The following is a 57104-nucleotide window of genomic DNA, read 5'->3' as shown; positions in this document are numbered from 1 at the left end:
GCGATTGGACGCGCGAGCAGTGGGTGGCCCACGCTGATCGCCTTCTCGCCGGCGCCCGCGCCTGGGCTTCCGACGATTTCGCCCGCATCACACCTCCAGGCGACGAGGGCGGCTACGGACACGCGATCGACGGACTCGAGGGATTCGCCCGCACGTTCCTGCTCGCGGGCTTCCGCATCGCCGGCGCACGCGGCGAGGGCGTCGACGCCCTCATCGCCGACTACTCCCGCGGCATCGCCGCCGGTGTCGACCCCGCGAACCCGAACCGCTGGGTGCGGATGGGCGAGCACGCGCAGGCGAAGGTGGAGGCGGCATCCATCGCCCTCATCCTCGACATGACCCGCCCGTGGATCTGGGATCGCCTCGACGCCCGCACGCAGGAGCGGGTCATCGACTACTTCGCGCCGGTCGTGGGGGACGAGACCTACCCGCAGACCAACTGGGTCTGGTTCCGGATCGTCGTCGAGACCTTCCTGCGCTCGGTCGGCGGCCCGTGGTCCGAGCGCGACATCCGCGCCGACCTCGCCCGCCACGACTCGTTCGTGAAGGGCGACGGCTGGCTCTCCGACGGCGACGAGCGCTCCTACGACCACTACGTGGGCTGGGCGCTGCACCTCTACCCCATCCTGTGGTCGCGCATGCAGGGCGCCGCCGACCTCGCCGCAGGGCGCACGCCCGCCGACATCGCGCGGCTGGACCGCTACCTGCAGGATGCCGTCGCCCTCGTCGGCGGCGACGGGTCGCCCCTCATCCAGGGGCGGAGCCTCATCTACCGCTTCGCCGCCGCGGCGCCGTTCTGGGTCGGCGCCTTCGCCGAGGTGCCCTCGATCTCCCCCGGGCGGCTGCGGGTCGCGGCATCCTCGATCGTGTCGCACTTCGCGGAGCACGGGGCGCCCGACGCGGACGACCTGCTCTCGATGGGGTGGCACGGGCCGTGGCGCCGCCTCGCGCAGGGCTACTCCGGCCCTGCGTCGCCGTACTGGGCGACCAAGGGCATGCTCGGCATCGCGCTGCCCGCCGACCACCCGGTGTGGACCGCGCCCGCCGAAGAGCTGCCCGTCCAGCAGGCCGACGAGCTGCGGATCGTCGCGCCCGCCGGCTGGGTCGTATCGGGGACCGTCGCGGACGGGATCGTGCGCGTCATCAACCACGGAACCGATCACGCCTTCCCGGACGCGCTCGTCGGGGATTCTCCCCTGTATGCGCGGATGGGCTACTCGACAGCGACCGCACCGCTGCACAACGGGGATGCCTGGGCGGAGCCGCTCGAGCAGTCCGTCGCCCTCGTCGACGCGGCCGGCCGTGCCACCCACCGCGCCGCGATGGAGCTGCGGGGCGTGCGTGTCGACGACGGCGTGGGCGTGGCGGGCTCGACGACGCGCGCGCACTGGATCACGCCGGACCTCACGCAGACGCTGCACGGCTCGGGAATCCGCGGTGCGGTCACTATCGCGGGCCGCATCACCACGTGGTCGCTCGTGCGCGGCGCTTGGGAAGTGCGGATCGCCATCGTCGATTCCCTCGAGGGCGAGGCGGCCGATGCCGCGCTGCGCGTCCGCATCGGCGGCTGGGCGCTCAGCGGATCGGAGAGCGATGTCGACGGGGAGACGACGGCCGGCGCGGCCTCGGCCCGCGCCGGCGGTGTGGCGGCATCCGTCCACGCTCTCACCCCGGGCGGACGCCCGTCCCTCGCGCGGCGTCTGTCGGCCAGCCCGCTCGGCGACGTGTCGCTCGTGCCGATCGTCGAGTACGACGTGGTCGTCGGCAGGCCGATCGTCACGGCGGTCGAGCTCACGGGCACCACGACGACGGCGCCGCCCGCCGTCACCCTCGACGGCGGCGCCGCCGTCGTCGTCTGGCCGGACGGTGCCTGCACCACGACCGGTCTCGCAGATGTCCGATCCGTCACCGCGGCGGACCGGTAACCCGCCCACTGTTGGGGCACTCGCAAAGGAGCAGCAAGACACATGAACCGAAAGATCGCAGCAGCCGGTGGCCTCGCCATCGTCGCGACCCTCGCCCTCACCGCATGCAGCGGTGGCTCTTCCGACCCCGCCGAGTCGGGCGCCTCGGCCGCCCCGGTCACTCTGACCCTGTCGGGCTGGAGTCTGGCGACGACCCCCGAGTTCCAGGCCCTCGCCGACGGGTTCGAGAAGGCCACCGGCAACAAGGTCGATCTCGTCGAGTACGACCCGGCCGAGTACAACACCCTCCTGACGGCCGACCTGGGGGCGGGCTCGGGCCCCGACATCATCACGCAGAAGGAGGTCAAGTACGTCTCGACGCTCGTCGCCGGCGGCCAGCTCCTCGACGTGTCCGACATCGAGATCCCCGACTCCGTCAGCGGTGCCGCGTCCTACGAGGTCGACGGAACGCAGTACGCCACCCCCTACCGCCAGGACTCCTGGGTCCTCTTCTACAACAAGGACATCTTCGACGCCGCCGGCGTCGCGTACCCGGACGGCTCGTGGACGTGGGATGACTACGACGCCGCCGCGAAGGCGCTGACGACCGCCGACCACTACGGCACGTACGAGCACCGCTGGCAGTCCACCACCCAGGGCTTCGCGAATGCGCAGTTCGACGGTGACATCTTCTCCGGCGACTACGAGTACATGGCGGACCTCTACGACCGCCGCCTGGCGCGCGAGGCCGCCGGTTACCAGATCGACTTCGCGACCTCCAGCGCGAACAGCCCGACCTACCAGGGCGAGTTCGGCAAGCAGCATGCGGCGATGCTCCCGATGGGCACGTGGTACGTCGCGACGCTGATCTCGCAGCAGAAGTCCGGTGAGGCCGACACCTTCAACTGGGGCTTCGCACCGATCCCGCAGAAGGACTCCTCGACCGTCGACGAGCCCGTCACCTTCGGCGACCCGACCGGCTTCGGCATCAACGCCGCCATCGACAGCAGCAAGACCGCTGCCGCGAAGCAGTTCCTCGAGTACGCGATGAGCGATGACGCGGCCGCCATCCTGGCCGGTATCGGCATCACACCGGCCAACACGTCCGAGACGGTGGCCGACGCCTTCTTCGGCGTCGAGGGCGCCCCGACCGACGACCTGTCGAAGTTCGCGTGGTCGACGCACGACACCAAGCCCGAGAACCCCACCTCGGACAAGACCGCCGCGGTCCAGACGATCCTCGGCACGATGCACACCGAGATCCTCATGAAGACCAAGTCGGTCCAGCAGGCGATCGCGGACGCGGACGCGGCGTTCAAGGCTCTCTGAGCCGCCGAACCCGCACCACCCCTCCGGTGCCGGGCGCGCATCTCGCGCCCGGCACCGGAACCCACTGAGAGACAGTCCGGAGAACGCCATGACGAGCGCCACCGCCGACAGGATCGGCATCCCAGACACGAGCGGGACCGACCCGACCCGCCGTCCCCGTCGCTCCAAGCTCGCGCTGCGCAACACGCTGCTGGGCTGGAGCTTCATCCTGCCGAACTTCCTCGGCTTCGCGATCATCACGCTGATCCCCGTGGCGACGCTCTTCTACGTCGCGCTCACCGACTTCAACATCTTCGGCAAGGGTCAGTTCATCGGGCTCGAGAACTTCCCGAAGCTGTTCGCCGACCCCCTCTTCCAGCGCTCGGTCGTCAACACGTTCTACTACGCGATCCTGCACGTGCCGCTCACGATCGCGGTCTCGCTCGGCCTCGCGCTGCTGCTGAACACGAAGCTGCGCGGCATCGCCTTCTTCCGCACGGCCGCGTTCTTCCCCTACATCACCTCGATCGTCGCGATCGCGCTCGTGTGGAACCTCCTGTTCAGCCCGGACTACGGTCCGATCAACGAGTTCCTGCGCTTCATCGGCATCCAGAACCCTCCCGGCTGGCTCACGTCGCAGGAGTGGGCGATGCCCTCGATCGTCATCATCAGCACGTGGCGCGACATGGGCTACTACATGATCCTGTTCCTCGCGGGCCTGCAGACCGTGCCCCGCGAGCTCTACGAAGCGGCGCGTGTGGACGGCACCAACGCGTGGCAGCGGTTCTGGAACGTCACGCTCCCCGGCATCCGCCCCACGATGTTCCTCGTCACGGTCCTGCTGACGATCGCGTCGTTCAAGATCTTCGACCTCATCATCGTCCTCTCGCCCGGCGGCACCGCGGCGCCCAACCAGGCGACGGTGGTCCTCAGCCAGTTCATCTACCAGAAGGGCTTCATCGAGTCGAAGTTCGGGTACGCCTCGGCGGGAGCCGTCGTCCTGTTCGCCATCTGCCTCGGCGCGACCGTCATCCAGTTCTTCGTCAACAAGAAGCGGAGTGCGTGATGTCCACATCCGATCTCATCGTCGGCGCCACGGTCACCGAGGTCACGCCCGAGAAGCCCGGCTTCGATCCGCTGCAGTCCTCCAAGCCCGCGCGCGGCAACGTGCTGCGCATCATCGGCAGCATCCTGCTCGTCCTCTTCGCCCTGGCGCTGCTCGTCCCGTTCGCCTGGATGGTGCTGAGCTCGTTCAAGGACTCCAACGAGGTGTTCTCGGTCCCGGTGAAATGGCTGCCCGAGACATGGCACTGGGAGCACTACATCGAGCTGTGGACCAAGACCGACATGGTCACCTGGCTGCGCAACACGATCGTCCTGTCGGTCGTCGTGACGTTCCTGCAGGTGCTCACCGGCTCGTTCGCCGCGTACGGCTTCGCCAAGGTGCGCTTCCCCGGTCGCGACATCCTGTTCCTCGTCTACCTCGGCACGATCGCGGTGCCGTGGCAGTCGTACATGATCCCGCAGTACATCATGATGGCGCAGGCGAAGCTCACGAACACCCTCGTCGCGATCATCGTGCTGCAGGCATTCGGCGCGTTCGGCGTCTTCCTCATGAAGCAGTACTTCGAGTCGATCCCCGAAGAGCTCAGCGAAGCGGCCCGCATCGACGGGCTCAACGAGTACTCGATCTGGGCGCGCATCATGCTGCCGCTGTCGGGCCCCGCGCTCGCATCGCTCGGGCTGCTGACCTTCGTCAACACGTGGAACGACTACCTCGGACCCCTCCTGTATCTGCGCAGCCGCGAGAACTGGACGGTGCAGCTCGGGCTCAAGAACTTCGTCGCGAACAACGTGGATGCCGACTACGCGATGCTCTTCACGGGGCTCACCGTGTCGGTCATCCCGATCGCGATCATCTTCCTGATCGGGCAGCGGTACTTCGTCGAGGGCATCGCGACCTCGGGCCTGAAGGGCTGACCCGTGCGCTTCGACAAGATCCAGGGCGCCCTCGACACCCTCGGCACGGCCGTCGCCGTCAATGTCCTCCTCGCCGTGACGGCGGCGCCGCTCATCGCGGTCGTCGTGTTCACCGACGCCTTCGCGCTGTGGCCGCTGGTCGCCGTGACCGCGGTGCTCGCCGCGCCCGGCCTGACCGCCGCGTTCACCGTGTTCGCGGCGCCGCACGACGGGGTCTTCCGCACCTTCTGGCGCGGGTATCGGGCGACCTGGCGTCGCGCGAGCGCTGTCGCGGGCGTCGCCGCGCTGGTCGGCGTCGTCCTCGTCGTCGACGTCCGCTTCTTCGCCGACACGCCGTTCGCGCAGGCCGCCATGGTGGTGCTCGTCGTCACCGGGCTGCTCGTGGCCGGCACCGCCCTGCTCGCGCTCGCCGCGATCGCGGAGGCTCCGGGCACGTCGGCGCGGGACGCCGTGCGCCGCGGCGCCTGGTTCGGCGTGCGGCGGTGGTACCTCACGGCACTCAGCCTCGTCGTGCTCGTGGTCTACGCCGCCGCGTTCGTCGCCCTGCCGCTGCTCGCCCTGTCCGCGTTGGCCTCCCCCGCGCTGTACCTGGCGTGGACCAACAGCCGCTTCACCCTGCACCCGGCCGACCACCTCGCCCACGTGCGCGCCTGACTCCAGAAAGACCTCCCATGACTTCCACCCCCCACACATCCGCCGGCGCGCCCGCCCCGGGAGCGTCGACGCTGGGCGCCGACACCCGTACCGCCGCCCTCGACGCGGCGCTCGCGACCGTGCGCCGCAACATCACACTGCACGGCGACCTGTACCCCGACGACACGACGCACGCGAACCGGTATGAGCTCCGCCCGGCGGCCCCGGGCTTCGCCGCGGGCGCCAACCGCGGCTGGACGACGAGCTTCTGGTCGGGTCAGCAGTGGCTCGCGTGGGAGCTCACCGGAGACCAGGACTTCCGCGCCGCGGCCCTCCGCCACGCCGACGACTTCGCCGAACGGGTGCGCGGCGAGCACGACCTCGACACCCACGACCTCGGCTTCCTGTACAGCCTCGGCTCCCTCACGGCGGCGCGGCTGGCGTCCACCGCTGCCGCGCGCGCCGACGCCCGTGCGGCAGCCCTCGACGCCGCCGATCACCTCATGCGCCGCTTCCTCGAACCCGCCGGTGTCATCCAGGCGTGGGGCGACCTGTCCGATCCGCGACAGGCGGGCCGCACGATCATCGACAGCCTCATGAACATGCCCCTCCTGTCGTGGGCGCACGCCGAGACGGGCGAGGAACGGTACGCCGACGCCGTGCGTCGCCACACGACACAGCTGCGCGAGCACATCCTGCGCGCCGACGACTCGACCTTCCACACGTTCTACTGGGACACGGTCACGGGCGAGCCGCTGCGCGGGGCGACCGAGCAGGGCGCGTTCGACGACTCCTGCTGGGCGCGCGGGCAGGCGTGGGGCATCTACGGCTTCGCGATCAACCACCGGGCGACGGGCGACCCGTCCCTGCTGGATGCCGCATGGCGCTGTGCCGAGTACTTCCTGGCGCACCTCCCCGCCGACGGCGTGCCGTACTGGGACCTCGTCTACACGGACGAGAACCCCGCACCGCGCGACAGCTCCGCGGGGGCGATCGCGGCCTGCGGGTTCCTCGAGCTCGCGCGCGTCGATCCCGATCCCGCCCGGGCCGCGCGAGCGCAGGCGTTCGCCGAGCAGCTCGTCGGCGATCTCATCGCCGGCTACACCCCCGCGCGCCCCGAGGACGCCGACGCGCTCCTCCTGCACAGCGTCTACGACCTGCCGAAGAACAACGGCGTCGACGAGGGCACGCTCTGGGGCGATTACTTCTACCTCGAGGCGCTCACCCGGCTCGCAGACCCCGAGTGGGTGACGTACTGGTGAGGCTCGTCACGGTGCGATCGGCCGGCGGTCCGCGGGCCGGCGTCGTCGTCGACGTCGCGGGCGTCGACCGCGTCGCCCTCCTCGCCGATCCGGTGACCGCGGTGCTCGGCGGAGGGGCGGCGCGTGAGCGCGCGGAGGATGCCGCGGCATCCGTCACCGCGGCATCCCCGGCCCTCGCGGCCCTCGATCTCGCCCCGCCCGTCACCCCCGGGAAGATCCTCTGCCTCGGCTACAACTACCGAGGACACGTGCCCGACGGTGTCGATCCGACCGCCGACGACCCCGCGTTCCCCGATGTGTTCGTGAAGACGCCCAACACGCTCGCCGGGCCCGATGACGCGGTCGTGCTGCCGACGGGCGCGGTGGATGCCGACTACGAGGGCGAACTCGCGATCGTCATCGGGCGGCGTGCGCACGAGGTGTCGCTGGCGGACGCGCTGGGCCACGTCGGCGGGTACACGATCCTCGACGACGTCTCCGATCGCGCGTGGCAGCGGAGGCAGAGCCAGTGGGCGCTGGGCAAGTGCTCCGACGGGTTCGCGCCGCTGGGCCCGTGGATCACCACGCGCGATGCGGCGCCCGACCCGCAGGACGTGCTCGTCGAAGTCGTACGGGACGGCGTCGTGACGGTGTCGCAGTCCACCGCGACGACGATCTTCTCGGTCGCCTTCGTCGTGCATCACCTGAGCCAGGTGATGACGCTCGAACCCGGCGACGTGATCTCGACCGGCACGCCGCAGAAGCTCCCCGCCGCCCAGGCGGCGCACCGCCCGCTCGCGGGGGGCGACACCGTCACCGTCCGCATCACGGGGCTGGGGGAGCTCACCACCCGCTTCATCGAACCGCTTCATCGACCCGGGGTAGCCTCGGGGACCACCACGGGAGAGAACGCATGATCCTCGACACCTTCCGCCTCGACGGCCGCACCGCCCTCGTCACCGGCTCCAGCCGCGGGCTCGGGCAGGGCGCTGCGGTCGCGCTCGCCGAGGCCGGGGCCGACGTGGCGCTCCTCGATCGCGGCGACGCGCGCGAGACGGCGGCGCGCATCGAAGCGCTCGGGCGGCGGGTGCACCGCGTGCAGCTCGACTTCGCCGAGGCATCCGCCGCCGAGTACGCGGCCGCCGTCGGCGAGATCGAGGACGCGCTCGCCCCGGTCGACATCCTGGTGAACAACGCCGGCACGATCCGTCGTGCCCCCGCCGCCGAGCACCCGGCGAGCGATTGGGACGACGTGCTCGCCGTCAACCTCGACTCCGTCTTCCACCTGTCCCAGGCGGTCGGGCGCGGCATGATCGCGCGCGGGCACGGCCGCATCGTGAACGTCGCGTCGATGCTGTCCTTCCAGGGCGGCATCCTCGTCCCCGGCTACACCGCGAGCAAGCACGCCGTCGCGGGGCTCACCAAGGCGCTCGCGAACGAGTGGGCGGCGTCGGGCGTGACGGTCAACGCGATCGCCCCGGGCTACATGGCGACCGATAACACGGCACCGCTGCGCGCCGACGAGGACCGGTCGGCGTCGATCCTCGCGCGCATCCCCGCCGGGCGCTGGGGCACGCCGGGCGACCTGCAGGGCGCCTTCGTCTTCCTGGCATCCGACGCCGCCGCGTACGTCACCGGCGCGATCATCCCCGTCGACGGCGGCTGGCTCGTCCGCTGACGCGCCCCCACCTACGACCCCGCATACCCCTCGAGAAGGAGAACCCATGACCGAGCAGCACATCCCGCAGCGCTACGCCACGAACCCCGCCCAGATCCCGGGGATGACGACGGCGCAGCTACGCGAAACGTACCTCGTCGACGACGTGTTCGTGCCGGGCGAGATCCGCCTGACCTACACACACCACGACCGGATCGTCCTCGGCGGCGCCGTGCCCGCGGGCGACGAACTCGTCCTCACGGGGTACCCGGAGATCCGCAGCGACCACTTCCTCGAGCACCGCGAGCTCGGCATCGTCAACGTCGGCGACACGGGCGCGGTCATCGCCGACGGCGAGACCTACGAGCTCGTGAACGGCGCGTGCCTCTACCTCGGCCGCGGCGTGCGCGACGTCCGGTTCCTGGATGCCGACGGGTCGGACGGCGCGTTCTTCTACCTCTTCTCGGCGCCGGCGCACACCACGTACCCGACTCAGCTCGTCCGCCCGGGCGAGGGCACCGTCCGCGAGCTCGGCGACCAGCTGACGAGCAACCGCCGCACCCTCAACCAGTACATCCACGAGAACGGCATCCGCAGCTGCCAGATCGTGATGGGCGTCACGCAGCTCCACCCCGGTTCGATGTGGAACACCATGCCGGCGCACACGCACGACCGTCGCACCGAGTGCTACCTGTATTTCGATGTGCCCGAGGACGCGCGCGTCATCCACCTCCTCGGCGAGCGGGAGGAGACCCGCCACCTCGTCGTCGCCGACCGTCAGGCCGTCATCTCGCCGTCGTGGTCGCTGCACTCCGGCGTCGGCACCGCGGCATACTCGTTCGTGTGGGCGATGGCGGGGGAGAACCAGGCATTCGACGACATGGACGCCGCCCCCGTCACCGACCTGAAGTGACGAGCGGCGTGCTGCCCGGCGCACTTCTCTCCGGAGTCCTGCTGGCCGCCGGCGAGACGATGGCGGTCGTCACGCCCCTCGACGCCGAGCCGGTGGAGGGTGCCGAGACGTTCCGCATCGACGCGGGCGGCGCCGAGTCCAATGTCGCCGCGCACGTCGCGGCGATGGGTCAGCGGGCCCGCTGGCTGTCGCGCGTCGGCGACGATCCGCTCGGGCGCCGCGTGTGCGCGCGCATCGCCGCACGCGGCGTCGACGTGACACCGGTGATCGTGGATGCCGCACACCGCACCGGCCTGTATGTCAAAGACCCCGGACGGGGCGTGCACTACTACCGCGACGGCTCGGCGGCTGCGCACCTCTCACCCGCGGATGCCGAGGCCGTCAGCCTCGACGACGTCTCCGTCGTGCACGTCTCGGGGATCACCGCGGCCCTCGGCCGTTCGCCGCACGGCGGCACGGCGCCCTCCTTCCTCGACGCGCTCATCGCGCGGGCGCGCTCGGTCGGCATACCCGTGAGCTTCGACGTCAACCATCGTGCCGCGCTGTGGCCGGCGGCGGAGGCCGCACCCGTGCTGCTCGATCTCGCGCGCCGCGCCGACATCGTCTTCGTCGGCCGTGACGAGGCCGAGACGCTGTGGGGCGCTGGGGCGGCGGCCGACATCCGCGCACTGCTGCCGCACGTGGCCGAGGTCGTCGTCAAGGACGGCGACGTCGGTGCGACCGTGTTCGCCGGCGCCGACGAGCAGTTCGTGCGCGCCCACCGCATCGACGTCGTCGAGGCGGTGGGGGCGGGCGACGCGTTCGCCGGCGGGTACCTCGTCGGGCGTCTGTCCGGGGCGCCCCTCGCCGAGCGCCTGCAGGCCGGCCATGACCGCGCTGCTCTCACCCTGGCCACGACGGCGGACTTCCCCGACGCGGCATCCACACCCTTCCTTCCGGGCACCGCCCTCACCGAAAGCGACCGCGCATGACCCTCGACACCGCCCCCTTCTTCGCCGAGACCTTCGCGGGCGCCCCGCTGATGGCGATCCTGCGCAGCGCCGGCGCGGAGCGCGCCGTGCGCGTCGCGACGACGGCGTGGGACCTCGGCCTCGACTCCGTCGAGGTGACGATCCAGTCGGATGCCGACGTCGAAGCACTCCGTGAGGTCGCCCGGCTCGGTCGTGAGCGCGGCGCGGTCGTCGGAGCGGGAACGATCATCCGCGCCGAGCAGGTCGCCGTCGCGCAGGATGCCGGCGCAGGCTATCTCGTCTCGCCGGGGCTCGACCCCGAGGTCGTCCGCGCGGCGCAGGCTGCCGGCATCCCGATCCTCCCGGGGGTGTCGACGCCGTCGGAGGTCCAGCGCGCGGTCGCGCTCGGGCTGACGTGGCTGAAGGCCTTCCCCGCGCAGTGGCTCGGCACGGACTGGTTCCGGCACATCCGCGGACCGTTCCCCGAGGTGCGCTTCATCGCGACCGGCGGGATGGACGCCGCCAATGCGGGTGCATTCCTCGACGCGGGTGTGAAGGTCGTCGCGGTCGGTTCGGCGCTCGAGGACGAGACGCAGCTCGCGCAGCTCGCCGAGCTGCTGCGCGCTCGACGCTGATCGCGGCCGGTCAGACCGCGCGGATCGGGCCGGCGCCCGGCCCGTGCAGCTGGCCGTGCAGCCTCTCCATGCGCGCGTCGAGCAGAGCGGCCGAGTCCGCGGCATCCTTCAGCTCGGTGAGGAGCCCGTCGGGGACGACGCCGGCGTACTTGTAGTAGATCTTGTGCTCGAGGCTCGCCCAGAAGTCCATCGCGATCGTGCGGAACTGCACTTCGACGGCGACGGCGACGCGGCCCGTGGAGAGGAAGACCGGCACCTCGACGATGACGTGCAGGCTCTTGTACCCGTTGTCCTTCGGCTCGGCGATGTAGTCCTTGACCGCGCGGATGGTGATGTCGTCCTGGGCGGTCAGGAGGTCGAAGAGGCGGTAGGCGTCCTTCGTGAAACTCGTCGTGACGCGGATGCCGGCGATGTCGGTGATCGCCGCCCGGATCGCGTCGAAGCTCGGCTCGACGCCCTTGCGGATGACCTTCTCGACGAGGCTGTCGGCCGTCTTCACGCGGCTCGAGACGTGCTCGATGGGGTTGTAATCGTGCATCTGCAGGAACTCGTCACGCAGGATGCCGAGCTTCGTCTCGACTTCGCGCAGCCCGAACTGGTACTCCAGCAGGAACCGCTGGAACTCGTCGCGCATCGCGCGCAACTGGTCGGGGGAGAAGCTCGCGACACCCTCGTCGGTCGTCACCAGGAGTTCTCGTGCATCGGTGCTCACCCGCCCGACGGTACCGGCGCAGGCTACGCGATTGCTGTGCGTCGCGGCATCCGTCGGCGTCCGTGCTGGCGCGGCTGACGTGCCGGCGGGGACCTGCGCAGTCGATGACGGGGGACAATGGAGGGGTGAGTCCGTCGCCCTTCCTCGTGCGCCTGCGCGCGGAGGCGGCCCACCTCGTGACGAGTCTCACGACCTTCGGACCGTCGACGGGGCGGCGGTGGCCCCTCGCCATCCAATCGGGGCTCGCGATGGCCGTGCCGATCGTCGGGCTCGCCCTCACGGGGCATGCCGACATCGCCCTGCTCGCCGCGAGCGGCGCGTTCACGGTCATCTACGGCGGCTGGCTGCGCCCGCGCCAGCGCGCCCGGTTCGCACCGATCATGGCGCTCGCCCTGTTCGCGTGCGCCGCCGCGGGCGTCCTCGCGGCGGGCGGCGGCACGATCGTCGTCCTCGTGGGCGGTCTCGCGCTCACGATCGTCGCGGCGAGCCTCGCCGGATGGTTCTCGCTGGGTCCGCCCGGACCCGTCTTCTTCGTCCTCGTGTACGGCCTGTCGGCGCAGGTCACCGCCGTCCGCGGCGGCGTCCGCGTCGTCGATCCATGGGTGTATCTGGCCGTCGTCGCGGCATCCTCTGCGTTCGCGTGCGTCCTCGTCCTGCTGCCGCTGCTCCTCCCGCGTTACCGGCATGAGCAGGTGCGCCCCGTTCGTGCGCTCTTCCCGCGCCGATGGGACGGTGTCGCGCAGACCCTCGCCGTCCGCGCCGCGATCGTCGCGGTAGTCGGGGTGGGCGCGGCGGCGTTCATCGACCCGGAGCGCTCGTACTGGATCATCTGCGCGGGGCTCGCCGTCGTCGGGATGCCGGTGGGTCGCCGCGCGGCGGCGGCTCGCGGCATCCATCGCACCGTCGGCACGATCGTCGGCGGGGCTGTGTACCTCGGGCTCGCGCTGCTGCCCCTGCCCATCTGGGCGCTCGGGCTGCTGCTGGGCGCCCTGCAGGTCGCGGTCGAACTCACCGTCGTGCGGCACTATGCGCTCGCGCTCGTCTTCATCACGCCGCTCGTGCTGCTCATCATCGGAGCCGCGACGGGCGAGGGCGCCAACACCGCGCTCGCCCTGGAACGCGTCGTCGACACGCTCGTCGGCGCGGTCGTGGGAACGATCGCCGCGCTCGCCGTGCGTCTGCGCGACGAGCGTGGGTGACTGACCGGCGCCGAGTCTGCTCGTTGTTGCCGAGATCGCCGGTTGTCATCCGTCGGTATCCGGCGCACTCGGAGATAGCGGGCGCACTCGGCGCCGTGATCGGGTGGTCTCGCCGTGCGTCCGGTTTCCTTGTATGCATATACTCGGAAATCAGATACTCGGTATGCCCGCCGGGTCGGACGGGAGACGCGGATGTCCATACGACAGAGCCTTCTGGCCATCCTCGATCAGGGCCCCTGCTACGGATACCAGTTGCGCACCGAGTTCGACCGCCGCACGGGCTCGACGTGGCCCCTCAACGTGGGGCAGATCTACAACACGCTCGAGCGGCTCGAGCGCGACGGTCTCGTCGCGAAGGGCGACGTCGACGAGCAGGGGCACGTGTACTGGCGCATCACGGATGCCGGGTCGGCGGAGGTCCGCGCGTGGTGGAGCGCACCGGTCGAACGGGCGGGCACGCGTGATGAGCTCGCCGTGAAGCTTGCGCTCGCCGCGACGCTCCCCGGCATCGACGTCGCGACGATGATCAGCACGCAGCGGGCGGCGTCGCAGCGTCGGTTCGATGAGCTGAGCGCGAAGTATGTCGCCGTCGATGTCACCGACCCGACCTCTCGCGTGGAGGCGCTGCCCCTGTCGGCGGCGCTGTTCACCGCCGAATCCGAAGTGCGTTGGCTCGGCCACGTCGCCGAGCGCCTCGCCGCCCAGCCGCGCCAGGCCCTCGCCCTCGAGCTCGACACCGAGAAGCCCCGGCGCGGGCGCCCGCGGAAGAAGAGCGCCTGAGCGGGTCGTTCAGCTGTCGTTCGCGCGGGGAATGCGGGTCCGGTTCCCGGCACAGCTGACAACTCGACGGGAGGCGCGCGCTAGTTTCGAGAGATGACAGGTCACCTGATCACTCCGCACGAACTCGACGCGCTTCTCCACGGCGACGGCGCCGCCCGCCCGCCCGTCATCCTCGACGTGCGCTGGCGGCTCGGCGGCCCGGACGGCCACCCGCTCTACCTCGACGGGCACATCCCCGGCGCGGTATACGTCGACCTCGAGCGCGATCTCGCGGCGCACGGCGCCCCGGCCGAGGGCAGGCATCCGCTGCCGAGCGCCGCGGCATTCGAGGCATCTGCCCGGCGCTGGGGTCTCGACGACGGCGATGTCGTCGTCGTGTATGACGACGACAAGGGCTGGGGCGCGGCGCGTGCGTGGTGGATGCTGACGGATGCCGGGGCCACCGCCCGCGTGCTCGACGGCGGCCTGGCCGCGTGGCGTTCCGCGGGGCTGCCGCTCGAGGTCGGCGACGTGGAGCCCGTGCCGGGCGGCGTGACGCTGCACCCGGGCGCGCTGACGCGGCTCACGACCGAGGAGGCCGCCGCCCTCGCCGCCCGCCCCGACGCCACCCTGCTCGACGCGCGGGCGGGGGAGCGCTATCGCGGAGAGGTCGAGCCGCTCGACCCGCGCGCGGGGCACATCCCCGGCGCGCTCAGTGCACCCACGACGGAGAATCTCGCCCCCGACGGCACCCTGCGCTCGGCCGACGATCTGCGGGCGCGCTTCGCGGGGCTCGGCCTCGGGGACGGGCCCGTCGGCGTGTACTGCGGCTCGGGAGTGAGCGCCGCCCAGCAGGTGCTCGCGCTCGCCGTCGCCGGCTACGACGCGGCTCTCTATCCGGGATCGTGGAGCGCCTGGTCGAATCAGCCCGACCGCGCCGTCGCGACCGGCCCCACGCCCTGATCCTCATCCGCCCCAGAGCTCAGCCCCTGGTTGCGCGATTTCGTCGGCGCAGGGTGCCGCTCCGCGCTCGGATAATGACGATCCGCGACGACGAAAGTGCGGCCGGACATCCACGAGAATGGAGGGATGACCTCCACCCCCCGTTCCGGCACTCCGTTCATCCTGCGCGCGGGCGCGTACGAAGCCGAGATCGCGAGCATAGGCGCGTCGTTGCGCGCTCTGCGCCACGAGGGACGCGACCTCGTCGTGCCGTTCGACGCCGACGAGGTCCGGCCCGGCTACCGTGGTGCGCTCCTCGCGCCGTGGCCGAACCGCGTCGTCGACGGTCGCTACGCGTTCGCGGGTGAGGAGTTCGAGCTCGCCCTGACCGAGCCGAAGCGCGGCCACGCTCTGCACGGCCTCGCCGCCTGGCTCGACTTCGTGGCGACGGCGCAGACGGATGCCTCCGTCACCCTCGCGGCCGTCATCGAGCCCCAGACGGCCTACCCGTGGCGCGTGCGAGTGGAGACGACCTACGCCCTCGACGAGAACGGGCTCGTCCAGACCGTCCGCGCCGTGAACGAGAGCGAGGATGCCGCTCCCTTCGGCACGGGCCCCCATCCCTACCTCGTCGCGGGGCCCGGCCCGCTCGACACCTGGACGCTCACGCTGCCCGCCGCCGAGGTCCTCGAGGTCACATCGGACCGGCTCTCGCCGGTCGCGCTGCGCGACGTGGCCGTGTTCGACCCGGAGCGCTTCGACTGGCGTGCCGCGCGCCCGGCGCGCGTGCTCGGCGCCGTCGAGATCGACCACGCCTACACCGCGCTGGAGCGCACCGCCGACGGCCTCGCCACGGTGCGGCTGAGCGACCCCTCCGGCACGGGCGTCGAGATGACGTGGGATGCGGCATGCCCGTGGGTGCAGGTGCACACGGCGGACCTTCCGGGCGGCCCGACCCAGCCGTTCCACCGCGCGGGTCTCGCCGTCGAGCCGATGACGTGCGCCCCGGATGCCTTCAACGCGAACCGCTACGACTACGACGCCGGACTGATCGTGCTCGAGCCCGGCGCGGAGACCTCGGCATCCTGGCGGATCTCCGCGATCTGAGCGTCGGTGCAGCAGCGGCGTCCTGAGCGCGCGCGGCAGAAAGGCCCCGGAGTACTCTCCGAGGCCCTTCGCGAAGCGCCGGCAAGGGAGGAAGCCGGCGCAAGAGGATGTCAGTCGTTGTCTCCGCGCAGATCCGCCTTGACCTCGTTGCGCTTCTCGACGGAGTCGCGCTCGGCCTCGGCCTTCTTCACCTCGGCATCCGCCTTCACTTCGTCGATCTTGTCGCCGACGCGGTCCTTGGTGTCCTCGAAGCCTTCCTTGATCTTGCGGCCCGCCGTCTCGGCGGCTTCCTTGGCGTCGTCCAGGATTCCCATTGCGCGCTCCTTTCGTCGGAGAAGAGTGGTTCGTCGACGACGATACGGCGGGGCCGCCGACGTCGGCAGGGGGTTGCTCTCGCGGGAGACGCGTGGTATTCCGTGACGCGGCGTGTCGGATGAAGATACGAATGCGTGCGAGCCGGGCGCCCCCTAGCATGAGCGCCATGGACGTTGACAACACGACTCTCGACCAGTGGCAGAGCGTTTTCGGCGGAACCGCCGGAACGATCATCGGACTGGCGTACTACATCCTGCTCGCGATCGCGATGTGGAAGGTCTTCACGAAGGCCGGCTATCCGGGCATCCTCGCCCTGATCCCGATCGTCAACTGGTTCTTCCTCGTGAAGATCGCCGGCTATTCGGCCTGGTGGGGACTTCTGGCGCTGATCCCCCTCGTGAACGTCGTCTTCGCGATCATCGTCGCGATCCGGGTCGGCCGGGCCTTCGACCACGGGGCGGTGTTCTCGTTCTTCCTGCTGTTCCTCATCGCACCGATCGGCTACTTCATCATCGGCTTCAGCGCCGACCGGTACAGCAAGCCCGCCTGATCGACGGATCACCCGATCGGGCTGGTCGTGTCGATGGCATCCCGCAGAGGGCGGCGCATCGCCGCCCAGTAGTGCGTCGGTGTGAGGCGGGTCAGGACGTCGACCAGGCCCGCCTCGCGGCCGACCATCGTGCGCGCGCGGCGGCGCACGATGGCCTCGACGATCTTCGCCGCGGCATCCACCGGCTCGGTGTGGTACATCGCGGCCTGCGCCTGCGCGGCGCGCTGGGCGACGGCGGGATCGATCGCCGCGGCGTAGCGTCCGTGCAGGATGATTCCCGTCTTGACCCCCGCGGGATAGATCGCACCCACCGAGACGCTCGAGCCCTCCAGCTCGTGCCGGAGCGCCTCGGTGAAGCCGCGCACGGCGTACTTGCTCATCGCGTACGGGATGCGGCCGGCGGGCGCGGCGAGCCCGTAGATCGAGACCAGGTGCGTGATGTGGGCCGCCGGGGAGCGGCGCAGCGCCGGCAGGAGCGCCTGCGTGATGTTGACGGTGCCCCACAGGTTCACGTCCATCAGCCAGCGCATCTCCTCCATCGTCAGCTGGTCGATGTCGCCGAGCATCGACGAGCCCGCGCACGTGATGAGCGTCTGCACGTGCGGATGCGCCAGCGCGATCTCCTCCGCGAGAGCAGCGACCGCGGCGTCGTCGGTGAGGTCGACGACGTGCGTCGTGTGCGCGGAGCCGGCGAGGGATGCCGCGACGCCGGCGAGCCCGTCGGCGTTCCGGTCCACGAGCGCGATGCGCGCGCCTCGCGCCGCGAGCTGCCTCGCGACCTCCGCGCCCATGCCGCTCGCGGCCCCTGTGATGACGCTCGTCGCGCCCGCGACCTGCAACCGTGGCATCCTCGCCCCTTCCGATTCCCGCACGCGGGATTGCGTCGTCTCCTCGATTCTCCCCGATGGCGCCTCGTAGGATCGAGGTGAGGGGGTGACGTGGCGAAGAAGAAGCGGGCGCGCACGCGCGACATCGTCGCCGAGGGGCTGTACATCGCCTCGGCCGCGACGCGTCTGAGCCTCAAGAACACGATCCTCGTGCACATCCTCGCTGAGGGCGAGGACTTCGACCTCGAGCGGTACCTGCCCGAGGCGCGCGCCGCGCTCGAAGCGCTCGCCGCCGAGGCGGAGGCGGATGCCGCGCGGACGGCGACCGAGCGCCGGCGGGCCCGAGGCCGCCACTACGACTCCGACGGGACGCACGACTATCGCGCCCGCGACGTGCGGAACCTGCGTCGACGCGAGAAGCAGTCGCTGCACGTCGCCGAACAGCTGCGGCTGCGGGCCGCCGACGACGCCGAGCTGCGCCTCCTCATCGCCGATGCCCGGGATGCCGCGTGGGCGGAGGTCGCGAAGAACATCGACCGGACTCTCCGCATCGAGGCATCCCGCCCCGACCTCGACCCGGACTACGCGCGCATGCGCACCGCGCGCATGCAGGCGCTGCGCCTCGTCGACCTCCCGAAGCTGCGTGCCCAGCGCCGCAGCGCGAAGGCCCAGCGCGTCTTGCGGGAGTCCGGCGAGGTGCCCGAGGTCGTGGAGAGCGGCGGTGCGCACCGGGGCGCGATCGACCCCGCGGAGCTCGAGTAGGCGCCCCGATTTAGCGCATGCCTCGCCGTGCGCTAAGCTATTCCACGGCCCTCCGCGAGGAAGGCATGCGCCCGTAGCTCAATGGATAGAGCATCTGACTACGGATCAGAAGGTTAGGGGTTCGAGTCCCTTCGGGCGCACACTGTGTTGAGACAGTGACGAAGACCTCCGGGAGACCGGGGGTCTTCTTTTTCCCACCCGGGGAGGCGGCGACGTGTCAGGTGAATGCGGGCCGGCGTGCGGGTGCGGTGCACCGTCTCGCGATCTCTTCGCCCTCGCTGCTCCGCCTCGCGCGGAGGCCAGCCGAGCGACGGGGCGTCACCTCGTGCCACAGGTGCGCGTTCCCGCAGGGACTTTCACGATGGGCGACTCGTCGGGCGACCGGAACCCCGCCGATGGCGAGGTGCCGCTGCACGACGTCGCCCTGGAGGCGTTCGAGATCGATGAGACGTCGGTGACCAACGAGGCCTTCGCGGCGTTCGTCGACGCGACCGGATACCGGACCGAGGCGGAGGTGTTCGGCTTCTCGGCGGTCTTCCACCTCGCCCTCGCGGCGCCGCCCGTCGATGTCATGGGCCCGGCTGCCGGAACGCCCTGGTGGTTCGGTGTGCGCGGGGCCGACTGGCGACACCCCGGCGGTGCCGCGTCCTCCATCGACGGCCTCGCCGAACACCCGGTCGTGCACATCAGCTGGAACGACGCCGTCGCCTATTGCGCGTGGGCGGAGCGACGCCTCCCCACCGAAGCCGAGTGGGAGTACGCGGCACGCGGCGGCATCGCGGGGGCGACCTACCCGTGGGGCGACGACGACGTCGATGCCGAGCGCTGGCGCGCCAACATCTGGCAGGGTGTCTTCCCACACGAGAACACGCGCGAAGACGGATGGCTCACGACCGCGCCGGTGCGCACGTTCGCCCCGAACGGGTACGGCCTGTGGCAGATGGTCGGGAACGTCTGGGAGTGGTGCAGCGACTGGTTCTCGCCCACGTACTACGGCACGTCCCCGGCATTCGACCCGCACGGCCCCGACGCGGGCACGACCCGCGTCCTGCGCGGCGGCAGCTACCTCTGCCACGTCTCCTACTGCAACCGCTATCGCAATTCCGCGCGGTCGCAGAACACACCCGACTCCTCGATGGGCAACGCCGGATTCCGGACGGTGGCGCGATGACGGACCGCCCCCGCTTCCCGTCCGCCGTCTACCGACACGGCGACGAGCCCGACCCGAGGTTCACGCTCGCGAACGAGCGCACCTTCCTCGCGTGGATCCGCACGGCGCTCGCGCTCGTCGCCGGCGGTGTCGCGCTCGAGGTGCTCGGGCTCGACCTGCATGCGGGGCTGCGTCTCGCGGCATCCCTGGTCCTGCTCCTCGCCGGCATCGCGACTCCTGCGATCGCCTGGGTCGGCTGGATCCGCGCCGAGCGGGCGATGCGCCTCGGCGCGCCGCTGCCGGCATCGCCGCTCGGGCCGGTGCTCGCGCTCGCGGTGACGGCGTCGGGCGTACTCGTGCTGCTCGCCGTCCTGTTGCGATGAGCGCGCTGTACGACCCGGGCCTCCAGCCGGAACGCACCGAACTCGCGTGGCGGCGCACCGCGCTCGCCCTCGCGGTGGGCTCGCTCGTCGCGATGCGGATGCTCCCGGCCACGCTCGGCGGAGTGGGGTGGGTGGCGCCGGGCATTGCGGGGCTCGTCTGCGCGGGTGCGCTGTGGCACGCCGCGCGCCTCCGCGCCGCCCGGGTGAACGACGTGCTCCTCGCGCGGACGGCGCGGCGCGCGCTCCCGGATGGCGCGCTGCTCGTCGCCCTCGCCGCCCTCACCGGGATGATCGGAGTATTCGGGCTCGTCGTGATCCTCGTCGCCGCCATGCGCTGAAGGATGCCGGGAGAAAAACTTCCACTTGGAGGTTTTCTGCGGTATCGTCGGTTCCGCCGCGGGCGGCATCCGCACGGCATCCCACAACGACGTACCCAGAAGGACGTGCCATGACCCTTCCCGAAGCCTCGGTCCAGCTCTACACGCTGCGCGAGGAGTTCTCCGCCGATCTCCAGGGGTCGCTCGACACCCTCGCCGGGATCGGGCTGCGCAACGTCGAGGCGTTCGACTTCGTGTCGCGCCCGGCGGAGATCCGGGCGGCTCTGGATGCCGCGGGACTCGCCGCGCCGACGGGTCACGCGCCCCTGCTGACCGACGAGCTGTGGACCCCGGACGGCTCGATCCCCACGCCCGCGCCGGAGGTCGTGTTCGCGGCGGCCGCCGAGATCGGCATCCAGACCGTCATCGACCCGTTCGTCGCACCGGAGCGCTGGCTCACCGAGGAGGGCGTGAGCGACATCGCCGAGCGTCTCAACGCGCTCGTCGAGACGGCTGCCGGGTTCGGGCTGTCGGTCGGCTACCACAACCACGCGCAGGAGTTCGTGGCCTCCTTCGACGGCGTCTCCGCGTACGAGCGGTTCGTCGCCCTCACCGATGAGCGCGTGCAGCTCGAGCTCGACCTGTTCTGGGCGCTGACGGGCGGCCAGGACCTGCCGGCTCTCGTCGAGCGCCTCGGGAGCCGTCTCACCGCGGTCCACGTGAAGGACGGCGTCGTGCCGGCATCCAACCCGTGGGCTCCGGGCGCCGCGGAGTTCGGATCCGACGCACTCGACCAGCGCCGCGCCGGTGAGGGCGACGTGCCGCTCGCCGCCGCGCTCCGGGCCGGCGCCGCGATCCGCTACGCCGTCATCGAGTACGACAAGGCCCCCGGCGACGTCTTCGCCGACATCGCGGCATCCCTGGCCTTCCTCACGGACGGCGGGTTCGTCGCGTGACCGGCACCGCAGCAGGGCGCCCGTTCAGCGTCGGTATCATCGGCCTCGGCGTCATCAGCCAGACCTACCTCGAGAACCTGACCTCGTTCCCCGACGTCGCCGTCGTCGCGGTGGGGGATCTCATCCCCGAGCGCGCGAAGGCGAAGGCCGAGGAGTTCGGCATCGCCTCGTGGGGCACCGCGGCTGACGTGCTCGCGCACCCCGACGTGGACCTCGTCGTGAACCTCACGATCCCCGCCGTGCACGTCGAGGTGTCGCGCGCGGCGGTCGAGGCGGGCAAGCACGTCTGGACCGAGAAGCCGATCGGCCTCGACCGGGAGTCGACCCGGGAGCTTCTCGCTCTCGCGGCGGAGAAGGGCGTGCGAATCGGATCGGCGCCCGACACGCTCCTGGGCCCCGGCTTCCAGACCGCGAAGCGCGCCATCGCGGACGGCGTCATCGGCACGCCGCTGTTCGTGCAGACGATCTTCCAGACGCAGGGTCCGGATGCCTGGCATCCCGAGCCCGCGTTCCTGTTCGCGGAGGGTGCCGGACCGCTCCTCGACATGGGGCCGTACTACTTCTCGGCGCTCGTGAGCCTGCTCGGCCCCATCGAGGCCGTCGCCGCGCGCGGGTCGCGCCCGCAGCTCGAGCGGACGATCCGCACGGGACCGCGGGCGGGGGAGACCTTCCCCGTCGAGGTGCCCTCCACCGTGCAGGTGCTGACCTCCTTCGCGGGCGGTCAGCACGGCACGCATCTGCTGAGCTTCGACTCCGCGCTCGAACGCGCCGGCGTCGTCGAGATCCACGGCTCGGAAGGGTCGATCGTGATCCCCGACCCGAACATGTTCTCGGGGCGCATCGCGTATGTGAAGCCGGTCGGAACCATCACCGATTTCGACCGCGCGGGCCAGGAATGGATCGAGATCCCCGAGCAGGGCATCGTCACGGGTCGTGGGCTCGGCGTCCTCGACATGGCACGCGCCATCGCCGCGGACCGGCCCCACATCGCGACGGGTGAGCTGGGCTTCCACGTCCTCGACGTGATGCTGTCGGCACAGGATGCCGCCGCCTCCGGCGAGACCGTCCGCATCGACTCGACCGTGGCGCCCGTGCCGCTCCTCGAGGACGGGTTCGACCCCTTCGCGCGCACCCTCTGAGCGACCGTCGATCCCTCCGATCGCCGTTCAGTGGGCGCGTACGCCGGAAACCTCGCTCAGATTCCCGGCGTACGCGTCACCTGAACGCCGGTCGGCGGCGGTGAGTGCGCCATCGAGGTCAGCCATGAGGTCCGCGGCATCCTCGAGCCCGATCGACAGGCGCACGATGTCGGCGCCCGGCCGCGCCTCGGCTGGGACTGGCCGATGCGTGAGGGCGGCCGGGTGCTGGATGAGCGAGTCGACGCCCCCGAGGGACACGGCGTGGGTGAACAGGCGCACGCCCGCCGTGACCGCCGCTGCGGAGTCGTAGCCCCCGCGCAGGCGTACGGCGAGCATGGCACCGGGACCGCGCAGCTGGCGACCGATGAGGCCGCGCGGGTCGCCGTCCAGCCCGGGATAGAAGACCTCGGCGACGGCGGGGTGCTCCGCGAGCCAGGTGGCGATGCGCTGCGCGCTGCGCTGTTGACGCTCCATCCGCAGCGGAAGAGTGGGAAGTCCGCGGTGCAGCAGATAGGCCCCGAGCGGGTGGAGGAGTCCGCCCGTGATGGCGCGCACGCGCCTGAGCGCCTCGATCGACTGCTCGGATCCAGCGACGACGCCCGCGATCACGTCACCGTGCCCGCCGAGGTACTTCGTCGCGCTGTGCAGCGACATCGTCGCGCCCAGCTCGATCGGGTTCTGCAGCACGGGCGTCGCGAACGTGTTGTCCACCACCACGGGGACCCCTCCCGCCTGCGCGACGACCGCGGCGATGTCGACGAGCTCGAGCGTCGGATTGGCGGGGGTTTCCAGCACGACGAGCCCGGTGTCGGGGCGGATGTTCGCGGCCACCTCTTCCTCGCGGCAGAAGGTGACCTCGGTGCCCAGCATGGCCGACCCGAGCAGGTGATCGGTGCCCCCGTAGAGCGGCCGCACCGCGACGACGTGGCGTCGGCCGATGGACACGGTGTGTGCGATCACGACCGCCGTCATCGCGGCCATGCCCGAAGCGAACGCGGCGGCTGCCTCGGCGTGTTCGAGCGCCGCGAGCGCGTCCTCGAAGCGGGCGACCGTCGGGTTCCACAGCCGTGCGTAGACCATGCCGCCCTCCGCGACTGGGCGCCCGCCCGTCGCCATGGCCTCATAGGAATCGCCGCCGAGCTCGATATCGGGCAGCGGATTCGTCGTCGACAGATCGATCGGCGGAGCGTGCACGCCGAGCGTGGCGAGGTCTTCGCGTCCGGCGTGGACGGCGAGGGTGTCGAGGTGCCAAAGATCATCGCGCATGATCTTCATCTTGCGATGTGAACGGGGATCTCGCGCAGAATCCGAAGAATACGCAACACTAGAGCAATCATCGCGGATTTTCGGTGGCACACGACGTACGGAAGGGGATCTCCTTGGCCAGAATGCAAGCGGCCGATGCGGCGGGACTCGACGAACTCGACATCGCGATCCTGCGCATCCTCACGCAGCACGGCGACGTCACCAACAAAGCGCTCGCGCAGCGGCTCGAGATCGCCGAGTCGACGTGCGCCCACCGGGTGCGGGCGCTGAAGACCCGCGGGGTGATCCGCGACACACGGGTGCGCATCGAGCCCGATGCCCTCGGCTACCCGCTGCAGGCGATGATCCGCGTGCGTCTGACCAACCACACGCCTGACCGCGTCCACGCGCTCGCCGACGCCCTCGCCGACACTCCCCGGGTGCTGCAGGTGTTCCATGTCGCGGGCGCCGACGACTTCCTCGTGCACGTCGCCGCGGCCGACACGGCGGCGCTGCGCGACATCGTGCTGGAGCACATCACTGTGCATCCGGTCGTGCGGGCCACCGAGACCCAGCTGATCTTCGATCTGCGCGACGGACGGGGTCTGCTCTAGACGAGCTCCTGCCGGATTCAGGCTTCGGAAGCGCCCAGGCGCTCGGCCACCACCCGCGTCGCCGTCGCCACGTCGAGGCGATGCATCAACGATTCCGGCGTGATGAGAAGCTCCGCACCGGGCATCGCGGCCGCGAGCTTCTCCGCCGCGACGGAGAGCATTGGAAAGGTCTGCTCTCCGCAGAGGATCGTGACAGGCGCCGCGACGGCGAGCATGTCCGGCGTGGGCGTCGAGACGTCGCGCGTCAGAGCCGCGTCGTAGACCGTCGACTGCGCGAGCGCGCGCAAAGCGTCGAAAAGCGGGCTCTGGCGGATCTGTTCGACCATCGCGTCGGGCAGCCCGACGCCCTCCCGCTGGAACAGGACGACGGCGTCGCCCGTGCGCTCGGCATCCACGAGCGCCTGCAGGCGCTCGGGGAGACTCGGGTCCGCGTCGTCCACGCCGAAGTGGAAGGGCGGCTCGGAGAGGAAGAGCCGACGCACGGGGATGCCGCGGGCCGCGGCCACGAGCGCCAGGACTGCCCCCGACGAGTGGCCGAGCACCGCGGCATCCCCGCCCGCCGCCGCGATGACCGCGGCGAGATCGTCGACTTCGCGCAGCGGGTCGACGGCGGTGCGGGCGGCGCGCGCATCGTCGCTGTCGCCCCGCGCACGGCGGTCGTAGGTGATCGCCGTGAACCCCGCGTCGGCGAGGGCGGTGGCGAGCTCCCCGGCATCCCGCGCCGTCGAGAAGGCGCCGTTCACGATCACGACGGACGGCCCCGCGCCCGCGCGGTGGAGGGCGATGCGAGTGCCGTCGGCCGAGATCACGTGTTCCATGGCTCGATGCAAGCAGGGGCCGCCGACACCGTCAAGCGAGGGACCCCGCCACTCTTCAGGTGAGCGTCAGGCGGTCACGTGCTCGTCGGCGACGTCCAGGGCGCGATCGATGATGTCGAGCCCCCGGACGAGGTCGTCCTCCGAGATGACGAGCGGCGGCGCGACGTGCACGCGGTTGAAGTGCGTGAAGGGCCACAGGCCCGCCTTCTTGCACGCCGCCGCGATCGCCGCCATCGGCGCCGCGTCGGCACCGGAGGCGTTGAAGGGCACGAGCGGCTCGCGCGTCTCGCGGTCGCGCACGAGCTCGATCGCCCAGAACAGGCCCTGCCCGCGCACCTCGCCGATCGACGGGTGCTTCTCGGCCATGGCGCGCAGGCGGGGCTCCACGACGCGCGAGCCCAGATCGCGCACGCGCGGCAGGATGCCGTCGCGCTCGAACACCTCGAACGTCGCGACCCCCGCGGCGCACGCGAGGGGATGCCCCGAGTACGTGAGCCCGCCCGGGAAGGCGACGGTGTCGAAGCGGCTCGCGATGGCGTCGGAGATCACGACGCCGCCGAGCGGGACGTACCCCGAGTTGATCCCCTTCGCGAAGGTGATGAGGTCGGGCACGACATCGAACGCCTGGAAGGCGAACCACTCTCCGACGCGACCGAAACCCACCATCACCTCGTCGGCGATGTAGAGGATGCCGTAGGTGTCGCACAGCGCCCGGACGCCCGCGAGGTACCCGGGGGGTGGCACGAGCACGCCGTTCGTGCCGACGATCGTCTCCAGGATGATCGCCCCGATCGTCGACGCCCCCTCCAGGATGATCGTCTGTTCGAGGTGCTCGAGCGCGCGCGCCGTCTCCTCCTCGGGGGATGCCGAGTGGAACGGCGACCGGTACGCGTACGGCCCGAAGAAGTGCGCGACCGACCCGTCGGCGGGCTCGTTCGGCCAGCGCCGCGGGTCGCCGGTCAGCGTGATCGCCGTCGACGTGTTGCCGTGGTAGCTGCGGTAGGCCGACAGCACCTTGCGCTTGCCCGTGACGAGGCGCGCCATGCGGACGGCGTTCTCGTTGGCATCCGCCCCGCCGTTCGTGAAGAACACCTTGGAGAAGCCGTCCGGTGCGACCTCGGAGATGCGGCGGGCGAGGTCTCCGCGCACGTCGTTCGCCATCGACGGCTGGATCGTGGCGAGCTTTCCCGCCTGCTGCTGGATCGCGGCGACGAGGTCGGGGTGCTGGTGACCGAGGTTGAGGTTCACGAGCTGGCTGGAGAAGTCGAGGAACGTGTTCCCCTCGTAGTCCCAGAAGCTCGCCCCTTCGCCACCCGCGACGGGGTGTGGGTCGATGAGGGCCTGGGCGCTCCAGGAGTGGAAGACGTGGCCGCGGTCGTCCGCGCGCACGCGCGCGTTGGCCTCGAGGTCGGGCTGGATGTCGGTCATGGCGGGTCCGATCAGTGGTTCTGCGGGAAGCCGAGGTTGATGCCGGCGGATGCCCCGTCGGCGCGGGCAGCCGGGTCGATCCAGCGGGCCGTGATCGCCTTCTCCCGCGTGAAGAAGTCGAATCCGTGCACGCCGTATGCCTTGGCATCCCCGAAGAGCGACTGCTTCCACCCGCCGAACGAGTGGTACGCGACCGGTACCGGGATCGGCACGTTGATACCGATCATCCCGACCTGCACCTCGTTCTGGAAGCGCCGCGCCGCGCCGCCGTCGTTCGTGAAGATCGCGGTGCCGTTGCCGAACTGGCCCGAGTTGATCAGCGCGACGCCCTCGTCGTAGGAGCTCACGCGGACGACCGAGAGGACGGGCCCGAAGATCTCCTCGGTGTAGGCGCGGCTCGTGGTGGGCACGTGGTCGAGGAGCGTCGGGCCGAAGAAGAAGCCGTCCTCGGCGCCGTCGACCGCGAAGCCGCGCCCGTCGACGACGACGCGCGCGCCGTCGGCCTCGGCGATGTCGACGTACGAGGAGACCTTGTCGCGGTGGATGCCGGTGATCAGCGGGCCCATGTCGGGCTCCACGGCATCCGCGCCGTTGCCGACCTTGAGGGTTGCGATGCGCTCGCCGATCTTGTCGACGAGGGCGTCGGCGACGGTCTCCACCGCGAGGACGACCGAGATCGCCATGCAGCGCTCGCCCGCGGCGCCGTAGCCGGCGTTGATCGCAGCGTCGGCGACGAGGTCGAGGTCGGCGTCGGGGAGGACGAGCATGTGGTTCTTCGCGCCGCCCAGGGCCTGGACGCGCTTGCCGTGCTTGCTGGCGGTCTCGTAGATGTACTGTGCGATCGGCGTCGACCCGACGAACGAGATCGACTGCACGTCGGGGCTCTCGAGGAGGCCGTCGACGGCGAGCTTGTCGCCCTGCAGCACCGTGAACGCGCCGTCGGGGAGGCCCGCCTCCTGCCACAGCCGCGCCATCCAGAGGGCGGCGGAAGGGTCCTTCTCGGAGGGCTTCAACACGACCGCGTTCCCCGCGGCCAGCGCGATGGGGAAGAACCACATGGGCACCATCGCCGGGAAGTTGAACGGCGAGATGATGCCGACGACGCCGAGCGGCTGCTTGAGCGAGTACACGTCGATGCCGCTCGACGCGTTCTCCGAGTACGCCCCCTTGATGAGATGCGGGAATCCGGTCGCGAGCTCCACGACCTCCTGCCCGCGGGCGATCTCGCCCATGGCATCCGAGAGCACTTTGCCGTGCTCGGCGGTGATGAGCGCCGCGAGCTCGCCCTTGCGCGCGTTGAGCAGCTCGCGGAACGCGAAGAGGACCTGCTGCCGCTTCGCGATCGAGAACGCGCTCCAGGCCTCGAACCCGCGCACCGCCGAGGCGATGGCCGCGTCGATCTCCGCCTGATCGGCGAGAGCGACCTGGGCCGTGACGGCGCCCGTCGCCGGGTTGTAGACGGGAGCGGTGCGCCCGCCCTCCGGCGCGTACCCGGCGCCGTCGATCCAGTGGGCGATGACGGAGGTCATGGTTCTCCCTCGGGGGTGGGGGAGCCGGTGCGGTCCGCTGATCCGGACAGTCCGACCGGCGTGGTCTATCGTGGTCAGAATTCAGTCTGACAGCGAGAGAGCGTGATCACGGATGCCTGAGCGTCGCGAAGACCCGAGCGATCGGACAATCCGTCCGAGCGCCCCGCCGGAGAGTCTTCCGACCGTGCGCGAGGTGCTCGCCCTCGACGTCTTCGCGGCGGGGCACCCCGAGATCCTCGCCGACGACGCGGCCCTGCAGCAGCGCGTGCGATGGGTGCACGTGTCCGACAGCGCCGGCGTCGCGCGTCTCCTCGACGGCGGCGAACTGCTGCTGTCGACGGGGCAGGGATGGCCCGCCGATCCCGACGAGTTGAGCGCGTTCATCGGGCGCCTCGCCGCCGCGGGCCTCGCGTGCCTCGTCCTCGAGCTCGGCACGCACTACCGCTACGTTCCCGCCGTCGTCCTCGACGCGGCGCGCGCACACGAGCTGGCACTCGTGGCCCTGCACAACGAGGTCAAATTCGTCCAGCTGACCGAGGCCGTGCATCGGCGCATCATCGCCGACCAGTCGGCGGCGCTCCAGGCCCGTGACGAGGTGCGCTCGCGGTTCACGGCGCTGGCCCTCCGCGGGTCGCCCGCCGACTTCATCGTGCACCAGCTCGCGGCGACTCTCGGTGCGCCGGTGGTCCTCGAGAATCTCGCGCACGAGGTCGTCGTCAGCGGCATCCCGCCCGCACAGGAGCAGGAGCTGCTCACCGGCTGGGAGGCGCGCTCGCGCGCTGCGCACCGCGCGGTCTCGGGTTCAGGCGCCGGCGCGGACGATCCGGACGGCTGGCTCATCGTGCCGGTCGAGGCGCGCGGCACTCGCTGGGGGCACCTCGTCGCTCTCCCCGGTCCGCCGCATTCCGCGGGACGCGCCGGAGTCCTCGAGCAGGGCGCGATCGCGCTCGCGCTCGGGCGGCTCACCGACGGCGCGGGGGAGGAGTGGGCCCGCATCGGGCGCCGCGCCCTCCTCGAGGACCTCCTGTCGGGCCGCTTCGGCGCGTACGGCGCCGCGACCGCGCGCGTCGAGGCATCCGGCGTGCCCGTCGACGGCGCGTGCCTCGTCGGGCTCGTCATCTCCGGCGGCGGAAGTGCCGCTGCCGAGGCGATGGCTGGCGGCGTGGATGCCGCGGCGCAGGCGCTCGGGGGCAGGGCGCTGTCGTCGGGCGGGGAGGGGCGCGGCGGAGGCATCCGCCTGCTGCTCTCGCTGCCTCCGCGCCTCGCCGTGGACGACGCGCTCGTCCTGAAGCTCGTGCGCGAGCTGGCGCTGCCGCCGGGGGTGGTCGAGCGCCTCGTCGTCTCGGTCGGACCGGTCGCGAACGATCTCGAGGGCGGTCTCGCGTCGCTCGGCGAGGCCATCGATCTATCGCGCTCGCCCGGCGGTCGCCGGGTGCGCGGCGGCATGCCGGGCGCGGCCGGCGCGGCGAGCGGCGGCGTGGCGGAGATTCGCCGGAGCGACGATCGGCCGCTCGCGCGCCTCGTCGCGAGCCTGCGCGACGACCACCGCGCGCTCGAGCACGGCGAGCGGATGCTCACGCCGCTGATCGAGTACGACCTCCACCGCGGTGGTGACCTCCTCGACGTGCTCGGCGCGATGCTCGCGCACCCGGGCAACCGCACGGCCGCCGCGACCGCGTCGCACCTGTCGCGATCGGTGTTCTACCAGCGCATCGCGCTCATCCAGGACCTGCTCGGCGTCGACCTCGACGACGGTGAGGTGCTGACGGCACTGCACTTCGCCCTGCTCGTGCGGCGCTCCGCCGCGCGGGCGTGAGGGGCGGAGTCTCACAGGGGGTAGCCTCCGACGAGAGGCGCACGGGCGCCGCGCGAAAGGGGAATGCCATGACGTCCACGAGAACCCTCGTCCGAACGGTGCCGGCGGCCGGCGCTCTCGTCCTCGCCCTGGCGCTCGGCGGCTGCGCGGGTGCGAGCTCGGCCCCCGCGACCGGCAGCGCCTCGGCGCAGCTGGCCGCCCCCGTCATCGCGGATCTGACGAAGATCGACGGCACGACCGTCACGGTCCCGGTGGGCGGCGTCGTCGACCTGGTGGGTGACGACGAGACCTTCACCGACTGGACGGCCGACATCGACGACCCGGAGGTGGTGTCGTTCACGGCGGGAAAGAAGGATGCCTCGGCGAGCTTCAACCCCGGTCTCACGGCCCTCTCGGTCGGAGACTCCGACGTCACCCTCACCAACGGCTCGACGGGTCAGAAGGTCGAGTTCGAGGTCGAGGTCACCGCGAAGGGCTGAGCGGGCGTCTGGAGATCCTCGCTCAGGCGAGGTAGATCTTGCGCAGCGTCTCGCGCACGGTCCAGACGGTCTGCATGCCGGCGGTCAGCCGCGCGACGGCACCGGGCGCGAGCTCGATGGAAGGCAGCGCCGGTGAGACGAACTCCACCGTGGCATCCCCCGCGATGACGACGAACACCTCGTCGATCTCGGTGTCGCGCATCGCGCCGACGGTCATCTCCCAGACGCCGATGCCCATGTCCTCGTCGAGGTCGATCGCGCCGGTCGACGGCGACCCCGCGACGACCTGCGCGGCGGGCACGGCCTCGAGCGGCACCCCCGCGGTGAGAGCGGAGACGACGACGCCGGGATCGAGCTCGCTCACGAGTCGAAGCCCAGCCCGAGGGCATCGAGGGTCTTCAGCAGCAGATTGCGCTTGCCCTCGTTGTGGTCGGCGCGGTCCATCGACCAGCGCGTCAGGTTGATCCCGACGGCTGCGGCCGGCTCGGGCGGGAAGGGCAGCGGACGCTTGCGGACCATCTCGAGCCGGGTGCGCTCGGTCTCGTCTCCGGCCAGCAGGTCGAGCATCACCTCGCCCGCGAACCGCGTCGACCCGACCCCGAGCCCCGTGAAGCCGGCGGCGTAGGCGACGCGGCCGCCGCGGGCCGTTCCGAAGAACGCCGTGAACTGCGTCGACGAATCGATCGCTCCCGCCCACTCGTGCGAGAAGCGCAGGCCCTCCAACTGCGGGAACGTCGTGAAGAAGTGCGAGGCGAGCTTCCGCCACACATCGGGACGGTGCTCGTACCGCGGATCGACGCGGCGCCCATAGTGGTAGAGCGCGTCGTAGCCGCCGAACAGGATCCGCCCGTCCTGCGTCGGCCGGTAGTAGTGGAACTGGTTCGCCATGTCGCCGATACCCTGGCGATCGGCCCATCCGATCGAGGACCACTGCTCGTCGGTGAGCGGCTCCGTCATCAGCACATAGTCGTAGACCGGCACCGTCATGAGCTTGTTGCGCGTCAACAACGACGGGAACACATTCGTCGCGAGCACCGCCTGCGACGCACGCACCCACCCGCCGGAGGTGATGACGGTCACGCCGTTCGTCGACGAATCGAGTGAGGTGACGTGCGAGCGCTCGAAGATCTCGACGCCGCGGTCCTCGCAGGCCCGCGCGAGCTCCGCCGCCAGCCGCGCGGGGTGCACCAGCGCGCTCGAGCGCTTCTCCCAGATCGCGGCGAGATAGGTCGGCGAGTTCACCGACCTGCGCACCGCCTCCTCGTCGAGATAGACGACGTCGGGGTCATCCGCCGCTTCCGCGCGCCACTCGTCGAGCCACGCGAGCTGGTGCTCCTCGATCGCGGGGGCGAGCTCACCCGTCCGCTCGAACTGGACATCGAGCCCGAGGTCCGCCACGGTCTGCTCGATCTCGTCGAGGTTCTGCCGTCCGAGCCGCTCCAGCGTGTCGATCTCGTTCGGCCACCGGCTCGCGCCGTTCTCGCGCCCGTGGGTGAGGCTCGCCTCGCAGAAGCCGCCGTTGCGGCCGGATGCCGCCCAGCCGACCCGCTGCGCCTCGACGATCACCACGCGCCGGTGCGGGTCGCGGAGCTTTGCGAGGAGCGCCGTCCACAGCCCGGTGTAGCCCGCGCCGACGACGACGAGGTCGGCGCGCACCGTGCCGCGGAGCGCCTGCCGATCGGGCCGGAGCGCCGCGGGCAGATCGTCGATCCAGAAGACCCCGTCTCGAGTCTGCTCGAGACTGTGGTCGACGACGGATGCCGAGGGTGCGCTTCTTTCGAAGACGGTGGTTCCCACGGGGATCACTTCCTGTCTGGAGATCGAGAAAGGCGCACCGCGTTCCCGGTGGCCGCGGCGTGCGGGTGTCGTCGGCCATTCAATACGCCGCACCGAGCCGGAGCAAGGGGAGTCGCCGACCTCGGACGATCATCCGCCCCGCAGGCGTTCGCCAGACGGACCGTCCGCCCGCCCGCGCGGGGAGACCCGCTCAGAGCGGCGTGACCCGCACCCAGACGAATCCGTGCGGAGGAAGCGTGAGGCCCTCGTCGAGATCGAGGTCCGCGTCGTGCACGAGATCGTACGCCTCGCGGGCGAAGCCCGACAGCGTCAGCGGGTCGATCTGCACCTCGGCATCCCCGACATTCGCGAGCACCAGCACGCGGGTGTCCGGGCCGGGGCGCTGGTACCCGACGACGGAGGGGTGCGGTGTCCGGAACCCGATGAGGTCGTTGCCGGCGAACTCGGGGGCCTGCTGCCGGACGGAGATGAGCTTCGTCAGCCGGCGGAAGACCCGCCCGGCCGCGGTGCTCTCGTCCCCGCGCTCCGCGTAGCGGTCGCGCGGCCGATTGCCCCGGTGCACCCAGCGGCTGTCGCCGCGGCGCGCCGGGTCGTCGCGGTACGAGTAGTCGTTCAGCTGCGCGACCTCGTCGCCGAGATACAGCAGCGGGATGCCGCCGGTCGACAGCGCCAGCGCGTGGGCGAGGACGACCCGGTCCTCGCCGCCCGCATCGCCCGCTTCGATGCCGGCGAGCGATGCCGTCGTACCCGCGACGCGGGCATCGCCGGTCGTCGGGTTCTCCTGGAACGCGACGCCGCGCGCAAACGATCCTTCGAAGCGGCCCGTGTAGAAGCGGTTGAGGAACTGCCGGTGCGCGTAGCCGTCGATGCCGTAGCGCGCGGCATCCTCGTCGGCGAAGGTCCAACCGATGTCGTCGTGACTGCGCACGTAGGTGACCCACGCCGTCCCGGCCGGCAGGGCGTGGCGCTCCTCGAGGGCGTCCTGCAGGAGTCGTCCGTCGCGGGTCGCGAGCGCCTCCCACGTGAGCGCCATCTGCAGCGGGTTGTAGGAGAGCTGGCATTCCTCGGGAGAGATGTAGGTGACGACCTCGTCGGGGTGGACGATCGCCTCCGACTTGAACACCATCCCGGGCGCCGCCATCGCGAGCACGGCGTTGAACGCCTGCAGCAGGAGGTGCGCCTCGGGGAGCGACTCGCACGCCGTCCCCAGGCGCTTCCAGATGAAGGCGACGGCATCCATCCGCAGCACCTCGACACCGCGGCCCGCGAGGAACAGCATCTCGCCCGCCATCGCACGGAAGACGGCCGGGTTCGCGTAGTTGAGGTCCCACTGGTAGTGGTAGAACGTCGACCAGATCCACCGGCCGTCCGGAAGCTGCACGAACGACCCGCGGTGGTCGTCGGGGAAGATCTCACGGGTCGTCCGCTCGTACGCGTCGGGCATCTCGCAATCGGGGAAGATCAGGTAGAAATCGGCATACTCCGGGTCGCCGGCGACGGCCTTCCGCGCCCATTCGTGCTCGTTGCTCGTGTGATTGAAGATGAAGTCGACGACGAGTGAGATCCCTGCCGTGCGGAGATCCGCGGCGAGTTCGCTGAGCTCGTCCATCGTGCCGAGACTCGGGTTCACCCTCCGATAGCTCGACACGGCGTAGCCGCCGTCGTTGTCGCCTTCGGGGGCGTCGAACAGCGGCATGAGGTGCAGATAGGTGAGCCCGAGCTCGCGGAAGTACGGGATCTGGTCGCGGATCCCGGCGAGGTTTCCGGCGAACCGATCCACGTAGGCGACGCCGCCGAGCATCCGCTCGGACTGGAACCACCCGGCATCCGCTTCGCGCTGCGCGTCGCGCACCTTGAGCTCCAGCGGCCGAGCGTTCCAGGAGGTGGATGCCGCGGCGACCGTCGCGGCGAGCTGCTCCTGCCCGTCGGCGCGGTCGCCGTAGAGCCGCGTGAAGAGGTCGTGCAGGCGGGGGAACTGCGCGTCGAAGCGGTCCAGGAACGCGTCGTCGACGCGCCCCGCCGCTTCGGCGGCGGCGAGGGCCGCGGTGCGGTCCGATGCGAGTGTCGTGAGCGCGGTCACAGTGCGTCGATTCCCATGCCGATCAGCCTACGGCGAGGCCTCGTCCGCGTGCCATCGCCGGTCAGCGCGGCGTACGCTCGAAGGATGAGTGCGTACGTCTCGGCGTTCGAGCTGTTCTCCATCGGTGTAGGACCCTCGAGCTCACACACGGTCGGCCCGCTCCGGGCCGGGCGGGACTTCGCGACGCGCATCTCCGCGCTCCCGGGTCTCGCGCGCGTGACCTGCGCGCTCTACGGCTCGCTCGGAGCGACCGGAATCGGTCACGGCACGCCCGACGCGGTCGTCGCGGGCCTGCAGGGTCACGACCCCGAGACGGTCGACCCCGATCTCGTCCGATCCGCGTGGACCGCCTGGCCCGACGGCGCCCCCCTCCTCGTCGCCGGCACGACGCCCGTGCCGTTCGCGCGTGCCGACATCGCCTTCGAGCCGCGCACGCGTCTGCCCGGTCACCCCAACGCGATGACGCTGCAGGCGTGGGATGCCGCGGGCGCCGTCCTCGCCGAGGACACCTACTACTCGATCGGCGGCGGCTTCATCCGCCGTGAGGGTGCCGCGGCGGAGGTCGCGTCGACGCCGTTCCCGCTGCAGTTCTCCTCGGCCGCCGAGCTCCTCGCCCTCTGCGACGAGCGGGGCCTGACGATCGCCGAGGCCGCGCGCCGCAACGAAGAGGCGCTGCGCGCGGAGGAGGAGATCGCTGCGGGGCTCGACGCCATCTGGGATGCCATGAAGGCGTGCGTCGATGCGGGGCTGCATCCGGCCCACACGGGCGGCGTGCTCCCCGGCATCCTGCGCGTGAAGCGGCGCGCGAGCGCCATCCGCGAACAGCTCGAGGAGGCCGAGGCGGGCACCGGGCGCGAACTCCCGGGGGAGTGGCTGGGCGCGTTCGCGCTCGCCGTCAACGAGGAGAACGCCGCCGGCGGGCGGGTGGTGACGGCGCCGACGAACGGAGCCGCGGGGATCGTCCCCGCGGTCGCGATGTACTGGTGGCGCTTCCTCGCCGACTCCGGGCTGGGGTCGTCGACGGCGGTGACCCCGTATGGCGAGCTCGTCGGGTCGGCGCTGCTCGGTCTGCATGCGCCGGCTGACGCCGGGCGCGGGGCTGGGTCGCCGGCCGAGGGCGGCGCGTCCGGCGCGACCGGCCGCGAGGACGAGGCATCCCTGGCCGAGGCGAACCGCCGCCGCGGCATCCGTCGGTACCTCCTCACCGCGACGGCGCTCGGCTCGCTGTTCAAGGCGAACGCGTCGATCTCGGGCGCCGAAGGTGGATGCCAGGCCGAGGTCGGTTCGGCCTGCGCGATGGCCGCGGGCGGACTCACCGCGGTCATGGGCGGCACGAACCGGCAGATCGAGAATGCCGCCGAGATCGCGATGGAGCACCACCTCGGCCTCACCTGCGACCCCGTGGGCGGCCTCGTGCAGATCCCGTGCATCGAGCGGAACGCGATCGCGGCATCCACCGCCGTCACGGCCGCGCGACTCGCTCTGCGCGGCGACGGCGAGCACTACGTGTCGCTCGACATGGTCGTCGAGACGATGCGCCAGACCGGGATCGACATGTCGACGAAGTACAAGGAGACGAGCGAGGGCGGTCTCGCCGTGAACGTCATCGAGTGCTGAGGGGGGCTGCGGGCGTTCGGTTGGCGCTCGCGCGGGAAATCGGCGTCGAGTTCCCAGCATTAGTGACAAGCGACCGTGGTGAGGCGGCCTACTGCACCCACCCTCGGCGCACCAGGGCATTCCGCACGAGTTGAACGTCCGCTCCGCGCGCGGGCCGGATGTGCGACGAAGCGATGCGCACGACGTCCCAGCCGATCGCGGCATACGCCGCATACTTATCGAGATCGCGGGTCCACTGGCGACGCGTGGTGCGATGGTGGTCTCCCTCGATCTCGACGGCGACGCGGAACTCGGGGAAGGCTCCGTCGCTGATGCCGAGCAATCGCCCGCGAGCATCGCGTACCTCGACATCCAACAGGGGCTCGGGCAACCCCGACCCGACGAGCCCCAACCGCCAGTCCGTCTCGAGCACCGACATGCTGCCCGTGCGGACGAGCGGAAGGGCCGCACGGAGCCGTGCCGCGCCGAGACGACGCCCCGCCTCGATCGCGGCGGTCAGCTGTGCGGGGGTTGCCAGCTGATGCTCCGGGCGTCGTCGTCCGCGTTCGTCGCGCGGGACGCGCACGATCGCGTCGCCGATCCGGACGAGGTCACGCACCTCCATGCGGCGCCCGAGGAGAGCCCACACCGATGCAGGCGTCGCGACCGGGAAGCCGCCACGTTGGGTGGTGTGGGCGAGCCCTTCGCGTATCTGGACACAGTCCACACCGGTGCGGCGCGAAGCGCGCTGCGGGGTGAAGACGCCCATCTCGAGGTCGTGCTCGGCAGCGCGGACCGGGTCGACGAACGGCAACCCCAGCAGTGCGAGCGCCGCATCGCCGATGTAGAAGCCGCCGGTCGGGAGGACCAGCGCGTGCGCCTCGATGCGTGAGAGGAGCGCGCGGCGGGCTGCGTCGTCGAGGCGCTGCGGCGTCGTGACATCCAGGTCGTCGAGCCCCGCGAGATGGGAGCTCTCCTGACTGGCGACGCGTGTGCGCACTCCTCTGAACGGCGCGTGCAGGTCGCGCGCGGTCAAGCGCCCGCGCGTCGCGCCGAGCGATGTCGCTCGAGTCACCCGGAAGCTCGCGCCGAGGTCATCAGGCAGGGGAGCGGGCGGTCGCGGCATCCCGCCACTGTGTCGCGTCAGCCCGCGGGATACGCGTCCGCGGAGTCATCTGTGCACAAGCAGCGAGAAACCCATACCTGTGGAGAAGTCGATGAATGCACTCAGTTGGCGCGTGCGCCGGAAACCAGGTCGCAGTTTCCGGCGTACGCGCCAACTGGAGGCACGAATCAGCGCGCGGTCAGTTCTCCAGCGCGAAGCCGCCGGTCCAGGTGATCTTCTCGCGCGCGGCGAGGGTCATCTGCAGGAAGGCGACGGCCTCGAGCTCGTGCGCACGTGAGAGCGACCCGGCATCCAGCGCGCGCAGCCCGCCGGCCTCGACCGCCGCGATGAGGCCCGCCTTGGCCTGCGCGTCGTCGCCCGCGACGAGGACGGTGGTCGGCTGGCCGCCGACGGTGCCGGATGCCAGTGTCGCGCCGAAGTTCGTGTTGAAGGCCTTCACGACGTGCGCTGCGGGGAGCAGCTCCTGCAGCTGTGCCGCCGCGGAGCTGCCTGCGGGGACGACGAGGCCGTCGAACGTCGAGAAGTCGACGGGGTTCGTGATGTCGACGACGGTCTTTCCGGCGAGCCCCGCACCGTGCGTCGCGGCGATGTCCGCGAGCGCGGCGTACGGCACCGCGAGCACGACGATGTCGCCGGCGATCGCGGCACCCGCGTCGCCGCTGCCGAGCTGCTGGATGTCGGCGCCGCCGCGGGCGAAGACGCCCGCGATCGCCTGGCCCATGGTGCCGGTGCCGAAGACGGTGATGGAGGTCATGAGGGTTCCTTCCGAGAATCGTGGATGCCTCGACTGTTGTAGAGGCAACTATCCTGGTCAACCTCGTTGTCGCATCAACTATTCCTAGAATGTTCGGATGGGCTCCCCGCGCTTCTTCTCCAACGACGAACTGGCCACCTGGATCCCGTTCGCCGCCCTGCTCGAGCTGCTGCCGAAGGAGCTCGACAGTCAGCTGCTGCGGGACTCCGATCTCACCCACTTCGACTACTTCTCCCTCGCGATGCTCACGAACGCGCCGGATCACCGCGTACAGATGAAGGAGCTCGCATCCATGACCAACGCGACCATGCCCCGCCTCTCGCACGTCGTCAGCCGTCTCGAGAAGCGCGGGCTCGTGGTGCGAGAGCCGCACGCCGCCGACGGTCGCGGCGTCGACGTCGTCATCACGCCCGAGGGGCGGCGGGTCGTGCTCCAGGCGACCCCCGGGCACGTGCAGGCCGTGCGCGAGCTCGTCCTCGACGCGCTGAGCGACGAGCAGGCATCGCAGCTGCGGAGCATCACGACGGCCGTCCTCCGACGCCTGGATCCCGACGGACGCATGGCGGCGAGTCGGCCGCGCCCGCGGAACGAGGACCCCGCATGACCGAGCGCGAACTCCTCGAACCGGTCTCGCTGACCCTGCCGGACGGCCACCTCAACCCGGCCGCGATCGGATTCGCCCGCACTCCTCTCGTCGACACCGCGGGGGTTGCCGCACGCCGCACGGCGAGGCGCGCGCTCGCCCCCGTGCCGGTCGCGTTCGGCCGAAACAAGCGCTGGGAGTACTGGAACGTCATCACACCGACGCACATCGTCGCGCTGACGATCTCGTCACTCGACTACGCGGCCGTGCACGAGGTGTGGATCTTCGATCGCGCCTCGGGGCGGAGCCGGGGTGCGAACGCGACGGTGATCCCCGCCCGCGGTATGCATCTGCCGGGCAGCCTCGGCGGCGGCGTCGCGACGGCTCGGGCAAAGGACCTCAGCATCACCGTCACCCCGAGCGACGATGCCCAGCGCTGGCGGCTGCAGGCGCAGATCCCCGGGGCCGGGTTCGACATCTCCGTGACGAGACCCGCAGGTCACGACCTCCTCGCGGTCGTCGTGCCCTGGTCGCACCGGCTGTTCCAGTACACCGTGAAGGATGTCGCCCTCCCGGCATCCGGCACCATCACCGTCGACGGCGCGGAGGTCGACGTCCCCGAAGGCTCGTGGGCCGTGCTCGACCACGGCCGCGGGCGCTGGCCCTACGACGTCGCCTGGAACTGGGGCGCCGGCTCGGGGCTGCTCGCGGACCGGCGGAGCATCGGCATCCAGGTCGGCGGCCGTTGGACGGACGGCACGGGGTCGACGGAGAACGGCGTCGTCGTCGGCGGGCGCCTGCACAAGATCTCAGCGCCCGTCACGTGGTCGTATGACCTGGCGGCGCCGCTCGAGCCGTGGCGGATCGTCGGCGGAGGGTTGGATGCCACGTTCGCGCCCTTCCACGACAAGCGGTCGGCGACCGACCTGCGCGTGCTCTCGAGTCGCACGGACCAGTGCTTCGGCGAGTGGTCGGGCACGTTCGACACCGGCTCCGAGCTCATCGCGTTCGACGGCGCCGTCGGGTTCGCGGAAGACGTGCACAACCGCTGGTGACCCGCGCGCGGCGGCCCTAGGCTGAACCGCATGTCGTTCCAGGCGTACCTCGACAACATCGAGGAGAAGACCGGTCGCACCCCGCGACAGTTCATCGACGAGGCCACGACGCGCGGCTACGGCCCGGGCACCAAGGCCGGCGAGATCGTCACGTGGCTCGCGGAGGACTACGGCCTCGGGCGCGGTCACGCGATGGCGCTCGTGCACGTCATCACGAAGGGCCCGAAGATCGACGCGAAGCACGTCGGCACCGGCACGACGCACAGCGACGCATCGGACACACAGTGGCTCGAGGGCAAGGCGTCGAAGCCCGCATCCGGGTGAGCGCCGTCGAGTACCCGACATCCACTCGGCGATCGATCGAGAGCCGATCGCAAGGTCGGCACCGCTGTGACACTGACAGCGCGCGTCGGCGTCAGTAGCTTCTGGTGTGATGCCCGTCGCTTCGCCGACCTGAGAAGGGCATGCGGGAGCATCCGACCCCGCACGCTGACAGAGACCAGGACGAGTCGTGATTCGCAGCAGGTCCTCTCGCGCGCACGGACTCGTCGTCGCGCTCCTCGTAGCCGTGCAGGCGATCGGAGCCGTCGTGGTGGCCGCTCCTGCAGGCGCAGCGGATCCGATCCCGGTGATGGCAGGAGCGCAGAATCTGGGTCCTGGCGTCGCTTACCCGGACGTCGCCGCGGGCGGCGGCGGGGTCTTCCACGCGGTGGTGCGCGACTCTTCGCTCGGCACGCGCATCCTCTACCTCCGCTCGACCGACGGCGGGAACACCTGGGCGAGGGCCGCGATCCTCAGCGGTGGGATCGGGGCGACGCGGCCGACGATCGCGGCCGACGGCGATCACCTCGCCGTCGCGTTCGTCGGCGGCTGGACCGACGCGAACGGCGTCGAGGGCGAGGCGCCGTACCTGACCACTTCCGACGACGGCGGCGCGAGTTGGACCGGCGCCCGGCGGCTCGGCACCTGGGCAACCGACGTGGATGTCGCTGTCGACGGGGACCGGGTGTGGGCGATGTGGGGCGGGCACGGCGGCATCCGCGGCACGACGGATGGCGGAGCGAGCTTCTTCGCCTCCCTCGACCTGGACGGCGTCGCTCGCGCAAAGGTCGCCGCGGGTGGCGGCGTGGTCAGCGCCGCCTACACCGACTTCCGCAGCACGCACGTGGCGGTGGCGCAGGGCGATCAGCTCGGCGACTTCTCGACGGTCGACGACGCCCGTCTCACCGATGTCGCCGCGGGGGACGGCCGCGCCTATGCGCTCGTCGACGGCGCGGACGGCCCCTCGGTGCTCGGCATCGAGCCGGGCAGCGCGCCCACGCGCGTGCACGTGCCCCTCGAGGGCTCCGGCGGCACCCTCGCTGCGGGCCGTGGCACTCTCGCGGTCGCAGAGTGCATCGCTGGCACCGTCTCCGTCTCGGAGTCGAGCGGATGGCCGCACTTCGGCGCGCCCATCGCGGCGACCACCTTCGCGAGCGGCGCCGGGTGCATCGCCTCCATCGCGGCGGCGACGGGCGCGGCTCGACTCACACCGCGATTCGACTGGACCGTTGCGCCGCACTACGTCGACAGAGACGGGGACGGCCTCCCGGATCCGGCTCTCACGACCGGCTCGGCGATCGCCGATGCCGACACGCTGACGGTGACCCTCGACGGATGCGCATCGGTGACCGCGGGCAGCGGCACCGAGATCACCCACTACGTGTGGTCGGTCGACGGCACCGCGGTCGCCGACCTCGACCACTGCGCCGGGCCCGAGATCGAGGTGCGCTCGGGCGAGACCCCCACGATCCGGCTCGAGCTGCGCGACGACGCAGGCGGTCGCGCCGTCACGGCGCGCACGATCGCGCCCAAGGACATCGTCGTCGTGTCTTTGGGGGATTCCGTCGCCTCCGGCGAGGGCTCGCCCGTGCATCCCGGCGCGGCGCCGTCGTCGGCATGGTCGGATGCCTCGTGCCACCGGTCCTCGTACGCCGGCCCGGCGCTCGCCGCCCGGCAGCTCGAGGACGACGACCCGCACAGTGCGGTCACCTTCGTGCAACTCGCGTGCTCGGGGGCCGCGATCAGCGACACCGACGACGATCCGACGGGCGCGCATGTGGGCGACGACCCCTCCACCGGCGGGGTCACCGATGAGTACGCGGGCGTCGCCCCGACCGGATCCAGTCTGCGACCCTCGCAGGTGTCGCAGATGGTGCAGGCGCTCGGCGGGCGCACCGCCGACGCGGTGCTGGTCTCGATCGGGGCCAATGACGTCCGGTTCTCCGCCACCCTCACCTCGTGCCTCCTGCCCGTCGTGGGGGGCGTGATCGGCTCGGACTGCAGCACGAACTCGGTGGCCGCGACCCACGACGCGAGGATGTCTCAGCTCCCCGCGCGCTACGACCATCTCGCCGAGGCACTTGCCGCGGCGGGTGTGGCGCCGGATCGCGTGCACCTCACCGAGTACTTCGATCCGACCGGCGACGTCTACGGAGTGCCCGATCTGCGCTGCGTCGGCGACATCGACCCCTCGATGCTGGCCCTCATCACGGGCGGGGCCGTCGGCGGTCTCATCACCGACGACGAGGCGACGTGGGCCCGGGGGCACCTCGTCGCGGGCCTCAACGACGCTGTGCGCGCCGCGACGGTGCGTCACGGCTGGGACTACATCGGCGGCATCGCGAGCCAGTTCACGACCCACGGTTACTGCGCGCGCGACCCCTGGATCGTGCGTCTCGGCGCCTCGGTGCAGGATCAGCACGACCAGAACGGCACCTTCCATCCCGACCGCGCGGGCCAGCAGGTCTACGGCGACGCGATCCACGCCCGCCTCGCCGCGTTGACCGCGACCCCGACGACGCCGGTGACCGCCGCGGCCCCCACCGGCGCGGCATCCGTCGGCGACTTCGTCGTGCTCGCTACCGACGTCTACGCCGCCACCCCGGAGCTGCGCTCCATCGCCGTGACCTCCACCGGCGGGGCGCCCACGGTCGGGGCGGTGCGGCAGCTGCAGACCGGGTACGGCTTCGGGGCAGCCGCCTCAGACGGCTCCTCCGCGGCGGCGGTCTGGGTGGGCGTGACCGGCGCGACGACGACCTCCACCGTCGGCTACGCGGGGCGAATCGGCTCGCGGCCGGACTACGGCGTGCGCAGCGTACGCATCGTGCAGGCCGCCGCCGATGCGAGTCGGCTCGTCACGGGCAGGAAGACCTCGGTGCTGGCGGACCTGTGGTCCTCGGTCGAGGGCACCACCTCCGCACAGGTGACGACTTCGGTGATCGCCCGCACCGACGGCGTCGACACGACGGTCCTTCAGCCGACCACCGAGACCGTGACGGTGCGGTCGGGGTCCACGCGGGTGCTGCTGCCCCTGAACGACGTGCTCGAGGCCCCCGAGGGCTCCGTGCTCATCGCCACGGTGACGGTCGCCGACCCGCCGGATGCCTCCGAAGAAGACAGTGCGAACAACGAGCTCTCGAGCTCGCCGCACGACTTCATCGAGACGATGACCACGCGCCCGCTGCGGATCGCCCTCCTTCCCCTCGATCTCGGCGCTTCGACGGTCTCGTGCACCGACATCGCTTCACGCGCGAACACCTGGGTCGCCTGGGCGCAGCAGCTGCTGCCCGTGCAGGACGGCGGGGTCACCGCCGAGCTCTCCTGCCTGCCCGAGGTGCTGCCGACCCAGACCGGGGAGGCCGGTGTCGCCGGTGCTCTCGGCGACCTGGACCTGCTCGCCCGCGAATCCGGTCTCGACTCGGTGGTCGCCGTGGTGCCGAACGGGTGGCTCGGCGCGCAGCTCGGCGACACCTCCGTCGGGCGGGCCGGGGTCACGGGACGCTCGGTGCTCCTCGACCTCGACGCCCCCGAGGCGACGCTCGCCCACGAGCTCGGCCACAACCTCGGCATGGAGCACACCGATCCGACGCCCGTCACCGGCGCCTGGGTGAGTCGCAACCGGATCATCGACGGCACCGACTTCATGGCAGCGAGCTGGGACGGCGTCTCGCGCGAGTGGGTCGGCGGCAGCACCTGGGATGCGCTGACCGGCTCTCTCAACCTCGGCAGCGCCCCGACCCGGCCGAGCCCCGGCGGCACCGCCTACTGGATCCGCGGCTCGATGCCCATCGAGGGCGACTCGATCCGCCTCGACCCGTTCCTCGACGACGGCGACATCCCGAGCCCTCCGCCCTCGGGCTCCGACACGAGCCGGGTCACCGTGGTCCCCGTCGCAGAGGACGGATCGCCGACGGGCGCTCCCGTGAAGATCGGGCTCACCGATTCCGAAGGGTCGCGCAGCGCGGTGGTGACGAAGGTGTTCGCGCAGAAGGTCGTCGCCCCCGCCGGAACGGCGGCGTTCCGCATCCTGCTGGACGGTCATCCCGTCACCGAGCGCGCCCTCGGGTCCGCGCCGAGCATCAGCGTCACCGAGCCTGCCGCGGACACCTCCATCGCGCGGTCGGAGCCGATCCACGTCGCTTGGACGGTCACCGACCCCGACTCGAGCGACGAGGTGCCCGCGCCGACGGTCGACCTCCTCGTCTCCGACGACGGAGGCGACAGCTGGCGTCCGCTCGCGAGCGGCCTGACGGGATCGTCGGCCGATCTCGCCGTGCCGCGCGATCTGGCGGGCTCGGGCCTGCGCATCCGCGCGGTCGCCTCCGACGGGGTGCACCTGCGCTCCGCCGACTCCGGCGCCTTCGCCATCGCCGCGGCGGCCGGGCAGGACCGGCTCGTGTTCGTCAGCGATGCGCTCGACTCCGACGACCCGTGGGCCACCGCGAGTCGGATCGGCACGATGAGGCCGGACGGCTCGGGAGTGATCTGGCTGCCGCTGCCCTCCGTGGCCGACGCGGGTGCGCATACACCCGCCCACTACGCCTCGCCCGTCTGGGGTCCGGATGCCGAGCGCATTTACTACGTCGCGTGGGAGCAGTCGGCCGGCGTGCCCTGTCACGTGGTGAACTCGGTCGCCGCCGACGGCTCCGACCCGCGACGCGAGCTCAGCCCCGGCCTCGACGACTGCCAGGCTCAGGTCGGGCAGCCGACGGCCTGCCTGTCGATGAGCGCGGACGGCGGGCGGTTCCTCTTCGACGGCGGCGTGTACGAGCGGTCGGGGTCGGGCTGGTCGCGGATCGGGCGGCCGGACGCGACGTCCGGATGGGAGACGAGTCTGCCCTTCAACGGGTACAACCGGGTCGACGCCACGGTGACGCAGTGCCCCGCGCTCTCGCCCGACGGCACGCTCGTGGCGGCGGTCGCCGACTATCACGGCCTTCGGGTCGACGACCAGGGTGGGCAGACTCCGGGATCCGCGCTGGCGGTCGTGGTGGCGCCGGCGAAGGACGGCTGGTACGAGGACGGCACCGCGGTCTCGGAGTGGCCCATCTCCTTCGGTCCGCGCGTCGTGTCGGCGTGGGACGAGACCCTGTGGCGGGCCGACGGAGCGGCGGGAGCGGATGTGCGCCAGCTCTCGGTGAGCTGGGCGGGCGAGAACTCCCTGCTCGTCGCGGCGGGCACGCCGGGTTGGGACAGCGCGACGACCTCGACCCTCGACCTCGGCACTCTGCAGCCCGATCGGCGGGCCCCCGACGGGCACCTCCTTCCCGTCACCCCCGCGACGGCGACGCCGCAGGGTACCCTCTCCCTCCCGTCGAGCACGGCGCGGCAGCGGGCCGCCAAGCCCACCCTCGACGGTCGCGTCTACGGCGATTCCGGATGCGGCTGGTATCTCGGGGCCACGGTGCTCGGGGCCGAGGACGTCGCTGGTGCCTCTTCGTGCGTGCACGACGTGAACTGGGGTCGGCCGCTCGGCGATCTCGATCCACAGCCGTGGGTGGCGTTCGTGGCGGGCGACCGCGACGTGGAGCATCCGACCGACCCCAGCAATCTGGGCACGTTCCCGACCTGGGACCGCGTCGGCACGATGTCGCCCGACGGTTCCGCTCGAACCTTCTTCGACGCGCCGACGATGATCGACGTGGCGCCGAACCAGAGCACGCCTCAGGCCTGGAAGCGCCCGGCGCTGTACACCTCGCCCGTGTGGGCGCCCGACGGGCGGATCTACTTCCTCGAGAAGGGCGGGCTGCTACAGTCGGTGCTGCCCGACGGGAGCGGACTGCGCTCCGAGTTCAGCAACGGCGGCAACGCCGACGACATCGGTTACGACCGGGCCACGACACCTCGACCCTGCCTGTCGCTCAGCTCGTCGAACCGCTACGGTGACTTCCTCTGGTTGGAGAACTTCACCGTCTTCGGGGTCTCCGGCCAGAAGTTCGGTGACGCGCTGGCGCTGAAGGGCTCACCCGACGTTCCCATGCAGGCCTACCACGGCCTCTTCGCCTATGACGAGCCGAGCCCCGGCGATATCCAGGGTGCCGGGAACATGGAAGCGGTCGGATGCCCCGAACTCTCGCCCGACGGCCGCTATGTCGCGCGTGTCGAACGGATCGGCGGGGGTTACGGCGTCGTGGTCGCGCCCGTGAGGTGGCAGAGTCCGACGTTCCCCGGCGCCTCCGGCTCGACGCATCTGGTCGACTCCCTGCGCTTCGTGACGATGATCGACCGCACCCCGATCCTCGGAGTGAGCTGGACGAGCGACCACGAACTGCTCGTCACCGAGGAGAACCGCCAGCTGCGGGCCGACCTGTCGACGTTGACGCCGCCTGAGCGCGATGACGACCCGCTCACCCCCGCCGTGACGACGGAGGTCGGCACTCTCGCGGTTCCGTCCGGATGGTCGGGCCACCGCGCGGCGAAGAGCATTCCGGGGGGCGGCGTCTACGGCGACGCGGACTGCGGTCTGTACTTCGGTGCGACGACCATCGCCACCACGATCCCGGACTACGTGCCGGGCACGTCCACCTGCTACACCGACTTCGCCTGGAACGGCGGCGGTCTCCCCGGCGGTGGCGACGGAGGCGGCGGGTCCGTCGACCTTCCCGCGCTCGTCGTCGACCCCGCCGAGGCGCCGGTTCCGAGCGAACCGCCCGCGGCATCCGAACCGTCCGTCGTCGCGACGACGGACGCGGCCCCCGGATCGGGGAGCGACGCGACGGTTCCGGATGCCGGCGCCATCGCGCCGAGCACGGTCACTCTCACGCCGGGCGAGACACGGGTGATCGCGCTGCACACGGCCCACGACGTGCCCGCGCGTTTCGAGGTCGATCCCGTCGTGGATCAGCCCGCGGGCGGGGGCGCGGTCGCGGTCCTGGAGCCGATCGACTCCGTGACGGGGCTGATCGTCTCGGCGGGCACCCTGCGGGTGAGCGCGGATGCCGCGACCGCCCAGGCCACCGGCCCAGCGCGCATCCGGGTGCGGGTGGCGGGGGCGGAGTCGTGGACGACGATCGAGCTACGAATCGACGCGCCCCGCCGCCCGACGGTCGTCGACGACCGGCTCGAGGTGATCGTGGGTACGGAGTCGGTGCTCTCCGCCGCCGCCCTGCTCGACAACGACGCGGCGACAGGTGACAGCGCGCTGCGACTGGTCGCGGTCACCGGCTACACGGGCGGCGCGGCGTTCCTGGATGAGGCGGGGGCGCTGCACGTGACCGCCGCGACCGCCGGGGAGGGGACGTTCCAGTACATCGCCGCCCAGGCCGGATCGACGGGCACGGCATCGGCGACCGTCACGGTGCACGCCGTGGCGGAGCAGACTTCGCCGTCCTCAACCGACCCCGCGCCGACCGCGTCGGTGGAGGCGGGCTCGGGTGAGGGCGACGCGGACTCGGGACCGCGCGCTCGCGGCGTGACGGGGTCCGAATCCGGCCCCGGCGGGGGATCTGCGCTCGCGCCCAGCGCCGCAGTCCCATCACCGTCGCCTTACGCGACCCCGCTCACGTCCGCGGACACGCCGGATGCCGCGTCACCGCGTCATGCGTCCGACGATCCACCGCCCGCGCCCGCGCCCGCGTTGCTGCTGTGGCTGATCCCCGTTGCCGTCCTGGCCGCGATCGTCTGGTGGCTCCTCCTGCTGCGACGGCGCCGATCCCCCTCCGACTGACCGGCGACCGCCCCGATGACGCGCATCGCGTTGACCTGTGGCTGGGGGGCGATCCTTGTCGCCCACGCTGCGCCGGCGGACGCCGTGAGGCGGGCGGTCAGACGCCCCGGAGCTTCGTCGCGAGGGACTGCAGCTGGGTCAGCTCGTCGTCGTCGAGCACCGACATCCGTTCGGCGATCGATCGACCGTGCGCGGACGCGACGCGCCGGAACGCGGCGACGCCGTCGTCGGTCGCGCGCAGAAGCGCGCCGCGCCCGTCGTGCGGGTCAGGGCACTTGGAGAGGAGCCCGCGTGCGACCATGCGATCGACGAGGCGCGAGACGCTCGGCTGGCTGATGAGCATGTTCGCCGTGACGTCGCGCAGTCGGGCGGTCGCTGATTCGCCGCGCGTGACCGTCAGGAGCACGTCGTACTCCGCCTGCGTGAGGTCCGTCTCGGAGAAGTCGGTGCTGATCTCGCGGAACACCTCGTGCTGCGCGCGGAACAGGCTCTCCCACGCGGCGACGGCGAGGCGGCGATCGGTCATGGCGTCCACTGTAGTGCGCCGCGCCGACGGCCCGTCCTAGGGTGGGGGCATGAGCCGATCCCGCCCGCCGGCGTCCGCCGCCGGCGCGCTCGCGACACTGATCTCCGCCGTCGTGAGGGCGCTGGTAGCAGTGCTCATGATCGCGTTCGCGACCGTGATCGCCGCGCCGACGGCAGCGTCCGCGGCATCCGGTTTCTCCTCCCTGACGGCGGTGCTCGGCGATGTCGACGACTTCACGTTCGACTCCTTCGCCGCCGACTACACGCTCACCCGCGCCGATGACGGCACGAGTCGGCTGGAGGTCGTGGAGACGATCGTGGCCGTGTTCCCCGAGAGCGACCAGAACCGCGGCATCCGCCGGCTCGTCCCCGAGACGTACAACGATCAGCCGCTCCACCCGCGGCTCGTCTCGGTGACGGACGAGAACGGTGCGCCCCGCGAGAGCGAGACGGACGACGTGGACGGGGCGCTCTCGATCGTCTCGCGCGCCGATTCCTACGTGCACGGGCGCCAGACCTACGTCCTCACCTACACCCTCGAGAACGTCACGTGGGACTTCCCCGACACGGGCCTCGAGTTCTATTGGAACGTCAACGGCGTCGACTGGGCGCAGCCGTTCGGCGCCGTCACCGCGCGGCTCCACCTGGACGCCGACCTCGCATCCGCGCTCACGGGCACGATGGCCTGCTACCAGGGCGCGAAGGACGCGTCGGATGCCTGCGCCTCGATCACCTCGCAGGCGAGCCCCGACGGGGGCGCCGTCATCACGGCATCCGCTGGCGCGCTCGCGCCGCACCAGACGCTCACGATGTCGGTGGGTTTCGCGCCCGGGACGTTCGCGCTCTTCGACGACGGCTACTTCCATTCGCCGTTCGGCTGGATCCAGGGCGTCGCCGGGGTCGGCCTCCTCGGCGCGGGGGCGTTCGCGATCCGTGCGCGCCGGCGCCCCCTCGCCGACGAGCCGGGGCGCCCCACGATCATCGCCGAGTACGATCCGCCGGCGAACGTCGACGCGTTGGAGAGCGCGGTCCTCCTCGGCAGACGAGACAAGGCGGTGCCCGCGGAAGTGCTCGAGCAGGCCGTCGCCGGGTCGATCCGCATCGTCGAGGTCGATCGCACCTGGACGGGCAAGACGAAGCTCGCCGCCGAACTCGTCGACCCTTCGCGTGCCGACGCCGACGGCCATGTGCTCTTGCAGGCGCTGTTCCCGACGGGGATGCCGGGGGAGCGCTACGAGTTCGGGAAGCAGGACTCGCGGCTCGCGTCGCGCGTGCAGAAGCTCCTGTCGCAGGCTGACGCCGAACTCACGGCCCGCGGCCTGCGGAAGACGGTGCGCGCGGGCTCCCGGGCGTGGCCGATCATCGTCGCCGTCTTCGCCGGCGCCGCCGTGATCGTGTCGGGCATCGTGATGATCTCCGCGGACATCGGCGGATTCGTGCCGATGGTGGCGATCGTCGCAGCGGGCCTCCTCGTGGTCGCCGTGGTCGGGCTCGTGTCCAAGCGCCCGCTGTCCGCGGCGGGGGCCGAGACGCGCGATCACCTCAAGGGGCTCGAGGAGTTCATCGCGTGGGCCGAGGCCGACCGGATCCGCATGCTGCAATCGCCGTCCGGCGCCGAGCGGGTCGCGATCGACGTGAACGACCCGCGCCAGAAGCTCGCCCTGTACGAGAAGCTCCTGCCGTACGCCGTTGTGTTCGGGCAGGAGAAGGAGTGGTCGAGTCAGCTCGCCATCCTCTACACCGCGGTCGGCGCGACAGGGCCGTACTGGTACTACGGCACGGGTGCGTTCGACGCCGCGTCCTTCTCGTCGGGCATCGGCGGTCTGTCGGCCGCGGCATCCAGCTCGTCGTCGACGTCCGGAGGGTCGTCGGGCGGGGGATCTGCCGGTGGCGGCGGAGGCGGTGGGGGCGGCGGAGGCGTCTGATCTCAGCGCGCGTCGCCCGAGCCGTCGCCCGGCTCGAGGATCGCGCGCAGCGTCGCGCGGTCGATGGGGGCGTCCGTCCCGCCTGCGGTTTCGGTGAGCCCGAACGGGATGCCGTGGTCGTCGAGGAACGCGATCGTCTTCTCGAGCCGCGGCGCCGCCGTGATGTGCTCCGCGCCGAACAGAGCCGCGGTGTAGAGCGGTGCACGGTCGCGGATCGCGTGCCGCAGCTCGACCGTGGAGCGGCCGGTGATGCGGTAGAGCGCCTGCAGCGCCGCACTCGGCAGATCGGGCGTGCCGTCGAGGGTGAGCGAGATCGCGAGGTCGGTCATGAGACCAGTCCATCACGTTCAACGGTGATCGAGTGCCGTGGCTCCGCCGCGGTGTGCTCATGGGTGATCGAGTGCCGCGGCTCCGCCGCGGTGTATCGAGATCCAGAAAAAGGTGAGGGCCGGTCGGAGAGGCTTCCGACCGGCCCTTGTCCCTTGCACCAAGAGTGTCCTGCAATCACATGTCGGTAGCTGCCACAGCAAAACAACTACCGTGCGAGCACTCTATAACGGCCAGGTAACGGTCCACAAGGCTTCGCCGTTATCTTTTTGTGATTCTTGGCGCATCTGTCGTGTCTCACTCCAGTTGTCCGATTCTCACGGACCTGTCCAGTCGTCTCACTCCAGTTGTCGGATTCTCACTCCAGTTGTCGGGAGAGCGGCGCGCCGCGTAGCGCTGCTCCGAGGCGGGAGTAGCTTGCGGTTCAAGCCGGGAGGTTCCACCGGAGCGCTCTGATCGGGTGCGGGATTCTCCGGAAGGGAGAGTTCTCCGTGACCTTGACCCAAGACTGGCTCGCCGCGATCGACGGGACGAACGCACTCGCGGCCACGATCGAGTTTTCCAGACACGGCCTCCTCCAGCACGCAGACCCCGTCGACGCGGCGCGCGTGATGTTCGAGGATGCGGATCCGGTTCGCGAGTTCCCGTCGTGGCCGGGCAAGCGCAACTTCGAGGGCAAGCTGTGGATGGCCTCGACGGGCCGGCACATTCCGTTCGAGTCGTTCTGGGAGCGCTCGTTCCTGACCTCGCTGGACCGGACGGGGGATGTCGTCGGGGTGGCGAGCCAGCCGATGTGGATCCGCTGGCGGTCACCGAAGCGCTCCCACGCGCCCGACTATTTCGTGCGCCGCTCCGATGGGAGTGCGCTGCTCGTCGACGTGAGGCCGGTCGAACTGATCAAGCCCGAGGACAGCATGAAGTTCGAACTCACTCGTCGCCTTGCTGCCGCACTGGGGTGGTCCTATCTCGTCTTCGATCAGCTTCCCGGCGCCACCCAGGCGAATCTGCGCTTCCTGCTTCGGTACCGCGAGCCTGCGTGGCTGGAGGGCGTCGACATCGCCGCGCTCGGGCTCACCGGTCGGATGAGTCTGGGCTCGCTCGCGGCGGCCCTCGGTGGCGTTGCTCGCTCAGGTGTCGGCGCCGCGTATGCACTCGTGTGGAGCGGGGTGGCGCAGGCGGATCTACACCGTCCCTTGTCGATGGCGACCGTTGTCGATCTGGAGGGCGGGTCATGAGCGTTCATCCTGGCGACATCATCCGGTGGCAGGGCGGAAGTCACCAGGTCGTTGCGATCCGGCCCACCTACCTGACCCTGCGCGCCGTCGACGGGGATGGAGACGACGTGGAGGTGCTCGCCGCGGACCTGCGGCACCAAGCGGAACCTGCCGCTCCCGCATCCCTGCGGTCACTGCTGGACCTGCGCAGCCTGCAGGATCTCGACGCGCGCGATCGCAAGATCGTCGACGTGTGGCTGGAGGAACTCGCCCGGTTCGACAAGCTCGTGGCGGCAGGCGTGACCAAGCCCGCGGCGCGGCAGCAAGTTATCGACGACGTCAACCGTCGTCTCGGAACCGGCTACGGCCCGGTCAAGGTCTCGCGTCAGCAACGCGCCCTCGAAGAGTTCGGGGTCAGCGGTCTTCTCGATCGACGTCGCCACGGCCTCGCCGACATGCCCGGGCGCTCCTACGACGAGCGCCTGATCGACGCGATTCTGACCGTCCAGGCTGGGCAGGAGCGGAAGTCGACCGGCACCGGGACGCGATTGATCTGGCTCGTCCGCAGGGAGCTGGACGACCGCTTCGGCGAGGGTGTCGTGCCGATGCCGAGCCGGGCGACGATGTACCGGCTGCTGAATGAACTCGATGCCGGCAAGCACACGTTGGGCAGCGCCCGCGCACGTCGCACCACAGCCAATCAGCCGGATCACATGCACGGATTACGTACCGGCGTGCGACCCGGTGAGCAGGTGCTGATCGACACGACCCCGATGGAGATCCTCGTCGAATGCGATGGCGAACCGATCCGCCCCGATCTCACCCTGTTGCTGTGTGAGGCATCACGCTCGGTGCTCGCGGGCATTGTCACCGTCGGTTCTCGCAGCATCGACCTCGTGGTGGTCCTCGCCCGTGCTCTGGTGCCGTACTCGGCCCGTCCCGACGGAGTTCGCGCGAACCGGCGTCAGGTCTCGGAGGCGTGGACCGGCACGGACGGGCTCATGGTGGAGCGGTTCGAGGTAATGCGCGACGCGCAACCGTACATCTTCCCGGAGTCGATCACGACCGACCGTGGCGCGTCGTACGTGTCGCGGCACTTCTCGGATGCCTGTCGGACGCTGGGGATCTCGCTGACGGTCAACGCGGAGTACACGCCGACGCAGAAGGCGAAAATCGAGCGGATGTTCCGCACCGTGAAGGACCAGTTCACCCAGTACGCGATCGCGTTCCTCGGGCAGAGCCCCGACATGCGTGGAGACGAGGTGATCGCGACGAGCCAGCTGCTCACCCTCGAGCAGCTGCAGGAGCTGTTCGAGGACTGGGTCGCGGTGACCTGGCAGAACCGACCCCACAAGGCGCTGCGCGACCCCCGCAACCCTCGGCTCATGCTGGCCCCGAACCAGATGGTCGCCGCGTACCGCGAAGTCGCTCCGGAGCTGCAAGTCCCGCTCACCGCCGAGAAGTACATCGCACTGCTCCCGACCGAATGGCGTGTGATCAACCACTACGGTGTCGACATCGACCTGCGCGTCTACGACTCCACCGAGCTCGGCCCGCTGCGGAAAAAGCGGTCACCGCACCACCGGCAACAAGGCAAGTGGCCATTCCACGTCGACCCCTACAACCCGATGACGGTGTGGCTGGAACTCGGCGACCAGTTCCTCCCGCTCGACTGGCGCTCCCCGTACAGCGGCGCCCCGATGGCCGACGAGGTCTGGCGAGTCGCCCGCGCGCAAGCCGCAGCCCGCGGCGACAACGAGCCGAGCACCGACGACCTCAACGAGGTGATGCGCCGGTTCATGTACAAGGGCAACGCGCTGCCGACGGCGCGTCAGAAGAAGCGTGCTGTAAGCGCACGGACGGACCCGCTGGCGATCACCAACCAACTCCCACACATCGCACCCACAGCACCGCCGGGCGCCGAGCATTCGGCAACTGGGGACCTCGGCGACAAAGAACTCCATGTTGTCGCGGCGAAGCCAGCATGGCCGGTCGCCGCACCGTTCGGGATGACCCGGTCGCCGGATGAGGCGTGAGCGCGATGTTCGATGATCTGCTGGGGGACTTCGACTTCGACGCCCCATCGACCGACTTCGACTACGCCACAAAGGAAGGGTGGCGCGAGTTTGTCGAGTTCGTCGCCCAACGGACACTCCCGCTCACGCTCGCCGAGTACGACGCGATGGACTCCTCGGAGCGAGCGCTGTTCAACATCGCCCGCGAACGGTACATGACCCTCGGCGCCCGGGTGGCGACCCCATCACTCCGACGGGTCGCGGTCGCCATCCGCCACGCGATAACCGACAACCGCTCCCCAGACGCCAGCAAGTCCGGCGTGATCATCTCTGGCAGGCCAGGTCTCGGGAAGACCACCGCGGTCCAGGAGTTCGGCAGGGCGTTCGAGCGAGCCCGACGCCAGCGCGCCACGGCCTCGCAACGCAACTTGACCCCCGTCGCATACGTGCCCGTGCCGACGCACGCGACGGCGAAGACCATGATCACCAAGCTCGCCGACTTCTACGCCATCCCGTACTCCCGCAACGCGAACTACGAAGTCCTCCTCAGCCGCGTGAGCCATGTGATGCGCGAATGCCGCACCGAACTCGTGATCATCGACGACATCCACCGGCTGGACCTGCACTACCGCGGCAACGAGCAAGTCGCCGACGCGCTCAAAGAACTGTCCGAGAGGTGTCCCGGCACGATGGTCTACGCCGGTGTCGATGTCGCCCGCAACGGCCTGTTCTGGGGCTCGCGCGGCGAACAGATCATGGCCCGATTCGAGCTGGTCAAGTTCGACACCTACGGGACTGGCGAGACCGCTGACGCCGCGGTGTGGGGGCGCATCCTCGTCGACCTCGAAGACTCACTGTGCTTGATCTCGCAACCTGACGCGGAGATCCTCACCGTCGCTGCTGAACTCCGCGACCTATCCCGCGGCTCCATCGGCCGCGTCGCCCGAGCCGTCCGCCGCGGAGCGCGCCGCGCCATCGAACAGCACACTGAACGCCTCGACCTCGACGACGTGCTCGCGTCGCTGGCGAAAATCCGTGAGTCGGAAGGCTGGATCGAGGAAGAAGAGAACCGGCCATCACCACGGCCCAAACGAGGCCGTCCCGCGCGAGCGAAATGATGAGGAAGCTCCCCGTGCTCATCGAACCCTTCACGGGAGAAACCGTCAGCAGCGTCTACCGCAGACTTACCACCCGCAACGCCGTGCCGGCCGGGGAACTGTGGACGACCCTCCGTCACGAGCGCCCGCGGCTGCCTCTGCGCACGACACCAGAACTCGTGCCGCGACTGGTCGAACAACTCGCCGACCTCCCTCCCGGGTACTTCGACGGTAGCCGCTCTGACCGCCTGTTCGTCCGCTGCATTCACGCCGACTGGCGACACAACAACTGCCCGATGTGCGCGCCCCTGCCGTCTGCCGTCACGAAATGCAGGCGATGCACCGGCGGTGAACCCGTCGAGGTGCGCACCCGGATCGGAGCGGTGTGTGCGCGACACCGCAGGTGGCACTACGCGGGAGCGGACCGCGACCTCGCGCGAAACGCCGACTTCTTTCGCGCCGAACGATGCCTCACAGGCACGCTCTGGGAACGCGGCATCGGCCCCGACACCGGCGAACTGGAACTCGCCACGACCCTTCTTCGCGCCACCGATCTCGAACAAGAGGGCGTATCTCATCGAACGGCGCTTGCGCGCCACTATCCCGAAGCGGTGCGTCTCGTCGCGCTGACAACAGAGCCGTGGGCGGAGCGGTTCCTCACGAACACGAACGTCGGCCCCATCCAGGTCGCCGCGCTCGTCGAAGCAGCGGTGAACGCGGTGACCGCGGGCACGTCGCACGACGTCGCCGCTGTCCGCGCGTCTTTTCACATCGAAGGCCGCGAAGCGGTCATCGGCCTCGACCGACCCGTGCGGCTTCGGTACGGCCGGTCCGCGGGCCTCGATGAACTCGGTAGGAGAATTCTGGCGTTCGCCCCGCGGGTCCGAGCCACACTCCTGCGCCACACCGACGCCCGCAAGCCTCCCACGCGTCGACCGCGCGGCTCATCGAGGCATGACCGCGTGTGAGCCTTCCGTTCCGCACGCTACCGATTCGACTCGAACTCATCGAGGGTGAGACCGTCGAAGGGTTCACGAAGCGGCTCGCCCAAGCTCACCAGTGCGAGGAACGCGATATCCGTCGAATCGTCTTGGAGCACCTCGGTCGCAACTGGTGGCCCGCGGCGGATCAGCGTGTCGTCGATCTCATCGAGCATCTCGCAGATCTGCCGCGCGACGCGCTACGCCCCAACTTCGAGAAAGATGGCATGTGGGTCAGATGCGGCCACCGCAGCTGGCGTCCTGAGAAATGCGCCAGGTGTGCCCGGTTCGCCGAACCCCGTATTGCATGCCCGGAATGCTCCGGCGGGCTGGCCACCACGACGATCGCCCGCGGCGGTGCGCTCTGCCTCGCGCATCACCATTGGGCGTACCGCGCGTTGCACGCCGACATAGCAGGCATGCCCGGCTACGAGAGTGCGGAACTGCTGCTGCGATCACAACTCTGGAAGCGCGGCGTCGCCCTCCACACCGGCGAAGTAAACCTCGCCGCAGCTTTCGTCGAAGCCTGGCACGAAGGCTCAGATGATTCGTCCCCGATCGGCGACCGCATGGCGAGTTTCGGCATCCCGCACCTCGACACCTACGAAAACGTGCTGCTGTGCGCGTACCCCGAGATCATTCGTTTGACCTGCGTGCTCACATCGCCGCGCACGATCACTCCGATCCTGGACGTGACGACTTCCGCGCTCGCTCAGGCCGATCGCCTGCTACCTGCCGTCGCGAAGGCGATCGGTGACGAACCCAACGACGCATTGCGCACCTTCACCGTCAGCGTCGTCGGGCAGGCCCACCGGGCGATGTTGTACATGTACGGACTGCGCAGTTCGAAGCAGGTCAAGTATCAGCGGTGCCCACTCAACCGCGCCCTCATTGCTGCAGCGCACCGGCAGCGCGCCTGCCTCCTCCGCCACGCCAACCCAAGGATTCTTCCCCACATCGCGGGGAAGACAGGTCAAGCCGCACCGCGCAGCCGGGTCATCCGCAACTGGCCACCCCGTTCCGACGAGTTGGCTATGTCCTAACCTGCGGTCCTCGTGAGTACTCGCACAGAGTTCCACGGCGCCGTCGACCACTCGCGCGAAGGCTTGCCGGGGACGCGTCAGAACGATTCGGGAATCGGGTGCTCGGGCCGCGCGCGGTGTTATACACGGCCGACGTATTCGAGAGATTGCGGCAGGCAGGGCGGATCAGCGCGCGCTGCACTGCGACGTGACCTGCATGTGGATCAGTCCGTCGATACTCGTCGAGTCGCGGATACTCATCTTCTCCACCGGCAGCGCGTCGCTGTAGCGGATGTCTTCCTGCATTGCCCGATCCGCGGCGTATCCTGCGGCATCCCAAACCTTGAGGATTCGCGCGAGCGTGGCGCCATTGTCCGCGGTCTCGAACGTGAGCCCGAGTCCGATTCGTGTGCCGTTCTCACCGCACGCGGTCGATGCCGGTGACATCTCGTCGGCGTCGAGGAGCTGTCCAGCGGAATCGTGCACCGGCCCGACGGCTGCGTCCAGCGACGCCGCGACCATATTCTCGAGCCCTGCTCGGGCCTCGTCCGCGCCGTATGTGGGCGCGGCGGGCGCTGAGGGAATCGGTGTTCGTGCTCCGGTGCTGACACCACATGCGAGCGTACGGTCGGTGAGCTTCGGAAGGGTGAAGTCCGGGTCGCGGTCGGTCGTCACCGGCGCAGCCGAGTAGTCAAAGCTGAAGTTCCGCCAGACCCGGAGTGACGCGCCGTCCTCCGCCACCGTATAGGCGCC

At 70.7% G+C, this 57104-nt stretch carries 51 protein-coding genes and 1 tRNA gene (2 of these 52 only partly in view); 37 read left to right on the top strand and 15 right to left on the bottom strand.

Going from position 1 to position 57104, the window contains the following annotated elements; translation table 11 throughout:
* The 11 genes from J0I43_RS12600 to J0I43_RS12550 form a co-directional block, all read left to right on the top strand.
* Window positions 1-1925, top strand: partial view of a DUF2264 domain-containing protein gene (locus J0I43_RS12600; protein WP_292864276.1) — the 3' portion only. It extends 76 nt beyond the left edge of the window; 1925 of the gene's 2001 nt are visible here — the last part of the coding sequence; its start codon lies off the left edge, out of view; it ends in the stop codon at window positions 1923-1925.
* Window positions 1926-1967: 42 nt separating this feature from the next.
* Window positions 1968-3233 carry an ABC transporter substrate-binding protein gene (locus J0I43_RS12595; protein ID WP_292864273.1) on the top strand — a complete coding sequence of 422 codons (1266 nt, stop codon included), beginning with the start codon at window positions 1968-1970 and terminating at the stop codon, window positions 3231-3233.
* Window positions 3234-3321: 88 nt separating this feature from the next.
* Complete coding sequence (locus J0I43_RS12590; RefSeq protein WP_292864270.1) at window positions 3322-4278, top strand: carbohydrate ABC transporter permease; 957 nt, start codon at window positions 3322-3324, stop codon at window positions 4276-4278.
* Window positions 4278-5192, top strand: coding sequence for a carbohydrate ABC transporter permease (locus J0I43_RS12585; RefSeq protein WP_292864267.1), 915 nt, complete (start codon window positions 4278-4280; stop codon window positions 5190-5192). Before J0I43_RS12590 ends, J0I43_RS12585 begins: the two co-directional genes overlap by 1 nt.
* Before the next feature lie 3 nt (window positions 5193-5195).
* The gene (locus tag J0I43_RS12580; protein WP_292864265.1) at window positions 5196-5846 is read left to right on the top strand and encodes a ferredoxin-NADPH reductase; all 651 of its coding nucleotides are present in this window, start codon (window positions 5196-5198) and stop codon (window positions 5844-5846) included.
* A 17-nt stretch (window positions 5847-5863) separates the two neighbouring features.
* The gene (locus J0I43_RS12575; RefSeq protein ID WP_292864263.1) at window positions 5864-7087 is read left to right on the top strand and encodes a glycoside hydrolase family 88 protein; all 1224 of its coding nucleotides are present in this window, start codon (window positions 5864-5866) and stop codon (window positions 7085-7087) included.
* Window positions 7084-7983, top strand: a complete 900-nt coding sequence (locus J0I43_RS12570; RefSeq protein ID WP_292864261.1) for a fumarylacetoacetate hydrolase family protein — start codon at window positions 7084-7086, stop codon at window positions 7981-7983. The genes J0I43_RS12575 and J0I43_RS12570 overlap by 4 nt, the downstream gene beginning before the upstream one ends.
* Window positions 7980-8744 (top strand): 2-dehydro-3-deoxy-D-gluconate 5-dehydrogenase KduD, encoded by a 765-nt coding sequence (gene kduD, locus J0I43_RS12565; RefSeq protein ID WP_292864259.1) that lies wholly within the window; start codon window positions 7980-7982, stop codon window positions 8742-8744. Before J0I43_RS12570 ends, kduD begins: the two co-directional genes overlap by 4 nt.
* 46 nt (window positions 8745-8790) lie before the next feature.
* The gene (kduI, locus tag J0I43_RS12560; protein WP_292864257.1) at window positions 8791-9636 is read left to right on the top strand and encodes a 5-dehydro-4-deoxy-D-glucuronate isomerase; all 846 of its coding nucleotides are present in this window, start codon (window positions 8791-8793) and stop codon (window positions 9634-9636) included.
* Window positions 9633-10607 carry a sugar kinase gene (locus tag J0I43_RS12555; protein ID WP_292864255.1) on the top strand — a complete coding sequence of 325 codons (975 nt, stop codon included), beginning with the start codon at window positions 9633-9635 and terminating at the stop codon, window positions 10605-10607. The genes kduI and J0I43_RS12555 overlap by 4 nt, the downstream gene beginning before the upstream one ends.
* Entirely contained in the window at window positions 10604-11221 is a 618-nt protein-coding gene (locus tag J0I43_RS12550) for a bifunctional 4-hydroxy-2-oxoglutarate aldolase/2-dehydro-3-deoxy-phosphogluconate aldolase (RefSeq protein ID WP_292864253.1), read from the top strand. Before J0I43_RS12555 ends, J0I43_RS12550 begins: the two co-directional genes overlap by 4 nt.
* 10 nt (window positions 11222-11231) lie before the next feature.
* Here J0I43_RS12550 and J0I43_RS12545 read toward each other — a convergent pair whose 3' ends face one another.
* On the bottom strand, window positions 11232-11855 hold the full coding sequence (locus J0I43_RS12545; RefSeq protein WP_292864463.1) for a GTP pyrophosphokinase family protein: 624 nt from the start codon (window positions 11853-11855) through the stop codon (window positions 11232-11234).
* Between the two features lie 203 nt (window positions 11856-12058).
* Here J0I43_RS12545 and J0I43_RS12540 point away from each other — a divergent pair, with 203 nt between their 5' ends.
* The 4 genes from J0I43_RS12540 to J0I43_RS12525 all read left to right on the top strand — a co-directional run bounded on the left by J0I43_RS12540 (window position 12059) and on the right by J0I43_RS12525 (window position 15940).
* On the top strand, window positions 12059-13132 hold the full coding sequence (locus J0I43_RS12540; protein WP_292864251.1) for an FUSC family protein: 1074 nt from the start codon (window positions 12059-12061) through the stop codon (window positions 13130-13132).
* Window positions 13133-13324: 192 nt separating this feature from the next.
* A complete protein-coding gene (locus J0I43_RS12535; protein WP_292864249.1) occupies window positions 13325-13912 on the top strand; it encodes a PadR family transcriptional regulator in 588 nt (195 codons plus the stop codon).
* A 93-nt stretch (window positions 13913-14005) separates the two neighbouring features.
* Window positions 14006-14854: a sulfurtransferase gene (locus J0I43_RS12530; protein WP_292864247.1), complete on the top strand. Its 849-nt coding sequence runs from the start codon at window positions 14006-14008 to the stop codon at window positions 14852-14854.
* Window positions 14855-14980: 126 nt separating this feature from the next.
* The gene (locus tag J0I43_RS12525; protein WP_292864245.1) at window positions 14981-15940 is read left to right on the top strand and encodes an aldose 1-epimerase family protein; all 960 of its coding nucleotides are present in this window, start codon (window positions 14981-14983) and stop codon (window positions 15938-15940) included.
* 110 nt (window positions 15941-16050) lie between these two features.
* Here the strand turns inward: J0I43_RS12525 and J0I43_RS12520 are convergent, their stop codons facing one another.
* Window positions 16051-16254 (bottom strand): hypothetical protein, encoded by a 204-nt coding sequence (locus tag J0I43_RS12520; RefSeq protein ID WP_292864243.1) that lies wholly within the window; start codon window positions 16252-16254, stop codon window positions 16051-16053.
* A 167-nt stretch (window positions 16255-16421) separates the two neighbouring features.
* Here J0I43_RS12520 and J0I43_RS12515 point away from each other — a divergent pair, with 167 nt between their 5' ends.
* On the top strand, window positions 16422-16805 hold the full coding sequence (locus J0I43_RS12515) for a DUF5684 domain-containing protein (RefSeq protein WP_292864241.1): 384 nt from the start codon (window positions 16422-16424) through the stop codon (window positions 16803-16805).
* Between the two features lie 8 nt (window positions 16806-16813).
* Here the strand turns inward: J0I43_RS12515 and J0I43_RS12510 are convergent, their stop codons facing one another.
* Window positions 16814-17653, bottom strand: coding sequence for an SDR family oxidoreductase (locus tag J0I43_RS12510; protein ID WP_292864239.1), 840 nt, complete (start codon window positions 17651-17653; stop codon window positions 16814-16816).
* A gap of 90 nt (window positions 17654-17743) precedes the next feature.
* Between J0I43_RS12510 and J0I43_RS12505 the strand changes: the two genes are divergently transcribed.
* From J0I43_RS12505 to J0I43_RS12475, 7 genes are all read left to right on the top strand, one after another.
* A complete protein-coding gene (locus J0I43_RS12505; RefSeq protein ID WP_292864237.1) occupies window positions 17744-18394 on the top strand; it encodes an asparagine synthase in 651 nt (216 codons plus the stop codon).
* A 67-nt stretch (window positions 18395-18461) separates the two neighbouring features.
* Window positions 18462-18534 (top strand) — tRNA-Arg (locus J0I43_RS12500).
* Window positions 18535-18755: 221 nt separating this feature from the next.
* Complete coding sequence (locus J0I43_RS12495) at window positions 18756-19565, top strand: formylglycine-generating enzyme family protein (RefSeq protein WP_292864235.1); 810 nt, start codon at window positions 18756-18758, stop codon at window positions 19563-19565.
* On the top strand, window positions 19562-19927 hold the full coding sequence (locus J0I43_RS12490; RefSeq protein ID WP_292864233.1) for a DUF202 domain-containing protein: 366 nt from the start codon (window positions 19562-19564) through the stop codon (window positions 19925-19927). Before J0I43_RS12495 ends, J0I43_RS12490 begins: the two co-directional genes overlap by 4 nt.
* Complete coding sequence (locus J0I43_RS12485; RefSeq protein WP_292864231.1) at window positions 19924-20265, top strand: DUF202 domain-containing protein; 342 nt, start codon at window positions 19924-19926, stop codon at window positions 20263-20265. The genes J0I43_RS12490 and J0I43_RS12485 overlap by 4 nt, the downstream gene beginning before the upstream one ends.
* Window positions 20266-20375: 110 nt before the next feature.
* On the top strand, window positions 20376-21200 hold the full coding sequence (locus tag J0I43_RS12480) for a sugar phosphate isomerase/epimerase (RefSeq protein ID WP_292864216.1): 825 nt from the start codon (window positions 20376-20378) through the stop codon (window positions 21198-21200).
* Window positions 21197-22339 (top strand): Gfo/Idh/MocA family oxidoreductase, encoded by a 1143-nt coding sequence (locus J0I43_RS12475; RefSeq protein WP_292864213.1) that lies wholly within the window; start codon window positions 21197-21199, stop codon window positions 22337-22339. The genes J0I43_RS12480 and J0I43_RS12475 overlap by 4 nt, the downstream gene beginning before the upstream one ends.
* A gap of 27 nt (window positions 22340-22366) precedes the next feature.
* On the opposite strand, the gene J0I43_RS12470 is transcribed toward J0I43_RS12475, so the two are convergent.
* The gene (locus J0I43_RS12470) at window positions 22367-23605 is read right to left on the bottom strand and encodes a PLP-dependent aspartate aminotransferase family protein (protein WP_292864211.1); all 1239 of its coding nucleotides are present in this window, start codon (window positions 23603-23605) and stop codon (window positions 22367-22369) included.
* 122 nt (window positions 23606-23727) lie between these two features.
* Between J0I43_RS12470 and J0I43_RS12465 the strand changes: the two genes are divergently transcribed.
* A complete protein-coding gene (locus J0I43_RS12465; RefSeq protein ID WP_292864460.1) occupies window positions 23728-24198 on the top strand; it encodes an Lrp/AsnC family transcriptional regulator in 471 nt (156 codons plus the stop codon).
* Between the two features lie 17 nt (window positions 24199-24215).
* Here the strand turns inward: J0I43_RS12465 and J0I43_RS12460 are convergent, their stop codons facing one another.
* From J0I43_RS12460 to J0I43_RS12450, 3 genes are all read right to left on the bottom strand, one after another.
* Window positions 24216-25016 (bottom strand): alpha/beta fold hydrolase, encoded by an 801-nt coding sequence (locus J0I43_RS12460; RefSeq protein WP_292864208.1) that lies wholly within the window; start codon window positions 25014-25016, stop codon window positions 24216-24218.
* A gap of 66 nt (window positions 25017-25082) precedes the next feature.
* Window positions 25083-26444, bottom strand: a complete 1362-nt coding sequence (locus tag J0I43_RS12455) for an aspartate aminotransferase family protein (protein ID WP_292864205.1) — start codon at window positions 26442-26444, stop codon at window positions 25083-25085.
* Between the two features lie 11 nt (window positions 26445-26455).
* Window positions 26456-27973 carry a CoA-acylating methylmalonate-semialdehyde dehydrogenase gene (locus J0I43_RS12450; protein ID WP_292864202.1) on the bottom strand — a complete coding sequence of 506 codons (1518 nt, stop codon included), beginning with the start codon at window positions 27971-27973 and terminating at the stop codon, window positions 26456-26458.
* A 184-nt stretch (window positions 27974-28157) separates the two neighbouring features.
* Between J0I43_RS12450 and J0I43_RS12445 the strand changes: the two genes are divergently transcribed.
* Entirely contained in the window at window positions 28158-29789 is a 1632-nt protein-coding gene (locus J0I43_RS12445) for a PucR family transcriptional regulator (RefSeq protein ID WP_292864200.1), read from the top strand.
* 68 nt (window positions 29790-29857) lie between these two features.
* Entirely contained in the window at window positions 29858-30268 is a 411-nt protein-coding gene (locus J0I43_RS12440; protein ID WP_292864197.1) for a hypothetical protein, read from the top strand.
* Between the two features lie 22 nt (window positions 30269-30290).
* Here the strand turns inward: J0I43_RS12440 and J0I43_RS12435 are convergent, their stop codons facing one another.
* The 3 genes from J0I43_RS12435 to J0I43_RS12425 all read right to left on the bottom strand — a co-directional run bounded on the left by J0I43_RS12435 (window position 30291) and on the right by J0I43_RS12425 (window position 34145).
* The gene (locus tag J0I43_RS12435) at window positions 30291-30632 is read right to left on the bottom strand and encodes a cupin domain-containing protein (protein ID WP_292864194.1); all 342 of its coding nucleotides are present in this window, start codon (window positions 30630-30632) and stop codon (window positions 30291-30293) included.
* Complete coding sequence (locus J0I43_RS12430; protein ID WP_292864191.1) at window positions 30629-32065, bottom strand: FAD-binding oxidoreductase; 1437 nt, start codon at window positions 32063-32065, stop codon at window positions 30629-30631. The genes J0I43_RS12435 and J0I43_RS12430 overlap by 4 nt, the downstream gene beginning before the upstream one ends.
* Window positions 32066-32255: 190 nt before the next feature.
* Window positions 32256-34145 carry an amylosucrase gene (locus J0I43_RS12425; protein WP_292864188.1) on the bottom strand — a complete coding sequence of 630 codons (1890 nt, stop codon included), beginning with the start codon at window positions 34143-34145 and terminating at the stop codon, window positions 32256-32258.
* An 84-nt stretch (window positions 34146-34229) separates the two neighbouring features.
* On the opposite strand from J0I43_RS12425, the gene J0I43_RS12420 reads away from it, so the two are divergent.
* Window positions 34230-35762 (top strand): L-serine ammonia-lyase, iron-sulfur-dependent, subunit alpha, encoded by a 1533-nt coding sequence (locus J0I43_RS12420; protein WP_292864185.1) that lies wholly within the window; start codon window positions 34230-34232, stop codon window positions 35760-35762.
* A gap of 88 nt (window positions 35763-35850) precedes the next feature.
* Here the strand turns inward: J0I43_RS12420 and J0I43_RS12415 are convergent, their stop codons facing one another.
* Complete coding sequence (locus tag J0I43_RS12415; RefSeq protein WP_292864182.1) at window positions 35851-36867, bottom strand: hypothetical protein; 1017 nt, start codon at window positions 36865-36867, stop codon at window positions 35851-35853.
* Window positions 36868-37045: 178 nt separating this feature from the next.
* Window positions 37046-37621 carry a diguanylate cyclase gene (locus J0I43_RS12410; protein WP_292864179.1) on the bottom strand — a complete coding sequence of 192 codons (576 nt, stop codon included), beginning with the start codon at window positions 37619-37621 and terminating at the stop codon, window positions 37046-37048.
* Window positions 37622-37718: 97 nt separating this feature from the next.
* On the opposite strand from J0I43_RS12410, the gene J0I43_RS12405 reads away from it, so the two are divergent.
* From J0I43_RS12405 to J0I43_RS12390, 4 genes are all read left to right on the top strand, one after another.
* Complete coding sequence (locus J0I43_RS12405) at window positions 37719-38225, top strand: MarR family transcriptional regulator (protein ID WP_292864176.1); 507 nt, start codon at window positions 37719-37721, stop codon at window positions 38223-38225.
* Window positions 38222-39259, top strand: coding sequence for a DUF2804 domain-containing protein (locus tag J0I43_RS12400; protein ID WP_292864173.1), 1038 nt, complete (start codon window positions 38222-38224; stop codon window positions 39257-39259). The genes J0I43_RS12405 and J0I43_RS12400 overlap by 4 nt, the downstream gene beginning before the upstream one ends.
* A gap of 30 nt (window positions 39260-39289) precedes the next feature.
* Window positions 39290-39583: a DUF4287 domain-containing protein gene (locus J0I43_RS12395; RefSeq protein ID WP_292864170.1), complete on the top strand. Its 294-nt coding sequence runs from the start codon at window positions 39290-39292 to the stop codon at window positions 39581-39583.
* Window positions 39584-39770: 187 nt separating this feature from the next.
* Window positions 39771-47246: a GDSL-type esterase/lipase family protein gene (locus J0I43_RS12390; protein WP_292864167.1), complete on the top strand. Its 7476-nt coding sequence runs from the start codon at window positions 39771-39773 to the stop codon at window positions 47244-47246.
* A 97-nt stretch (window positions 47247-47343) separates the two neighbouring features.
* On the opposite strand, the gene J0I43_RS12385 is transcribed toward J0I43_RS12390, so the two are convergent.
* Window positions 47344-47772: a MarR family transcriptional regulator gene (locus tag J0I43_RS12385; RefSeq protein WP_292864165.1), complete on the bottom strand. Its 429-nt coding sequence runs from the start codon at window positions 47770-47772 to the stop codon at window positions 47344-47346.
* A 49-nt stretch (window positions 47773-47821) separates the two neighbouring features.
* Between J0I43_RS12385 and J0I43_RS12380 the strand changes: the two genes are divergently transcribed.
* Window positions 47822-49696: a DUF2207 domain-containing protein gene (locus tag J0I43_RS12380; RefSeq protein WP_292864162.1), complete on the top strand. Its 1875-nt coding sequence runs from the start codon at window positions 47822-47824 to the stop codon at window positions 49694-49696.
* Between the two features lie 2 nt (window positions 49697-49698).
* On the opposite strand, the gene J0I43_RS12375 is transcribed toward J0I43_RS12380, so the two are convergent.
* Window positions 49699-50025 carry a hypothetical protein gene (locus tag J0I43_RS12375; RefSeq protein WP_292864159.1) on the bottom strand — a complete coding sequence of 109 codons (327 nt, stop codon included), beginning with the start codon at window positions 50023-50025 and terminating at the stop codon, window positions 49699-49701.
* Between the two features lie 489 nt (window positions 50026-50514).
* Between J0I43_RS12375 and J0I43_RS12370 the strand changes: the two genes are divergently transcribed.
* The 5 genes from J0I43_RS12370 to J0I43_RS12350 all read left to right on the top strand — a co-directional run bounded on the left by J0I43_RS12370 (window position 50515) and on the right by J0I43_RS12350 (window position 56372).
* A complete protein-coding gene (locus J0I43_RS12370) occupies window positions 50515-51258 on the top strand; it encodes a TnsA-like heteromeric transposase endonuclease subunit (protein ID WP_056208066.1) in 744 nt (247 codons plus the stop codon).
* Window positions 51255-53273 carry a DDE-type integrase/transposase/recombinase gene (locus J0I43_RS12365; RefSeq protein WP_056519019.1) on the top strand — a complete coding sequence of 673 codons (2019 nt, stop codon included), beginning with the start codon at window positions 51255-51257 and terminating at the stop codon, window positions 53271-53273. The genes J0I43_RS12370 and J0I43_RS12365 overlap by 4 nt, the downstream gene beginning before the upstream one ends.
* 194 nt (window positions 53274-53467) lie before the next feature.
* Complete coding sequence (locus J0I43_RS12360; protein WP_171006183.1) at window positions 53468-54370, top strand: TniB family NTP-binding protein; 903 nt, start codon at window positions 53468-53470, stop codon at window positions 54368-54370.
* A gap of 14 nt (window positions 54371-54384) precedes the next feature.
* Entirely contained in the window at window positions 54385-55317 is a 933-nt protein-coding gene (locus J0I43_RS12355) for a hypothetical protein (RefSeq protein ID WP_137878513.1), read from the top strand.
* Window positions 55314-56372: a hypothetical protein gene (locus tag J0I43_RS12350; RefSeq protein ID WP_137878512.1), complete on the top strand. Its 1059-nt coding sequence runs from the start codon at window positions 55314-55316 to the stop codon at window positions 56370-56372. Before J0I43_RS12355 ends, J0I43_RS12350 begins: the two co-directional genes overlap by 4 nt.
* A 165-nt stretch (window positions 56373-56537) precedes the next feature.
* Here J0I43_RS12350 and J0I43_RS12345 read toward each other — a convergent pair whose 3' ends face one another.
* On the bottom strand, window positions 56538-57104 hold the 3' portion of the coding sequence (locus tag J0I43_RS12345) for a hypothetical protein (RefSeq protein WP_137878511.1). 519 nt of this gene lie beyond the right edge of the window; only the last 567 of its 1086 coding nucleotides appear in the window; its start codon lies off the right edge, out of view; it ends in the stop codon at window positions 56538-56540.

The organism is Microbacterium sp. (assembly GCF_017305435.1).
In the GTDB taxonomy this organism is placed as follows: Bacteria; Actinomycetota; Actinomycetes; order Actinomycetales; family Microbacteriaceae; genus Microbacterium.
This window is presented reverse-complemented; position numbering and strand designations above follow the sequence as displayed.

Bases quoted from the DNA above. Each gene is read 5' to 3' on its own strand.
- J0I43_RS12550 (WP_292864253.1), top strand. From the start codon at position 10,604: ATGACCCTCGACACCGCCCCCTTCTTCGCCGAGACCTTCGCGGGCGCC.
- J0I43_RS12545 (WP_292864463.1), bottom strand. From the start codon at position 11,855: ATGCGCGACGAGTTCCAGCGGTTCCTGCTGGAGTACCAGTTCGGGCTG.
- J0I43_RS12440 (WP_292864197.1), top strand. From the start codon at position 29,858: ATGACGTCCACGAGAACCCTCGTCCGAACGGTGCCGGCGGCCGGCGCT.
- J0I43_RS12585 (WP_292864267.1), top strand. From the start codon at position 4,278: ATGTCCACATCCGATCTCATCGTCGGCGCCACGGTCACCGAGGTCACG.
- J0I43_RS12460 (WP_292864208.1), bottom strand. From the start codon at position 25,016: ATGGAACACGTGATCTCGGCCGACGGCACTCGCATCGCCCTCCACCGC.
- J0I43_RS12535 (WP_292864249.1), top strand. From the start codon at position 13,325: ATGTCCATACGACAGAGCCTTCTGGCCATCCTCGATCAGGGCCCCTGC.
- J0I43_RS12590 (WP_292864270.1), top strand. From the start codon at position 3,322: ATGACGAGCGCCACCGCCGACAGGATCGGCATCCCAGACACGAGCGGG.
- J0I43_RS12480 (WP_292864216.1), top strand. From the start codon at position 20,376: ATGACCCTTCCCGAAGCCTCGGTCCAGCTCTACACGCTGCGCGAGGAG.
- J0I43_RS12375 (WP_292864159.1), bottom strand. From the start codon at position 50,025: ATGACCGACCTCGCGATCTCGCTCACCCTCGACGGCACGCCCGATCTG.
- kduI (WP_292864257.1), top strand. From the start codon at position 8,791: ATGACCGAGCAGCACATCCCGCAGCGCTACGCCACGAACCCCGCCCAG.
- J0I43_RS12405 (WP_292864176.1), top strand. From the start codon at position 37,719: ATGGGCTCCCCGCGCTTCTTCTCCAACGACGAACTGGCCACCTGGATC.
- J0I43_RS12380 (WP_292864162.1), top strand. From the start codon at position 47,822: ATGAGCCGATCCCGCCCGCCGGCGTCCGCCGCCGGCGCGCTCGCGACA.
- J0I43_RS12415 (WP_292864182.1), bottom strand. From the start codon at position 36,867: ATGCCGCGACCGCCCGCTCCCCTGCCTGATGACCTCGGCGCGAGCTTC.
- kduD (WP_292864259.1), top strand. From the start codon at position 7,980: ATGATCCTCGACACCTTCCGCCTCGACGGCCGCACCGCCCTCGTCACC.
- J0I43_RS12465 (WP_292864460.1), top strand. From the start codon at position 23,728: ATGCAAGCGGCCGATGCGGCGGGACTCGACGAACTCGACATCGCGATC.
- J0I43_RS12470 (WP_292864211.1), bottom strand. From the start codon at position 23,605: ATGCGCGATGATCTTTGGCACCTCGACACCCTCGCCGTCCACGCCGGA.
- J0I43_RS12385 (WP_292864165.1), bottom strand. From the start codon at position 47,772: ATGACCGATCGCCGCCTCGCCGTCGCCGCGTGGGAGAGCCTGTTCCGC.
- J0I43_RS12365 (WP_056519019.1), top strand. From the start codon at position 51,255: ATGAGCGTTCATCCTGGCGACATCATCCGGTGGCAGGGCGGAAGTCAC.
- J0I43_RS12420 (WP_292864185.1), top strand. From the start codon at position 34,230: ATGAGTGCGTACGTCTCGGCGTTCGAGCTGTTCTCCATCGGTGTAGGA.
- J0I43_RS12360 (WP_171006183.1), top strand. From the start codon at position 53,468: ATGACCCTCGGCGCCCGGGTGGCGACCCCATCACTCCGACGGGTCGCG.
- J0I43_RS12575 (WP_292864263.1), top strand. From the start codon at position 5,864: ATGACTTCCACCCCCCACACATCCGCCGGCGCGCCCGCCCCGGGAGCG.
- J0I43_RS12530 (WP_292864247.1), top strand. From the start codon at position 14,006: ATGACAGGTCACCTGATCACTCCGCACGAACTCGACGCGCTTCTCCAC.
- J0I43_RS12525 (WP_292864245.1), top strand. From the start codon at position 14,981: ATGACCTCCACCCCCCGTTCCGGCACTCCGTTCATCCTGCGCGCGGGC.
- J0I43_RS12520 (WP_292864243.1), bottom strand. From the start codon at position 16,254: ATGGGAATCCTGGACGACGCCAAGGAAGCCGCCGAGACGGCGGGCCGC.
- J0I43_RS12515 (WP_292864241.1), top strand. From the start codon at position 16,422: ATGGACGTTGACAACACGACTCTCGACCAGTGGCAGAGCGTTTTCGGC.
- J0I43_RS12595 (WP_292864273.1), top strand. From the start codon at position 1,968: ATGAACCGAAAGATCGCAGCAGCCGGTGGCCTCGCCATCGTCGCGACC.
- J0I43_RS12495 (WP_292864235.1), top strand. From the start codon at position 18,756: ATGGGCGACTCGTCGGGCGACCGGAACCCCGCCGATGGCGAGGTGCCG.
- J0I43_RS12400 (WP_292864173.1), top strand. From the start codon at position 38,222: ATGACCGAGCGCGAACTCCTCGAACCGGTCTCGCTGACCCTGCCGGAC.
- J0I43_RS12455 (WP_292864205.1), bottom strand. From the start codon at position 26,444: ATGACCGACATCCAGCCCGACCTCGAGGCCAACGCGCGCGTGCGCGCG.
- J0I43_RS12410 (WP_292864179.1), bottom strand. From the start codon at position 37,621: ATGACCTCCATCACCGTCTTCGGCACCGGCACCATGGGCCAGGCGATC.
- J0I43_RS12510 (WP_292864239.1), bottom strand. From the start codon at position 17,653: ATGCCACGGTTGCAGGTCGCGGGCGCGACGAGCGTCATCACAGGGGCC.
- J0I43_RS12450 (WP_292864202.1), bottom strand. From the start codon at position 27,973: ATGACCTCCGTCATCGCCCACTGGATCGACGGCGCCGGGTACGCGCCG.
- J0I43_RS12395 (WP_292864170.1), top strand. From the start codon at position 39,290: ATGTCGTTCCAGGCGTACCTCGACAACATCGAGGAGAAGACCGGTCGC.
- J0I43_RS12485 (WP_292864231.1), top strand. From the start codon at position 19,924: ATGAGCGCGCTGTACGACCCGGGCCTCCAGCCGGAACGCACCGAACTC.
- J0I43_RS12490 (WP_292864233.1), top strand. From the start codon at position 19,562: ATGACGGACCGCCCCCGCTTCCCGTCCGCCGTCTACCGACACGGCGAC.